Origin of the sequence: Nocardioides oleivorans (assembly GCF_004137255.1) — a bacterium.
Classification (GTDB): Bacteria; Actinomycetota; Actinomycetes; order Propionibacteriales; family Nocardioidaceae; genus Nocardioides; species Nocardioides oleivorans.
Genome location: NZ_SDWT01000002.1, coordinates 453,937 through 511,607 on the forward strand (window position 1 = coordinate 453,937; position 57,671 = coordinate 511,607).

Annotated in this window: 41 protein-coding genes (2 of these 41 only partly in view); 17 read left to right on the forward strand and 24 right to left on the reverse strand. The window is 71.4% G+C overall.

Annotated features, from left to right (window positions below):
* Window positions 1-169, forward strand: partial view of a YihY/virulence factor BrkB family protein gene (locus EUA93_RS17855; RefSeq protein ID WP_129401644.1) — the 3' portion only. Its footprint begins 803 nt before the window's first position; 169 of the gene's 972 nt are visible here — the last part of the coding sequence; its start codon lies beyond the left edge, outside the window; the stop codon is at window positions 167-169.
* A 9-nt stretch (window positions 170-178) separates the two neighbouring features.
* Here EUA93_RS17855 and EUA93_RS17860 read toward each other — a convergent pair whose 3' ends face one another.
* Both EUA93_RS17860 and EUA93_RS17865 read right to left on the reverse strand, forming a co-directional pair.
* Window positions 179-1,795 carry an AMP-binding protein gene (locus EUA93_RS17860; RefSeq protein WP_129401645.1) on the reverse strand — a complete coding sequence of 539 codons (1,617 nt, stop codon included), beginning with the start codon at window positions 1,793-1,795 and terminating at the stop codon, window positions 179-181.
* 51 nt (window positions 1,796-1,846) lie between these two features.
* Complete coding sequence (locus EUA93_RS17865; RefSeq protein WP_129401646.1) at window positions 1,847-2,413, reverse strand: TetR/AcrR family transcriptional regulator; 567 nt, start codon at window positions 2,411-2,413, stop codon at window positions 1,847-1,849.
* A gap of 62 nt (window positions 2,414-2,475) precedes the next feature.
* Between EUA93_RS17865 and EUA93_RS17870 the strand changes: the two genes are divergently transcribed.
* Complete coding sequence (locus EUA93_RS17870; RefSeq protein ID WP_129401647.1) at window positions 2,476-3,378, forward strand: SDR family NAD(P)-dependent oxidoreductase; 903 nt, start codon at window positions 2,476-2,478, stop codon at window positions 3,376-3,378.
* A gap of 7 nt (window positions 3,379-3,385) precedes the next feature.
* Here the strand turns inward: EUA93_RS17870 and EUA93_RS17875 are convergent, their stop codons facing one another.
* The 3 genes from EUA93_RS17875 to EUA93_RS17885 are packed head-to-tail and all read right to left on the reverse strand — an operon-like array spanning window position 3,386 to window position 5,926.
* Entirely contained in the window at window positions 3,386-4,192 is an 807-nt protein-coding gene (locus EUA93_RS17875; RefSeq protein WP_129401648.1) for an ABC transporter permease, read from the reverse strand.
* Between the two features lies 1 nt (window position 4,193).
* Complete coding sequence (locus tag EUA93_RS17880; protein ID WP_129401649.1) at window positions 4,194-5,000, reverse strand: ABC transporter permease; 807 nt, start codon at window positions 4,998-5,000, stop codon at window positions 4,194-4,196.
* Window positions 5,000-5,926 (reverse strand): ABC transporter ATP-binding protein, encoded by a 927-nt coding sequence (locus tag EUA93_RS17885; RefSeq protein ID WP_476703585.1) that lies wholly within the window; start codon window positions 5,924-5,926, stop codon window positions 5,000-5,002. The genes EUA93_RS17880 and EUA93_RS17885 overlap by 1 nt, the downstream gene beginning before the upstream one ends.
* Before the next feature lie 81 nt (window positions 5,927-6,007).
* Here EUA93_RS17885 and EUA93_RS17890 point away from each other — a divergent pair, with 81 nt between their 5' ends.
* Window positions 6,008-6,763, forward strand: coding sequence for a YqjF family protein (locus EUA93_RS17890; RefSeq protein WP_242497490.1), 756 nt, complete (start codon window positions 6,008-6,010; stop codon window positions 6,761-6,763).
* A gap of 24 nt (window positions 6,764-6,787) precedes the next feature.
* On the opposite strand, the gene EUA93_RS17895 is transcribed toward EUA93_RS17890, so the two are convergent.
* From EUA93_RS17895 to EUA93_RS17910, 4 genes are read right to left on the reverse strand one after another with little or no spacing between them, the layout of a single operon-like run.
* Window positions 6,788-7,678: a homocysteine S-methyltransferase family protein gene (locus EUA93_RS17895; RefSeq protein ID WP_207208823.1), complete on the reverse strand. Its 891-nt coding sequence runs from the start codon at window positions 7,676-7,678 to the stop codon at window positions 6,788-6,790.
* On the reverse strand, window positions 7,675-7,968 hold the full coding sequence (locus tag EUA93_RS17900; protein WP_129401650.1) for a virulence factor: 294 nt from the start codon (window positions 7,966-7,968) through the stop codon (window positions 7,675-7,677). The genes EUA93_RS17895 and EUA93_RS17900 overlap by 4 nt, the downstream gene beginning before the upstream one ends.
* A 14-nt stretch (window positions 7,969-7,982) precedes the next feature.
* Entirely contained in the window at window positions 7,983-9,134 is a 1,152-nt protein-coding gene (locus EUA93_RS17905) for a PQQ-dependent sugar dehydrogenase (protein WP_129401651.1), read from the reverse strand.
* Between the two features lie 35 nt (window positions 9,135-9,169).
* Window positions 9,170-10,387 (reverse strand): D-arabinono-1,4-lactone oxidase, encoded by a 1,218-nt coding sequence (locus EUA93_RS17910; RefSeq protein ID WP_129401652.1) that lies wholly within the window; start codon window positions 10,385-10,387, stop codon window positions 9,170-9,172.
* A gap of 147 nt (window positions 10,388-10,534) precedes the next feature.
* On the opposite strand from EUA93_RS17910, the gene EUA93_RS17915 reads away from it, so the two are divergent.
* Genes EUA93_RS17915 through EUA93_RS17925 form a run of 3 tightly spaced genes read left to right on the forward strand, consistent with a single transcriptional unit; the run spans window position 10,535 to window position 13,035 of the window.
* Complete coding sequence (locus EUA93_RS17915) at window positions 10,535-10,882, forward strand: YciI family protein (RefSeq protein ID WP_242497491.1); 348 nt, start codon at window positions 10,535-10,537, stop codon at window positions 10,880-10,882.
* A 19-nt stretch (window positions 10,883-10,901) separates the two neighbouring features.
* Window positions 10,902-12,179: an RNA polymerase sigma factor gene (locus tag EUA93_RS17920; protein WP_242497492.1), complete on the forward strand. Its 1,278-nt coding sequence runs from the start codon at window positions 10,902-10,904 to the stop codon at window positions 12,177-12,179.
* Between the two features lie 7 nt (window positions 12,180-12,186).
* Entirely contained in the window at window positions 12,187-13,035 is an 849-nt protein-coding gene (locus tag EUA93_RS17925; protein WP_207208824.1) for an SCO6745 family protein, read from the forward strand.
* Window positions 13,036-13,044: 9 nt separating this feature from the next.
* On the opposite strand, the gene EUA93_RS17930 is transcribed toward EUA93_RS17925, so the two are convergent.
* The gene (locus EUA93_RS17930) at window positions 13,045-13,887 is read right to left on the reverse strand and encodes a LysR family transcriptional regulator (RefSeq protein WP_129401653.1); all 843 of its coding nucleotides are present in this window, start codon (window positions 13,885-13,887) and stop codon (window positions 13,045-13,047) included.
* Between the two features lie 116 nt (window positions 13,888-14,003).
* Here EUA93_RS17930 and EUA93_RS17935 point away from each other — a divergent pair, with 116 nt between their 5' ends.
* Together EUA93_RS17935 and EUA93_RS22110 are read left to right on the forward strand one after the other, a co-directional pair.
* Window positions 14,004-14,744 (forward strand): SDR family oxidoreductase, encoded by a 741-nt coding sequence (locus tag EUA93_RS17935; protein WP_129401654.1) that lies wholly within the window; start codon window positions 14,004-14,006, stop codon window positions 14,742-14,744.
* A 71-nt stretch (window positions 14,745-14,815) separates the two neighbouring features.
* On the forward strand, window positions 14,816-15,688 hold the full coding sequence (locus EUA93_RS22110) for a DUF480 domain-containing protein (RefSeq protein WP_242497493.1): 873 nt from the start codon (window positions 14,816-14,818) through the stop codon (window positions 15,686-15,688).
* 16 nt (window positions 15,689-15,704) lie between these two features.
* Here the strand turns inward: EUA93_RS22110 and EUA93_RS17945 are convergent, their stop codons facing one another.
* Both EUA93_RS17945 and EUA93_RS21665 read right to left on the reverse strand, forming a co-directional pair.
* Window positions 15,705-16,001: a DUF4193 family protein gene (locus EUA93_RS17945; RefSeq protein ID WP_129401655.1), complete on the reverse strand. Its 297-nt coding sequence runs from the start codon at window positions 15,999-16,001 to the stop codon at window positions 15,705-15,707.
* A gap of 98 nt (window positions 16,002-16,099) precedes the next feature.
* Complete coding sequence (locus EUA93_RS21665) at window positions 16,100-18,751, reverse strand: hypothetical protein (RefSeq protein WP_165355216.1); 2,652 nt, start codon at window positions 18,749-18,751, stop codon at window positions 16,100-16,102.
* A 138-nt stretch (window positions 18,752-18,889) separates the two neighbouring features.
* On the opposite strand from EUA93_RS21665, the gene arr reads away from it, so the two are divergent.
* Window positions 18,890-19,288 carry an NAD(+)--rifampin ADP-ribosyltransferase gene (arr, locus tag EUA93_RS17955; protein ID WP_242497494.1) on the forward strand — a complete coding sequence of 133 codons (399 nt, stop codon included), beginning with the start codon at window positions 18,890-18,892 and terminating at the stop codon, window positions 19,286-19,288.
* 34 nt (window positions 19,289-19,322) lie between these two features.
* Complete coding sequence (locus tag EUA93_RS17960; RefSeq protein WP_129401657.1) at window positions 19,323-20,210, forward strand: NAD-dependent epimerase/dehydratase family protein; 888 nt, start codon at window positions 19,323-19,325, stop codon at window positions 20,208-20,210.
* On the opposite strand, the gene EUA93_RS17965 is transcribed toward EUA93_RS17960, so the two are convergent.
* Window positions 20,200-21,285, reverse strand: a complete 1,086-nt coding sequence (locus EUA93_RS17965) for an SDR family oxidoreductase (RefSeq protein WP_207208825.1) — start codon at window positions 21,283-21,285, stop codon at window positions 20,200-20,202. The genes EUA93_RS17960 and EUA93_RS17965 overlap by 11 nt on opposite strands.
* Window positions 21,286-21,421: 136 nt before the next feature.
* On the opposite strand from EUA93_RS17965, the gene EUA93_RS17970 reads away from it, so the two are divergent.
* Window positions 21,422-23,824 carry an FdhF/YdeP family oxidoreductase gene (locus EUA93_RS17970; RefSeq protein ID WP_242497495.1) on the forward strand — a complete coding sequence of 801 codons (2,403 nt, stop codon included), beginning with the start codon at window positions 21,422-21,424 and terminating at the stop codon, window positions 23,822-23,824.
* Between the two features lie 32 nt (window positions 23,825-23,856).
* Here the strand turns inward: EUA93_RS17970 and EUA93_RS17975 are convergent, their stop codons facing one another.
* Window positions 23,857-25,587, reverse strand: coding sequence for a DEAD/DEAH box helicase (locus EUA93_RS17975; protein WP_129401659.1), 1,731 nt, complete (start codon window positions 25,585-25,587; stop codon window positions 23,857-23,859).
* Between the two features lie 40 nt (window positions 25,588-25,627).
* A complete protein-coding gene (locus tag EUA93_RS17980; protein WP_165355217.1) occupies window positions 25,628-26,194 on the reverse strand; it encodes a TerD family protein in 567 nt (188 codons plus the stop codon).
* A 114-nt stretch (window positions 26,195-26,308) separates the two neighbouring features.
* On the opposite strand from EUA93_RS17980, the gene EUA93_RS17985 reads away from it, so the two are divergent.
* Both EUA93_RS17985 and EUA93_RS17990 read left to right on the forward strand, forming a co-directional pair.
* The gene (locus tag EUA93_RS17985; RefSeq protein ID WP_129401661.1) at window positions 26,309-30,865 is read left to right on the forward strand and encodes an ATP-dependent helicase; all 4,557 of its coding nucleotides are present in this window, start codon (window positions 26,309-26,311) and stop codon (window positions 30,863-30,865) included.
* A complete protein-coding gene (locus EUA93_RS17990; protein ID WP_129401662.1) occupies window positions 30,858-31,649 on the forward strand; it encodes a DNA-formamidopyrimidine glycosylase family protein in 792 nt (263 codons plus the stop codon). Before EUA93_RS17985 ends, EUA93_RS17990 begins: the two co-directional genes overlap by 8 nt.
* A gap of 22 nt (window positions 31,650-31,671) precedes the next feature.
* On the opposite strand, the gene EUA93_RS17995 is transcribed toward EUA93_RS17990, so the two are convergent.
* Together EUA93_RS17995 and EUA93_RS18000 are read right to left on the reverse strand one after the other, a co-directional pair.
* On the reverse strand, window positions 31,672-31,986 hold the full coding sequence (locus EUA93_RS17995; RefSeq protein ID WP_129401663.1) for a helix-turn-helix domain-containing protein: 315 nt from the start codon (window positions 31,984-31,986) through the stop codon (window positions 31,672-31,674).
* A gap of 83 nt (window positions 31,987-32,069) precedes the next feature.
* A complete protein-coding gene (locus EUA93_RS18000; RefSeq protein WP_242497496.1) occupies window positions 32,070-32,561 on the reverse strand; it encodes a CinA family protein in 492 nt (163 codons plus the stop codon).
* A gap of 18 nt (window positions 32,562-32,579) precedes the next feature.
* On the opposite strand from EUA93_RS18000, the gene EUA93_RS18005 reads away from it, so the two are divergent.
* Window positions 32,580-34,358, forward strand: a complete 1,779-nt coding sequence (locus tag EUA93_RS18005; protein ID WP_129401664.1) for a glycoside hydrolase family 15 protein — start codon at window positions 32,580-32,582, stop codon at window positions 34,356-34,358.
* Window positions 34,359-34,407: 49 nt separating this feature from the next.
* On the opposite strand, the gene EUA93_RS18010 is transcribed toward EUA93_RS18005, so the two are convergent.
* The 5 genes from EUA93_RS18010 to rimO form a co-directional block, all read right to left on the reverse strand.
* Window positions 34,408-39,249, reverse strand: a complete 4,842-nt coding sequence (locus tag EUA93_RS18010; protein WP_165355218.1) for an ExeM/NucH family extracellular endonuclease — start codon at window positions 39,247-39,249, stop codon at window positions 34,408-34,410.
* 302 nt (window positions 39,250-39,551) lie between these two features.
* Window positions 39,552-41,891: a bifunctional metallophosphatase/5'-nucleotidase gene (locus EUA93_RS18015; RefSeq protein ID WP_207208826.1), complete on the reverse strand. Its 2,340-nt coding sequence runs from the start codon at window positions 41,889-41,891 to the stop codon at window positions 39,552-39,554.
* Window positions 41,892-42,043: 152 nt separating this feature from the next.
* Window positions 42,044-45,469 (reverse strand): ExeM/NucH family extracellular endonuclease, encoded by a 3,426-nt coding sequence (locus tag EUA93_RS18020; protein WP_129401667.1) that lies wholly within the window; start codon window positions 45,467-45,469, stop codon window positions 42,044-42,046.
* 152 nt (window positions 45,470-45,621) lie between these two features.
* Window positions 45,622-46,266: a CDP-diacylglycerol--glycerol-3-phosphate 3-phosphatidyltransferase gene (gene pgsA, locus EUA93_RS18025; RefSeq protein WP_129401668.1), complete on the reverse strand. Its 645-nt coding sequence runs from the start codon at window positions 46,264-46,266 to the stop codon at window positions 45,622-45,624.
* Complete coding sequence (gene rimO / locus EUA93_RS18030; protein WP_207208856.1) at window positions 46,263-47,711, reverse strand: 30S ribosomal protein S12 methylthiotransferase RimO; 1,449 nt, start codon at window positions 47,709-47,711, stop codon at window positions 46,263-46,265. Before rimO ends, pgsA begins: the two co-directional genes overlap by 4 nt.
* 147 nt (window positions 47,712-47,858) lie before the next feature.
* Here rimO and EUA93_RS18035 point away from each other — a divergent pair, with 147 nt between their 5' ends.
* Both EUA93_RS18035 and EUA93_RS18040 read left to right on the forward strand, forming a co-directional pair.
* Complete coding sequence (locus EUA93_RS18035) at window positions 47,859-49,394, forward strand: APC family permease (protein ID WP_129401670.1); 1,536 nt, start codon at window positions 47,859-47,861, stop codon at window positions 49,392-49,394.
* Window positions 49,395-49,398: 4 nt separating this feature from the next.
* Window positions 49,399-49,815, forward strand: a complete 417-nt coding sequence (locus tag EUA93_RS18040) for a universal stress protein (protein WP_129401671.1) — start codon at window positions 49,399-49,401, stop codon at window positions 49,813-49,815.
* 138 nt (window positions 49,816-49,953) lie between these two features.
* Here EUA93_RS18040 and EUA93_RS18045 read toward each other — a convergent pair whose 3' ends face one another.
* Entirely contained in the window at window positions 49,954-51,630 is a 1,677-nt protein-coding gene (locus EUA93_RS18045; RefSeq protein ID WP_129401672.1) for a helix-turn-helix domain-containing protein, read from the reverse strand.
* Window positions 51,630-54,257, reverse strand: coding sequence for an FtsK/SpoIIIE family DNA translocase (locus EUA93_RS18050; RefSeq protein ID WP_207208827.1), 2,628 nt, complete (start codon window positions 54,255-54,257; stop codon window positions 51,630-51,632). Before EUA93_RS18050 ends, EUA93_RS18045 begins: the two co-directional genes overlap by 1 nt.
* Before the next feature lie 217 nt (window positions 54,258-54,474).
* On the opposite strand from EUA93_RS18050, the gene EUA93_RS22115 reads away from it, so the two are divergent.
* Window positions 54,475-57,671: the 5' portion of a M4 family metallopeptidase gene (locus EUA93_RS22115; RefSeq protein ID WP_129401673.1), read on the forward strand. The gene runs 235 nt beyond the window's last position; 3,197 of the gene's 3,432 nt are visible here — the first part of the coding sequence; the start codon lies at window positions 54,475-54,477; its stop codon lies beyond the right edge, outside the window.

Below are 57,671 nucleotides of genomic sequence, written 5' to 3' on the forward strand. Positions count from 1 at the left end.
CGGGCCGCTGGCCGGTGTGTTCGCGCTGCTGCTGTGGAGCCTGCTGTCCTCGATCTCGCTCTTCTACGGCCTGGCGGTGTGTGCGCAGCTGGAGTCCATCCGGGCCGGCGACGACGCGCCGGCCGACGACGACCCGGGGCGCCCGCACGCCCGGGTCGTGAGCGGCTGAGGCCTCAGCTCAGCCCAGGCCCAGCTCCTGCGTCGACACCTCACGCATCTCGACCTTGCGGACCTTGCCGGTCACCGTCATCGGGAACTCCTCGACGACCATCACGTAGCGCGGGATCTTGTAGTGCGCGAGCCTGCCGGTCGCGAACTCGCGGACGGCCGCGGCGTCGAGCGGCGTCGTACCGGGTCGCATCCGCAGCCAGGCGCAGAGCTCCTCGCCGTACTTCGCGTCCGGCACCCCGACGACCTGCACGTCCTCGATGTCGGGGTGGGTGTAGAGGAACTCCTCGATCTCGCGCGGGTAGATGTTCTCGCCGCCGCGGATCACCATGTCCTTGATCCGACCGGTGATCCGCACGTAGCCGTCGTCGTCCATCACCCCCAGGTCGCCGGTGTGCATCCAGCCCTCCGGGTCGACGGCCTCGGCGGTCTTCTCGGGGTCCTCCCAGTAGCCGACCATCACCGAGTAGCCGCGCGTGCAGAACTCCCCGGCCTCGCCGCGCGGGAGGGTGTCGCCGGTGACCGGGTCGACGACCTTGACCTCCAGGTGCGGCGTGACCCGGCCGACGGTCCCGACCTTGCGCTCGAGCGAGTCGTCGGTATGGGTCTGCGTCGACACCGGTGACGTCTCGGTCATGCCGTAGCAGATCGTCATCTCGTCGATCCCGGCGTCGATGAGCTTCTTCATCATCTCCTCGGGGCACGGGGAGCCGGCCATGATCCCGGTGCGCACGGAGGAGAGGTCGTACGACGCCAGGTCGGGCAGCGCCCACTCGGCGATGAACATCGTCGGGACGCCGTAGAGCGAGGTGCAGCGCTCATCCGCCGTCGCCTTGAGCGTCAGCGCGGGGTCGAACCCCGGAGCCGGGATCACCATCGTGGCGCCGTGCGAGGTGCACGCGAGGTTGCCCATGACCATCCCGAAGCAGTGGTAGAAGGGCACCGGGATGCAGACCCGGTCGTCGGCGGTGTAGCGGCAGACCTCGCCGACGAGGTAGCCGTTGTTGAGGATGTTGCGGTGGCTGAGGGTCGCACCCTTCGGGAAGCCGGTCGTGCCCGACGTGTACTGGATGTTGATGGGGTCGTCGGGCTCCAGCGAGGCCGCGCGCGTGCGGAGCTCGTCGTCGCCGACCCCGTCCCCGTCGGCGAGGAGGCCGCCCCAGCTGTCCTCGTCGTCGAGGTGGACGACCCGCTCCAGCGCCGCCGTCTGGTCGGCGGTCTGCTCGACCATGCCGCGGTAGTCGCTGGTCCTGAAGGACGTCGCACAGACCAGCAGCCGCATGCCGCTCTGGTTGGCGACGTAGGAGAACTCGTGGGTGCGGTAGGACGGGTTGACGTTGACCAGGATCGCGCCGACCTTCGCCGTCGCGAGCTGCACCAGCGTCCACTCGGCGCTGTTGGGTCCCCAGATGCCGACCCGGTCGCCCTTCGCGATCCCGGCGCCGATCAGCCCGCGCGCGAGCCGGTCGACGTCGCGGTCGAGCTCGGCCCAGGTCCAGCGGCGCCCGCTGCTGCACTCGACGAGCGCCTCGCGGTCGGCGTACGCCGCCACCGTGCGCTCGAGGTTGGCCCCGATCGTCTCCTCCAGCAGCGCCGGAGTGGTCTCGCCCTGTGCGTAGGAGTCCATCCCAGCAACCTAGGACGGGCGTCTCGGCGTTGGCCAGTGGTTGGTCAGGTGTCAGCTCGAGAGCCGCTCCTGGACGGCGGGGAGCAGCATCGCCACGGCCTCGTCCACGACCTCGTCGACGCGCTCGACCGGCAACCGTCCCGACGAGACGAGGGATCCGATCCCTTCCAGGGTCGCCGCGAGGAGGTACGGGAGGGGGCCCGGCGCCCGTTCTGCCCGCTCCCCCAGCAGGCGTCCACCGAGTGCGAAGAACTCCGCGGCAGACGTCGCGGCCGCCCCGTCGCCGGCCCTCGCCGAGAACATCAGGTCGAGGAGCGGCCCGTTCTCGAGGGCGAAGCGCGCGTGCGCACGTGCGTACTGCGAGAGCCTGGCCTGGAGGCTCGACAGCTGCGCCGCTGACTCGAGCTCGTCGATCAGCTCGGCGAAGCCGGCCGCCGCAATCGCGTCCAGGAGGGCGTGGCGATCGTCGAAGTGGCGCAGGGGAGCACTGTGGCTCACTCCGACCCGCTTGGCGAGGCCACGCAAGGTCACCGACGCAGCTCCCTCCTCGAGGACCTGACGGCGCCCTGCCTCGAGGAGCGAGTCGCGCAGGGACCCGTGGTGGTAGGACTTCGACACGCAGCGATCCTAGCGTGATGTAGACATTGACCACATAAGTAGACAGCGTCTACATTAGGCGCATGTCCTCCCCCGTCCGCGACCTCGCAGGTCGCACCGCCCTCGTCACCGGCGCAACGAGCGGCATCGGCCGTGCCACCGCCGTAGCGCTCGCCCGCCGTGGCGCGCGCATCATCGTCCCCGCGCGCACCCTGTCCAAGGGCCACGCCGTCGCCTCCACCCTGCCGGCGGTCCCCGACGGGGTGGATGACCACCTCGTCCGTGAGCTCGACCTCGCGGACCTGACGTCGGTCGCGGCCTTCGCAGAGGCGACACACGAGACGATCGACCTGCTCGTGAACAACGCAGGCGTGTCCAGCCCGACCCTGCGACGCACCGCTGACGGTCACGAGCTGCAGCTCGGCACGAACCACCTCGGACACTTCGCCCTCACCTCGGCGCTGCTGCCGCGTGTCACCGGGCGCATCGTCAGCGTCGCCTCGCAGGCCGAGCGCATGTCGCGCCTCGACGTCGCGGACCTCACGCCCGGTCACCTCGACTGGCACGACCGGCCCTACGACGCCTCCCGCGCCTATGCCGACTCCAAGCTGGCCAACCTGCTCTTCACGCTCGAGCTGGAGCGGAGGCTCCGCGCAGCCGGATCCCCGGTCAAGGCGCTCGCCGCGCACCCCGGGCTCGTGGTGACCGCGATCTACGACCGACGCGACGGACGACGCCCCGGCCTCTGGGACCGGCTCCTCCCCATCGTCGGGCAGAGCCCGGAGGCGGGCGCGCTGCCCGTGGTGATGGCAGCGACCGCCGACCTGCCGGGTGGCACGTTCACGGGGCCGAAGCACCTGCTGCACATGCGTGGAGGAGCCGAGGTCATCGGCCGCTCCGCCCGTGCGCGCGACGTCGCACTCGCGCAAGCCCTCTGGACGGCGTCGGAGCAGCTGACCGGCGTCCGGGCAGAGCTCGCCGGCTGAGGACCCGCTAGGTGAGCAGCAGCTTGTCGAGGCGACGGCGTACGACGACGAGCCCGAGGACACCCATCACGACCAGGTAGACGACGGAGACCGCCGACTCCCAGGTCACGACCCCGGTGGTGAGCTCGCGGCAGAGCACGACCCCGCGGTAGAGCGGGGTGGCCTCGACGACCCAGCGCAGGACGCTGTTGCCGAATGCCTCGACGGGGAAGAAGGTGGCGGAGAAGAGGAACAGCGGCATCTGCGCCAGCGTGATCTTGTCGAAGTCCTGCCAGGACTTCATCCAGGTCGTCAGCGCCATGCAGACCGCGGAGAACGCGAAGGCGATCAGCACCGCGGCGGGAAGGGCGAGGACGGCCCACCACGACTCGACGAGGCCCATCGCGACCATCACGAGGAGGAACGCGGCGGAGTAGACCGAGCCGCGGATCAGGCCCCACGTGATCTCGCCGCGCGCGATGTCGCCGGTCGTGAGCGGCGTGGCGAGCATCTGGTCGTAGAGCTTCTCGTACTTCAGCTTGAAGAAGACGTTGAAGGTCGAGTCGAGCAGCGCGCCGTTGAAGGCCGAGGTGGCGAGCATGGCCGGCGCGACGAAGGCGGCGTAGGGGACCTGCTCGCCGTGGAACTCGAAGGTGTCGATCAGCTGACCGACGCCGATGCCGATCGAGAAGAGGTAGAGCACGGGCTCGAGGAAGCCGGTGAGGAAGAGCTTCCACGCCGACTTGTAGACCACGAAGTTGCGCAGCACCAGCACGCGCGCGGCGTGCGTCGGCGTGAGCGGGGCGGGGATGACCCTCGGGACGAGCGTGGCCACCTCAGACCTCCAGCCGCTTGTCGAGGCCGCGGACGGACCAGAACCACCCGACCACGCAGAGGCCGAGGAGCACGGCCAGGTTGACCGCGGCGAGGGGCCAGTCGACCGTGTCGAGGCAGAACATCCGCGACAGCGAGACGCCGTGCCACAGCGGGGTCAGCCGGGCGACCCACTCCAGCACCGGGCCGAGGTTGGCGATGGGGAAGAACGCCCCGGAGAAGAGGGTGAGCGGCAGCACGCCGAGCCGGAACAGCACGCCGAAGCCCTCCTCCGACCTCAGCCGGGCCGAGTAGCCGAAGGTCAGCAGCGAGAAGGCCGTGCCCACCAGCACCTGCGCGACCCAGGCGAGGAACGGGCCCCACCAGGTCTCGAAGACGCCGAAGGGCGCGAGCACGAGCATGAACACCGCGCACGCCGACGCCACGCGGAAGATGACGAACGCGACGAAGGCGTTGACCAGGTCGCGCACCGCGAGCGGAGTCGCGAGCTGGGCGAAGAAGGTCTTGTGCCACTTGATGGCGCCCATGACGGGGTACGTCGACTCGCTGACCGCGATCGTCATCGCGTGCGCGGCGACCAGGCCGGGGACGATGAACGCGAGGTAGGACGTCGCGCCCTCGAGCCGGTCGGGGTCGGCGTCGATGAACCCGCCGAGCAGCACGCCCATCGCGAGGACGTAGAAGAGCGGGGTGGCGAAGGAGTTCACCACTCCCCCGCGCCAGGTGCGCTTGTAGACGGTCAGCCAGTAGTCGTACTGCCGGGCGAAGCCCTGCCACGGGGTGAGGGCGCCGGGAGCCTGGGTCGCCATCAGTCGGCCAGGCTCCGGCCGGTGAGGCGCAGGAAGACGTCCTCGAGGGTGGAGCGGCGCACGAGCGTCGCGATCGGCGTGAGGCCGCGGTCGTGCACGGCGGCGAGGACCTCCTCGCCGTGGTCGCTGTAGACGAGCAGCCGGTCGGGCAGCACCTCGACCCGCTCGCCGAGGTCCTCGACCTTGCTGGCCAGCGCCTCGTGCTCGCCGACCCCGAAGCGGAGCTCGGCGACCTCGCGGGACGAGTGGGCGTCGATGAGCTCGCGCGGCGACCCCTCGGCGGCGATCAGGCCCTTGTCCATCACGACCAGGCGGTCGCACAGCTGCTCGGCCTCGTCCATGTAGTGGGTGGTGATCACGAGCGTGACGCCGGCCTGCTTGAGCCGGAAGAGCTGGTCCCACAGGACGTGGCGCGCCTGCGGGTCGAGGCCGGTGGTCGGCTCGTCGAGCAGCAGCACCTCGGGGTTGTTGATCAGGCTGCGCGCGATCGTGAGCCGGCGCTTCATGCCGCCGGAGAGGTCCTCGACCTTGGCCTTCGCCTTGTCCGTGATCTGCGCGAACTCCAGCAGCTCGTGCGCGCGCTCGCGGCAGGTGGCGCGGTCGATCCCGAAGTAGCGACCGTAGATGTAGAGGTTGTCGAAGACGTTGAGCTCGTTGTCGAGCGTGTCCTCCTGGGGGCACACGCCGAGGCGACCACGGATGGCGGGACCGTCGGTGGCGGGATCCATGCCGAGGATCCGCAGCTCGCCGCCCGAGACCGGGCTGACCGAGGCGATCATCCGCATGGTCGAGGACTTGCCGGCGCCGTTGGGACCGAGGAAGCCGAACGCCTCGCCCTTGCGGACCTCGACGTCGATACCCTTGACCGCCTCGAAGTCGCCGAAGGACTTGCGCAGTCCCCGCGCCGAGATCATGGATTCCGTCACGACTGCCGACCCTAGATCAGTCGGAGGACATCGAGGAAACGGAGTGCCGAGGCCCTTGGCGCCGCTCCTAGGGTGGGAGGCGTGGAGGTCCCCGCCCTCGAGCCCGTGACGCCCGACGCCCCGGCCATGACGCGGACCGTGGTGATGAGCCAGCACTGGCGCGACCTCACCTTCCTGCACTGGGCCGTCGATCCGGCCGAGGTGGCGCACCGGATGCCGCCGGGAGTCAGGCCCGACACCCTCGACGGGCGCACCTACGTCGGGTTGATCCCCTTCCGGATGGTCGGGGCCGGGCTCGGTCGCGGCCCGGCGATCCCCTGGCTCGGCACCTTCCTCGAGACCAACGTGCGCCTCTACTCGGTCGACGAGACCGGCCGGCGCGGCATCGTGTTCCTCAGCCTGGACACCGATCGCGCCGCCGTCGTGGTCGGCGCACGGGCGGGCTTCGGCGTCCCCTACCGCTGGGCGCGCTTGCGCTACCAGCGCGACGGCGACGTGCACGCGTACGACGCGCGGCTGCGCCGGCCGGCCGCGTCCGCGTCGAGCCGCATCGTGGTCCGCGCCGGCAGGGCGCGCACGCCCACCGAGCTCGACCTCTTCCTCAGCGCCCGGTGGGGGCTGCACACCCGGTGGTGGGGGCGCACGCTCTACGTCCCCAACCGCCACGAGCCGTGGCCCGTGCACGACGCGGAGCTCCTGGAGCTGGACGACGGCCTGATGGCCTCGGTCGGCCTGCCCGACCTCGCGGCGCGGCCGCCGGACCACGTCGGCTTCAGCCCCGGCGTGCACACCGAGTTCGGGTGGCCCGGGGACGCGCGGCGCCCGCGAGTCGGCTGACCCGGAGGCCGTGACCGGCGGGGGTCAGGCCGAGGTGAGCTCCGAGCCGATCGCGGCGATGTGGGTCGGGGTCGAGCCGCAGCAGCCGCCGACGAGGTCGACGCCGATGCCGGCGAGCCGGGACGCGTGGGCGGCCATGTCGTCGGCCGTCGCGTCGTACTCGAAGTGGTCACCCACCACCTGCGGGAGCCCGGCGTTGGACTGCGCGACGAGCAGCAGTCCGTCGGGGCGGGCGGCCACCATCTCCGCGGCGATGACCTCCATCTCCTCGGGTCCACGGCCGCAGTTGGCACCGACGGCGTCGGCGCCGGCGGCGGCCAGGTGCGTCACCGCGTCACCCGGGCGCACGCCCATCATGGTGCGCAGGTTGGTGTCGAAGCTCATCGTCACCACGATCGGCAGGTCGGGCGCCACCTCGCGGGCGGCGGCGATCGCCGCGTCGGCCTCACCGAGGTCGCTGAGCGTCTCGACGAGCACGAGGTCGATGCCACCGGCGACGAGCCCGCGCAGCTGGTCGGCGTAGAACCCCTGCGCGTCCTCGGGCGTCATCGTGCCGAGCGGGGCCAGCAGCTCCCCGGTCGGGCCGAGGTCGCCGGCCACGAGCAGGCCGTGCTCGTCGGCCACCGAGCGGGCGATCTCCGCCGCGCGCTGGTTGACCTCGTGGAGCCGGTCGCCGAGCCCGTGCATGTCGAGGCGGGGGCGGGTGCCGCCGAACGTGTTGGTGGTGAGGATGCGCGCGCCTGCCTCGGCGTACGACGTGTGGGCGGCGCGGATGGCGTCGGGGTTCTCCAGGTTCCAGAGCTCACCGGGGTTGCCGTCCTCGAGGCCGCTGTCCTGGAGCAGCGTGCCCATCCCACCGTCGAGCAGCACCGGTCGGGCGTCGCCGACGAGGGCCGCGAGACGGTTGTCGCTCACGAGGAGAGCCCGTCGAGGTAGGCGTCGATCTTCTCGGCCGGCCAGGCGGCGTCGAGCTCGGCGGCGACCCGGTCGAGGACCTCGGCCGGAGCGCCGTCGGCCTCGGTCCACGGGGTGCGCTCCCAGCCCTCGAGGTAGTCGGTCGCACCGGTCTCGCCGAGGCGCATCGCGGCCTCGTCGATGGCCTCCTGGAACCTCGCCGCCAGCTGGACCTTCGCGGTCTCCTCGCCCTGCCGGGCGGCCACCATCGAGGGCAGCTCGCGCCACCGCGTCACCTGGAACTCCGTCATGCTCCGAGCCTAGGTCAGGCCGGGGTCAGTCGCAGGAGGCGTCCAGCGCCGGCGTCCTCCAGCAGCCAGATCGCACCGTCGGGTCCCTCCTCGACCGCCCGGATCCGCTGGCCCAGGTCGAACACCTCGGCCTTCGTCGCCGTCGAGCCGTCGAGGTCCACGCGGACCAGTGCCTCGCCCGAGAGCGCGCCGAGGAAGGCGTCCCCGGTCCAGTCCTCGAAGAGGTCGCCTCGGTAGACCATCAGGCTGCCCGGGGAGATGCTCGGCGTCCACGATGCGGCGGGGGCGGCGTACCCGTCGCCCTCGGCGTGGTCCGGGATCTCCCCGCCGCCGTAGTCGCTGCCGTTGGACGCCTCGGGCCAGCCGTAGTTGGCGCCGGCCTCGACCAGGTTGAGCTCGTCGCCGCCCTCCGGCCCCATCTCGGAGGACCAGAGCGTGCCGTCGGGGGCGTGCTCGAGCCCGAGCGGGTTGCGGTGCCCCCAGCTCCAGATCTCGGCGCTCACCCCGCCCTCGTCGGCCAGCGGGTTGCCGGGAGCGGGGTCGCCGTCGAGCGTCAGCCGGACGATCGACCCGAGGGTGTTGCCGGTGTCCTGCGCGGGCTGGCCCTGCTGCCGGTCGCCGGAGGAGACGAAGAGGTGGTCGCCGTCGGGCGAGAACGCCAGCCGGTGGCTGAAGTGTCCGTCTCCCCCGGTCTTCGGGGTCTGCCGCCAGATGACCTCGAGGTCCTCGAGCGCGGCCCCGTCGGCACCGGTCACCAGTCGCGCGCGGCCGACGGCGGCACCCGTCCCACCGTCGCCCTCCTCGACCCAGCTGAGGTAGACGAGCCCGTCGTCGGCGTACGACGGCCCCGGCAGCACGTCGCCGAGACCGCCCTGGCCGGCGACGACCACCTCGGGCGTGCCCGAGACCTCGACCCGCTCGCCGGTCTCGCCGTCGCGGAGGTGGAGCGTCCCGGTGCGCTCGGTGATGAGCAGGTCGTCGCTGTCGGGCAGGAACGCCATCGCCCACGGGTCGTCGAGCCGGTCGACCTCGACCACCTCGAACGGCCAGGCGTCGTCGTCCTCCGCGGTCGCAGGGCCGAGCGCGCCCGACCTCGCGGTGTCACCGGAGCAGGCCGTCGTGACGGCGGCGAGGAGTCCTGCGAGGGCCACGGCGACTGGCTTCATGCCGTCCATCGTGCGCGACCCGGCCAAGCCGGGTCTCACGCGAACAGCGGCCGCAGGTGGTCGTTGAGGAACATCCCCTGCGGATCGAGCTCGCGCCTGATGGCGATGAAGTCCTCGGCGCGCGGGTAGAGCTCGTGGAGCCGCTCGGGGGTGAGGAAGTGGAGCTTGCCCCAGTGGACGCGGGCGTCGTACCGGGCGAGCAGCGCGTCGACCGAGCGGAGGTAGGCCCAGTAGTCGGTGCCGGGCGTGCCCGAGACGGAGATGACGACCGTGTCGGTGCCGTGCTGCGACGACAGGAACGCCTCGTCGCTCCCGACCGTGCGCACCTCGAGCGGGTAGATCGAGTCGGGCAGGCTCGCCAGCATCAGCTCGCGCATCGCCTGCAGTGCCTCGGGGGCCCTCTCGATCGCGACGAAGTACTCCAGCTCGTGGAAGTTCGGGTCGTAGACCATCGGGAAGATCCGGTAGCAGCGATCGACCCGGCGCCCGACGGTGTCGTCGTCGGCGACCTCGGGGCCCACCTCGTCGTAGACCTTGACGTAGCACTGGTCCTGCAGCCGCTCGCCGTGCCCGTCGAGGTTGTAGAGCGCGCCCGACTCCTCGGTCGGCAGCCAGAACATCCCGAAGTGGCGGTGCTCGGCGACCAGCTCGTCCCAGTGCTCCATCACGTCGTCCCACGAGCGCAGGCTGACGTGCTCGCGGAGCCGATAGGCGTCGGTGACGGCCAGGTCGAGCCGGGTGACCACGCCGAGCATGCCGACCGAGACCTGGGCGGCGTGGAGCAGGTCGGGCTGGTCCTCGCCGATGTCGCGGACCTCGCCGGACGCGGTGACCAGGCGCATCCCCCGCACGGCACCGGACAGGCTGGTGTAGCGCGTGCCGGAGCCGTGGGTGCCGGTCGCGACGGCGCCGGCGATCTGCTGGGTGTCGATGTCGCCCTGGTTGCGCAGCGCGAGCCCGGCGCGCCACAGCGGCTCGTAGAAGTCGCGGATCCGGGTGCCGGCCAGTGCCGTGGCCCGGCGCGCCAGCGGGTCGGTCGACACGACTCCGGTGAGCGCGGACAGGTCGACGACGGTGCCGTCGGTCTGCACGACCGGGGTGAACGAGTGCCCCGCCCCCGCGACGCGCACGCCGGTGCCGCGCTCGGCGGCGTGCCGGACGATCGACACGACCTCCTCCTCGTCGCGCGGCGCTGCGACGGACGACGGTGTGAAGGACTGGTTGCCGACCCAGTTGGTCCAGGTGCTTCCCATCGGCACAGAGTGGCGGAAAATTCTTCCGGGGTCGATGTCGAAGCCGCGCCGGCCCGGTCGACGTACGTGCGAGACAACGACCACCCACCCCGCACCACACAACCTTCAGGAGTGAGCACGATGCCGCGTTTCATGGGATTCGTCCGGATGGAAGAGAACATCGGGATGCCGCCGAAGTCGCTGTTCGAGGCGATGGACGTCCACATCGGCGAGCGCGCCGCGGACGGCAGGTTCCTCGACGGCGGTGGCCTCTACGGCACCGAGGACGCGATCAACTTCGTCGTCCGCGAGGGCGAGGTCACCCGCGTCGACGGCCCCTACGCCGAGGGCAAGGAGGTGGTCGGGGGCTGGGCGATCATGGAGTACGCCGACCTCGACGCCGCCGTCGCCGACCAGCGTGAGTTCGCCGAGCTGCACGCCAGGCACTGGCCCGAGGTCACCGTCGTGGCCACGCTCCGCCAGATCTCCGACGGCCCGGACGCGCCGACCGAGTAGGACTTCCTACTCTGGGGGCGTGCCCGACGACCTCCAGCACGTGATCGCCGCCGCGTGGCGGGCCGAGTCGGCCCGCCTCGTCGGCGCCCTCACCCGCATGACGCGAGACGTCGAGCTCGCCGAGGACCTCGCGCAGGACGCGCTGGTGGCCGCGCTCGAGCAGTGGCCGGCCACCGGTGTGCCCGACAACCCGGGCGCGTGGCTGATGACCACCGCCAAGCGCCGCGGGATCGACCACTTCCGGCGCGCCGACACCTATCGCCGCAAGCTGGCCGAGATCGAGCACGCACGCGAGGGAGAGGAGGTCCAGGTGCCCGACCTCGACGCGCAGGTCGACCACATCGAGGACGACGTCCTGCGGCTGGTCTTCCTGTCCTGCCACCCCTCGCTCACACCCGACTCGCGGGCCGCGCTGACCCTGCGCCTCGTCGGCGGCCTCACCACGGCCGAGATCGCCCGCGGCTTCCTCACCACCGAGGCGACGATGGGCACCCGCATCTCGCGGGCCAAGCGCACGCTCGCCGAGGCGCACGCCGGGTTCGACCTGCCCACCGGCGAGGAGCGCACGAAGCGTCTCGGCGACGTGATGGCGGTGATCTACCTCGTCTTCAACGAGGGCTACACCGCCACCGCCGGAGACGACTGGATGCGTCCCGACCTCGCCGACGAGGCCACCCGGCTGGCGCGGATGCTCGCGGCGCTGACCCCGGACGAGCCCGAGGTGCTCGGGCTGCAGGCGTTGCTCGAGCTGCAGGGCTCGCGCACGGCAGCGCGCCTCGACGCGGACGGCGTACCCGTGCTGCTCGAGGCGCAGGACCGCACGCTCTGGGACCAGCTCCGGATCCGCCGCGGTCTCTCGGTGCTCGCCCGCGCCGAGGAGATCGCCGCCCGCGGGACGCCGGTCGGCACCTACTTCCTCCAGGCCTCGATCGCCGCCGTGCACGCCCGCGCGGCGCAGGCCGGGGACACGGACTGGCGGCGCATCGCCGTGCTCTACGACGTCCTCGCCAGGGCCGCGCCCGGCCCGGTCGTCGAGGTCAACCGGGCCGTCGCGCACGGGCGGGCGTACGGGGCGGACGTCGGCCTCGAGGTGCTGGGCGAGCAGGCGATCCTCCCCGGGCCGGTCTGGCACAGCGTCCGGGGCGACCTGCTCGAGCGTGCCGGTCGGCATGCCGAGGCGAGCCGGGCCTTCGACGAGGCCGCGACCCTCACCCGCAACGAGGGCGAGCGGACCGTGCTGCGTCGCCGGGCCGACGAGAACCGCACACGTGTCGGATCCGCCGACCCCCGTTCGTAGGACAGGCATGACGACCTCCACCACACCCACACCCACGCCCGTCGCCCGTCGGATGTTCGACCTCACCGAGCCGATCTGCCTGGTGAACTTCTTCTCCGAGGAGCCCAATGAGGAGATGGCCGCCCTGGGCTTCAGCAACTACTGGGACGGCTACTTCGCCGGCCGGTCCGCTCCCCTCGGTCGCGTGCCGGCCGAGGTGGTCGACGCCGCCTTCTACAACTTCGGGCCGGGCGAGGTCGCCCGGCACGTCCCGTCGGTGTGGGAGACGACGACACCGGACGACGCGCACGCCGCCCGCCAGCGCGGGTGCGTCGCCGCGCTGCGTCGCATCCTCGGCGAGCTCGTGGACACACCCGGCCTCGCGCGCGCGGCCGACCTGCTCACCGGGGCCGCGACCAGCGCGCCCGTCTCGGGCCGGGCGATGTACGCCGCCCTCCGCAGCCTGCCGCTCCCCGAGGAGCCGGTCGCGCGGCTGTGGCACGCGGCCAACCTGCTGCGGGAGCACCGCGGCGACGGGCACATCGCGGCGCTGGTGGTCGAGCAGGTCGACCGCACCGAGTGCCACGTCCTGCTCGCCATCGACGCCGGGATCCTGCCCGCCGAGTCGTTCGGGCGGATCCACCAGCTCCCGAAGCCCTACCTCGCCTCCGTGATGGCCCGTCTCCGTGACCGCGGGCTCGTCGACGACGCGGGGCTCTTCACCGACGCCGGCCGGGCGACCAAGGACCGGATCGAGTCTATGACCGACGCCCTCGCCGAGGCGCCGTACTCCTCCCTCGACGCCGCCGACCTCGCCGAGCTGATCGCCTGCCTCGAGCCGATCGCAGACCGCTTGAAGGAGACCGGCTCGCAGTAGTCCCGCGCGTCAGAGCCGGGAAGCGGTGCGCACGAGTCCCGCCACGCCTGTCGACGTGCTGTGAGGCTGCCACGCGATCACGGTGGTGACCTGCTGCGCGTCCGAGAGGGGTACGACGGCGAGGCCGTCGCGCAGGTTGGCGCGGGCCGAGTCGGGCAGCACGATCGCCGTGCGCCCCAGCCGGACGAGCTGCAGCACCTGGGTGAGGTCGCGCAGCTCCGGTCCGGGGCCGTCCGGGTAGGAGCCGTCGAGGTGCGGCCAGCGCGGCAGCGGGAGGTTCGGGAGCGAGGTGGCCTCGGCGACGGTCATCGAGGCGCGGGTGCTCGCCGGGTGGCCGGACGGCAGGATCAGCACTTGGTCCTCGACCGCCAGCACGTCGGCGTCGAAGCCGCTGAGGTCGTCGAAGGGCCGGTGCAGGATCGCGACGTCCGCGCGTCCGTCGCGCAGCATCGGAGCCTGGTGGCCCGGAGCGCTGAGCACGACCTCCACGTCGACCGCGTCCGGCTCGGCGGCGTACGCATCGAGCAGCTTGGCCATCAGCTCGCTCGAGGCGCCGGCCTTGGCGGTGAGCACGACCTTCGGGCCTTCGGCCTCGACCGTCCGCCGGGTGCGGCGCTCCGCGGCCTCGACCGCGGCGAGCGCGACGCGCCCCTCGCGCAGGAGGGTCTCGCCGGCGACGGTGAGCTCCATGCCACGCGGGGTGCGGACGAAGAGGTCGGCGCCCAGGCGTCGCTCGAGCTGGGCTATCGCGCGCGACAGCGGCGGTTGCGCCATGCCGAGCCGCTCGGCCGCACGACCGACGTGCGACTCCTCGGCGACGGCGACGAAGTAGCGCAGCTCGCGGGTCTCCACGTCGTCGAGCCTACGCCGGGGCAACCAGCCCCTGACCTGCAGGCATACCTGCCCGGTATCGGCGTCCACCCGATCGGTCTTGGAAAGCCGGCGCACCGCGAGCCCACGATCGAGGCATGACAGAGAACAGCTCAGAGAGCAAGTTGATCGCACTCGTGACCGGGGCCAACAAGGGCATCGGCTACGAGATCGCCGCAGGCCTGTCGCGCCTCGGCTTCCGGGTCGCCGTCGGTGCCCGCGACGAGGGACGCCGCACGGCCGCCGTCGAGAAGCTCCGGGCCGACGGCCACGACGTGTTCGGTGTCGCCCTCGACGTCACCTCCGACGAGAGCGTGGCGGCCGCCGCCGCGTCCATCGAGCAGGAGGCAGGCAGCCTCGACGTGCTCGTCAACAACGCCGCCATCACCGGCGGGATGCCGCAGGAGCCGACGCAGGTCAGCGCCGCACAGGTGCTCGAGGTCGTCGACACCAACGTCATCGGCGTCATCCGGGTCACCAACGCGATGCTGCCGCTGCTGCGCCGCTCGGCGTCGCCCCGCATCGTGAACGTCTCCAGCACGGTCGGCTCGCTGACCCTCCAGACCGCGCAGGCCGAGGCCGTCGGACCGGTCTCGGCGGCGTACTCCCCCACGAAGTCCTACCTCAACGCCATCACCATCCAGTACGCCAAGGAGCTCGCCGGCACGCCCGTGCTGGTCAACGCGGGGTGCCCCGGCTACGTGTCGACCGACCTCAACGACCACCAGGGATTCCGTACGCCGGAGCAGGGCGCCGCGGTCTTCCTCGAGCTCGCGACGCTGCCCGACGGAGGTCCGTCCGGGACGTTCCGGGACGAGACCGGCATCCAGCCCTGGTGAACCCGTCGCCCGCTGTCGCCCCAGCGACGGCGGGCGTGCGCAATCCTGCCCAGCAGACCTAGGGTCGTCACGTGAGCGATCTCCCCGTCCTCGACGCGACCGAACAGCGCATCCTCGGCAGCCTGCTGGAGAAGCAGACCACCGTGCCCGCCACCTATCCCCTGTCCGCGAACGCCCTGGTGTCGGCGTGCAACCAGTCGAGCAGCCGCGACCCCGTCACGGACCTCGACCAGCAGGTCGTCGAACGGACCGCGAAGTCGCTCAAGGATCGCGGGCTGCTGCGGATCGTGTGGTCCGACACCGGGCGCCGCACGCTGAAGTACCACCAGATCCTCGACGAGGCCCTCACCCTCGAGGCCGACGAGCGGGCACTGCTCACGGTGCTGCTGCTCCGCGGCGCGCAGGCGCCGGGTGAGCTGCGCACCCGCACCCAGCGGCTGCACGAGTTCACCGACCGGGGCCAGGTCGAGGAGTGCCTGCGCCGGATGGCGAGCCGTCCGCAACCGCTGGTGTCCGAGCTCGAGCGCCGGCCCGGACAGCAGGATGCACGGTGGATCCACCTCCTGGGCGCCGCGCCGGAGCCTCGCGTCCGCGTCACGCAGGTCGTCGCCGACCTGCACGTGCCCGACCTCCCCGCCGCCAGGAGCTTCTACAGCGACTACCTCGGGCTGGCCGAGGAGGAGTTCGACCTGGGCTGGGTGGCCCGCCACACGTCGCCGGAATCCCAGGCGACGCTCCAGGTGATGACCAGCGACGCGACCGCACCTGTGGATCCCGTGGTCTCGGTGATGGTCGACGACGTCGAGCTCGCGTACCGCCAGGCGCAGGACCGTGGGTACGAGATCGTGCACCCCCTCACGACCGAGGCCTGGGGCGTGACGCGCTTCTTCGTCCGCGCTCCCGACGGCAACGTGCTCAACATCGTTCAGCAGCACGCCGGCTGAGGGTCGCCGCCGACCCCTAGGCGCACTCGGCGCACAGGTCGACGTCGGGTGCGGACCGTCGGGACACGTGCTGCACCAGGAAGCAGGACGTGCAGGTGAACTCGTCCGACTGCTTCGGCACGACCTCGATGGAGAGGGTCTCGTGCGAGAGATCGGCTCCCGGCAGCTCGTAGGTCTCGGCCAGCTCGGTCTCGTCCTCGTCGACCTTCCCCGAGGTCTTGTCCTGCTCACCCGACGTGAGGCGGCGCGCCTCCAGGCTTTCTTCCTTCTGCTCCTCCTCGGTCTTGCGGGATGCGTCGTAGTCGGTAGCCATGTGCAGGTCCTCTCGGGGCGAAGCGCGAATACTAGTGTGCCGGGCTGCGGCCCGTGGGAGGGCGTCCCGGCCGGGCGGACGTAGCGCTCGCGGACGGCCTATTCCTCGGTGCCGGCGCTGCTGGCGTCCTCGTTGCACTCGATCTGCGGCGGCTCCTCGCCGGGGAACACGAGCAGCTGCAGCGGCGCCACCCGCGGGCCGCGCATCGCGAACGAAAGCGCGCCGGCGACCGAGACCCTGCCGCTCCAGTTCTGGTAGCGATATCCCCCGGACGAGCTGGCTCCGACGGTGTAGACGCACTCGTCGAACTGGGTGATCTCCGCGACCGGTTCGACGAGGTCCTCGACGTCGGCCCGCAAGGACGCGATGCTCTCGCGGAGGTTGCGCCCCGGCCCGCCGGTCGACCGGTCTGCCCGGGCCCGGTCGGCGGTCTCGGAGGGCTCGGCGTCGCAATCGGCGCCACCGAAGGGCCGGGTACGGCCCCGGAAGGCCAGCAGCTGGTAGTCGGGGTCGTCCCACTCGCTCATGTCGAGGTCGATCGCGGCGCGGTAGCGCGACCGACCGGTGAGGTAGCCGAGTCGCTGCCACGCGGCGCCTGCCTCGGTGGTGGGAACAGCAACCAGGCACGACTCCCACTGGTCGAACCGCTGCGCCTGGCGACCGATCTCGTCCGCGACCAGCTCGAGGCGCTCCAGCCAGCGCACGAGGTGGCGAGGCGAGGTGCGGGAGGACACCACCCGCGCGTCCTCGCCGCTGCCCCGGGGGTCCGAGGGTCGCGACAGGCACTCCGGCGTCGTACGCAGGTCGAGCAGGCGCCAGTCGGGTCGGTGCTGGTGGGCGAGGGCGAGCGCGGGTCGCAGGTCGCGCCCGCTGTGGTCCCGCTCGTCGTACTGGTAGCCCCACCGGTGCCGAGGGTCGCCCCGGCGCACGACGCCCACCTCGGTGACGCACGACTCGATCTCCTCGAAGCGTCGCGACCGCACCTGGAGATTGGCCAGGGCGCGGTCCAGACGTGCCAGCTGCGCGCGCGCCGAACCGTGGCGCCCCGGTCCCGCGGGACGCCTCGGACCGGCCTCGACCACGGCGGTCGGGACCCGCGGGGCATCGTCGTAGGTCCGCGAGGGGTCCAGCACCACCCTGATCGGAGGTACGTCGGGCCGCGGCCGCGAGGGTCGGCTGCGGCCGCTCTGGGCCGCGCCGATGTCGCACCGCGTGCGTCCGGTCCGCGCCCTGCCCTGCGCGTCGTGCGCGAGGACGTCCTCCCAGTCCACCCAGCCGTCCAGCAGCTGACCGGCAGGCAGGGGCCGCGGCATCCACGACACAGGACTGACGCACCGACGCCCGGGAAGTGCGCGTCGCACGGGACTGTCACGGGACGGCACGAGCACGAAGCCGCGTGGGTCGTCCTCCAGCGGCTCGAGCTGAGGATCCTCACCGAGGATGTCGGTGGAGAGGTTGAGGTGGCACGTGTCGTCGTTGATGAAGTTGAAGCCCCTCGACGAGGCCTCGTAGACCCGGCAGCTGCGCCGCGTGGCGATGGTGTCGCCGGTGACCCCCTCCACGACCGGCGGCCCGATGATGGTGGCGACGCTCGTCAGCCGACCACCCGCCCCGAGGTCACCTCCGACGGGCGCGATGTTGTGGACCACAGTCGAGTGCAGCAGGCTCATCGCCCCGGCGGACAGCATGCCGCCGCCCTCGCCCTCGGCATAGTTGTTGGCAACCGTCGCGTTGACGAGCACCATGTCGCCACGCGCCCAGAGCCCGCCCCCTGCGTGGGCGACGGCCAGGTTGCGGGCGACGGTGGAGTTGACGATGAGCACGTCGTCCTCCCCAGCGACGGCACCACCGCGATCGTCCGCACGATTGCCGATCAGGGTCGAGTCGTAGACCGCCACGTCGCCGTCGAGGGTGAAGATGGCCCCGCCCGGACCGTCCGCGGCGCTGCCGTCGATGTGCGAGCCGATGACCGTCACGTCGCCGTCCTCGTCGGCGTACAACGCACCGCCGTCGCCGTCGGTCGTGTTGCCGTCGATCTCGGAGCGCACCACGAGGATGTCCCCGGTGCTGCCGATCGCGCCTCCGGAGCCGTCGACCAGGTTGTTGCCGAGGATCGAGTCGTAGACCTGCACCCCGCCGCGTCGGGCGTAGAGCCCGCCCCCGTCGTCGTTCGCCAGGTTGCCGGTGATCCGCGAGCGGTGCACGGTGATCCGGCGCATCGAGAACACGCCTCCCCCCGGCTCCTCCGCGAGGTTCTGGAAGACCACCACCTGCCGCAGCATCACCTCTCCGCGCGACGTCAACGCCGCGCCGGGGCCGTCCGAGCCGCCGCGGGTGAGAGTGACGCGGCGGATGTCGAGGTAGCCGGTGCCGTCCTGGCGCAGCAACCGCTTCTCGAAGCAGGTCTGCTGCAGCACGTGCCCGTGACCATCGAGCACCAGAGGGTAGGGGGACTCGCGGATCGGGTCCCCGAGCGCGCAGTCCCGCAGGAGGATGTCGGCGCCGAGATCGATGCGGCGGCGCAGCGGGTCCGCCCACGCCGCCCGCAGCTCCTCCTCGGTGTCGATCACCTCGTCGCGCCGGGCAGGTCCCTCGGGCGCCCTGGTGCGGAACGACATGCTCCGCAGGCCGGCCTCGGGGCGGAGCCCGGGCCCGGACACGGGCTGGGCGGGCGCTCCGTGCACCAGTCCCGCGGCCAGGGAGGAGACGGTGAGGGCCGCCATGACCACGAGGGACCGGCAGTGCGCCATCTCGTCCTCCGATGATCCAGGCGACCGCTCACACTGTAGGAAGCGCCGCGGCGGTGCTCGGGAGGCGCGCCGCCGGGCCCGACGACGTCCCACCGCGCGGTTGACGCGCCTTGTCGGGGGGTGGGGAGAATGCCGCCCATGGACGACGACGGCCCCTTCTTCCACGGCACCAAGGCCGACCTGCAGCTCGGCGACCTGCTCGTGGCGGGGCGGCGGTCCAACTACCGGCCCGAGATCGTGATGAACCACATCTACTTCACCGCGCTCCCCGACGGCGCCGGGCTGGCGGCCGAGCTCGCGGCCGGCGACGAGGAACCGCGCGTGTACGTCGTCGAGCCCACCGGTCCGTTCGAGGACGACCCGAACGTGACCGACAAGAAGTTCCCGGGCAACCCCACGCGCTCGTTCCGCAGCACGTCACCGATCCGCGTCGTCGGCGAGAAGACCGACTGGACGCGGCTCACGCCGGAGGCCCTCCAGGGGTGGCGCGACCGACTGGCGGTCATCGAGCGCGAGCGCGGCGAGATCATCAACTGACGACGGACAAGGACCACCCGGGTAGGAAGGAGGCATGCGCATCTTCTTCACCGGCGGCAGCGGCAAGGCCGGCCGACACGTAGCCCCCTACCTCGCCGACCAGGGACACCAGGTGACCAACGCCGACCTCGTCCCCCTCGACCACGCGGACGTCGCGGACCTGCGGGTCGACCTCACCGATGCCGGCGAGGTCTACTCCGCGCTGGCCGGGCTGGCGACCTTCGACGAGCTGGACCTCCCGGAGAGGCCGACCTACGACGCGGTCGTGCACTTCGCCGCGATCCCGGCGATCCTCAAGCAGGCGGACGCCGCGACGTACGCCACGAATGTCCTCAGCACCTACCACGTGCTCGAGGCCGCGACCCGCCTCGGCATCCCCAAGGTGATCTTCGCGTCCTCCGAGACCACCTACGGCGTGTGCTTCGCGCAGGGCGAGCGCAAGCCCCTCTACGTCCCCGTCGACGAGGAGCACCCGACCGTCCCCGAGGACTCCTACGCCATGTCGAAGGTCGCCGGCGAGGTGACGGCGCGCTCCTTCCACGCCCGCACCGGCGCCGACATCTACGGCCTGCGGATCAACAACGTCATCGAGCCCCACGAGTACGCCGAGATGTTCCCGCCGTTCCTCGCCGACCCGGCCCTGCGGCGCCGCAACATCTTCGCCTACATCGACGTCCGCGACCTGGGACAGATGGTCCAGCGCTGCCTCGAGACCGACGGCCTGGGCTACGAGGTCTTCAACGTCGCCAACGCCGACATGTCGGTCTCGGCCTCGACGTCGGAGGTCATCGAGAGGTTCTACGACGGCGTCGAGGTGCGCCGCGAGATGGGACCGGACGAGACCTTCTACTCGATCGACAAGGCGCGCCGGCTCGTGGGCTTCGAGCCGCAGCACTCGTGGCGGGACGTGCTCACGGGATGATGCGCGCGTCGCGGTACCGCTGGGCGTAGTCGAAGAAGGCTGCCCGGGTGTCGCGGGTCGCGGAGAATCCCGCGGTGCGGCTCTTGTTCATGTCGGTGACGACCTCCATCTCGCGCCCGAGGTCGGCGTCGGAGTGCCACCACGACGCGACGCGCGACAGGTCCGCCTCGACGAGACCGTGGTCGGCGGCCAGGCGGCGCCACACCGGCTCGGCGTCAGCCATCGAATCGTCCAGCGTGCGCGGCGCGTCGGCGTACCCCTCCCACTCCAGGTCGAACCACGCCGCGACCTGGGGCCACAGCCAGCGCCACCGGAAGACGTCCCCGTTGGCGGTGTTGAACGCCTCGTCCTGGCCGGCGGGCGTGCTGGCCGCCCACGTCATCTGCTCGGCGAGCAGGTCGGCGTCGGTGACGTCGGTGAGGCCGTTCCACTGCTGCTCGGACCCGGGGAAGACGAACGGCCGGCCCGTCTCCCGGCACAGCGAGGCGTAGGCGCAGAGGGTGGCGACCATGTTCATCGCGTTGCCGGTGGCGAACCCGAAGACCGTGTGCGAGCGGTGCACGCTCCAGGTGAAGCCGTGGCGCTCGGCGGCGGCGAAGAGCTCGTCCTCCTGCGCGTAGTAGAAGTTCGGGTAGGGCAGCCGCGGCTCGTCCTCGTGGAAGGGCGTATCGGGCATCTCGCCCTTCCCGTAGGCCTCGAAGGGGCCGAGGTAGTGCTTGAGACCGGTCATCAGGGCGACGTGCCGCACCGAGCCGCCCGGCGACAGTGCCGCCAGGAGGTCACGCACGGCTCCTCCGTTGACCCGGATGTTCTCCGCCTCGGTCTCCATCCGGGTCCAGGCGGTGATGGCGACGAAGTCAGGGCGTACGTCGGCCAGTGCCTCGGCGAGCCCGTCGGCGTCTCCGAGGTCGGCCCTGACCGGGCGTACGTCGGGGTGCGGCGAGGTGCCGCTGCGGGACAGGCCGTAGGTCTCCCAGCCCTCCTCGACGAGGCGGCGCGCGACGGCCTGCCCGACGATCCCGGTGGCTCCCACGACCAGTGCTCGGCGCTGCGGGGTGGTGGGTGACTCGGACAACGGGACGTCCTCTCGGTGGCGGGCGGCCGCCGTCCGACGGCCGCTCCACGACCCTACGGAGCGCAGCCGCACGTGCGCCCGACGGGACACCCCTCCGAACCTGCCGCCCCGCCCACGGGAGGCGCACTCTGGAGGGGTGACCCTCCTCGACGCGCTCCGTGACGTGCCCACCCGCCTGCGCAACGCGGCCCGCCAGGTGCCGACCGACGACATCGACGAGCGCGACCTCGACGTCGACTCCTCGGCGCACGCCGCGGCGGGCGCGACGGCCGTGACCGTGGCCCTGCGCCGGGCCGTGGGCCAGATGGGCGTACGTCGCACCGGCAGCGCGCTGCTCCGGCTCAACCAGGTCGACGGGTTCGACTGCCAGGGGTGCGCCTGGCCCGACCCCGCGCCCGGTCACCGGCACACGGCCGAGTTCTGTGAGAACGGCGCGAAGGCGGTCGCCGAGGAGGCCACCAAGGAGCTGCTCGACCGCGAGTTCTTCGCGACCCACTCAGTCGCGGACCTGTCCGACAAGTCGGAGTTCTGGCTGGGCAAGCAGGGGCGGATCACCGAGCCGATGGTGCTGCGCCCCGGCGCGACCCACTACACGCCGATCTCGTGGGACGACGCGTTCGCCACGATGGCCGGCCACCTCACAGGACTGGCCAGCCCGGACGAGGCGGTCTTCTACACCTCCGGGAAGGCCTCCAACGAGGCCGCCTTCACCTTCCAGCTCTTCGCCCGCGAGCTCGGCACCAACAACCTGCCCGACTGCTCGAACATGTGCCACGAGTCGTCGGGATCGGCCCTGACCGAGACCATCGGCATCGGGAAGGGCTCGGTCAGCCTCGACGACGTCCACCGCGCCAAGCTCATCGTGGTGGTCGGGCAGAACCCCGGGACGAACCACCCGCGCATGCTCTCCGCGCTCGAGGAGGCCAAGGCCAACGGCGCGAGGATCATCTCGGTCAACCCGCTCGAGGAGGCCGGGCTCGTCCGCTTCAAGAACCCCCAGCACGCCAAGGGACTCACCGTCGGCACGGCCCTCGCCGACCTCCACCTGCCGGTCCGGCTCAACGGCGACCTCGCGCTCTTCCAGGCCATCGGGTCGCTGCTGGTCGAGTGGGACGCGCTCGACCACGACTTCCTCTCGCGCTACACCACCGGCTTCACCGAGTACGTCGCCCACGTCGCCGACCTCGACTGGGACAAGGTGCAGGCGTCGACCGGCCTCTCGCGCGAGCAGATCACCGAGGCGGCCCGGATGTTCGCCGACTCCCCCGCGACCGTGACGTGCTGGGCCATGGGCATCACCCAGCACCACAACGCCGTGGGCACGATCAAGGAGATCGTCAACGTGGCGTTGCTGCGCGGCGACATCGGCAAGCCCGGCGCGGGCCTGTGCCCGGTGCGCGGGCACTCCAACGTGCAGGGCGACCGCACCATGGGCATCTGGGAGCGCGTGCCGGACCACTTCCTCGACGCGATCCGTGACGAGTTCGGCTTCGAGCCGCCCCGCGAGCACGGCTACGACACCGTCAACGCGATCCGGGCGCTGCGCGACGGCAAGGTGAAGGTCTTCATGGCACTCGGCGGCAACTTCGTCGGCGCCACGCCCGACACCGACGCCACCGAGGCCGCGATGCGCAAGGCCGACCTGACCGTGCACGTGTCCACCAAGCTCAACCGCTCGCACGTCGTGCACGGCCGCGAGGCGCTGATCCTCCCGGCGCTGGGCCGCAGCGAGAAGGACCTCACGGGCGGGATCGTCCAGCGCGTCACCGTCGAGGACTCGATGTCGGCCGTCCACGCCTCGCACGGCCCCCTGGAGCCGGCGTCGCCGCACCTGAGGTCAGAGGTCGACATCATCTGCTCGCTGGCCCTCGCGACGCTCCCCGGCTCGGCGGTCCCGTGGGCGGCGATGCGGGCCGACTACCGCGAGATCCGCCGCCGGATCGCCCGCGTGGTGCCCGGCTGCGCGTCGTACGACGACAAGGTCGAGCAGCCGGGCGGCTTCGTCCTGCCCCACCCGCCCCGGGACAACCGGGTCTTCGAGACCGACAGCGGCAGGGCCGTCATCACCTCGACCCCGCTCGAGGTGCTCGACGTGCCGCAGGGGCGGCTGCTCCTGCAGACGCTCCGCTCGCACGACCAGTTCAACACCACGATCTACGGCCTCGACGACCGCTACCGCGGCGTCAAGGGCGGCCGCCGGGTCGTCTTCGTGCACCCGGCCGACATCGACGAGCTCGGGTTCCGGGACGGCGACCAGATCGACCTGGTCAGCGAGTGGAAGGACGGCGTCTCGCGGATCGCCCGGGACTTCCGGATCGTGTCCTACGACCAGCCCCGCGGCTGCGCGGCGGCGTACTACCCCGAGGCCAACCCGCTCGTGCCGCTCGACTCCACGGCCGACAAGAGCAACCAGCCGGTCTACAAGTCCCTCGTGGTCCGCCTGGAGCGTCCCGGGACCGCCACGGGAGGCGAAGGGGGCGGGTCCGCCGACCAGGGCTCCGGGTCGTCGCGCACCGACGAGCCCCACCACCTGGCCTAGGTCCCTCCGACCTGGTCAGGCGCCGTCCACGGTCAGGCGTCGTCCTCGGTCAGGGTCGTGGTCGGCAGCCAGTCCGCCCCGAGGAGCCGGGCGACGTCGGCGAGCCCGGTGGTGTCACCGCCGACGGTGTCGGACGCCGCTGCGATCCGCTCCACCATCACCTTGCCGACCTGCTCCTCGACGGTCTCCTCGGCATAGGCGATGTGCCACGGGGACACCTGGTGGTCGCGGTGCGTGCGGCCGGTGACCTGCCGGCCGGCGATGCCCGAGAAGCGGGCCTGGTGGAAGACCCCGACGCGAGGCTCCGTGCTCGCCCGACGGCCGTCGGCCAGGGTCTCGCCGGCGTGGAGGCTGATCGAGGCGACGGTGGTGAAGACGCAGACCTTCGCCTCGCCGGTCTGGAACCGGAGCCGCTCCGCCTCCGGGTCGAAGCGGTCGCGGCCGTAGATCGTGGCGACCTCGATGCCGGAGTCGCGCAGGCGGTCGGCGATGGGGTCGGCGGCGGTCGCGACGAACTCGACCGAGCAGGCGACCTGTCGTTCGGCCTCGACCTGCTGGGCGATCCAGGCGACGGTCGAGTCGACGCGGATCAACCCGGCCTTCTGGCGGAAGCGCAGAAGCGCCGCCCGCCCCTTCGCGGCGTTGCGCCCGCGTCGGGCGAGGTCCATCTCACGGCAGAACTCGCCCCACTCGGCCTGGTACGTCGTCCGCTCCGCCGGGGTGAGCTCCACGGGCATCCCCGAGATCGGCACCGGCCCCCAGGGCGCGGCCCGGTGCAGCATCGCCGGTGGTCGCTCCTCGTCGAGCCAGCCCCGCACGAGCTCGAGGTCGGCGGCCCGTCGCGCCGGGTCGGTGGTCCACGTCCCGCCGTGGCGTCCCTGCTCCACCCCGACGCCGTGCCGCTCCAGGGCGGCGGTGAACGTCTCCCCGGCCTTCGTCGCCGACGTCCACTCGCGCATCGGCTCGCCGAGCGCCTGCGCGTAGGCCGGGGCGAGGTACGGCAGCTCCAACGGCGTGTGCCCCGGGGTCGCGGTCGTCGCGATGACGAACGGCGCCTGGTCGTGCGCCCGCCCGTGCCCGGAGATCCTCGCCCAGAGCTTCCACCGCTTGGTCGTCGTACGACGCAGGGCGTGCGCCTCGTCCGCGATGATCACGTCCCAGGTGTGGTCCGTGACCTTGTCCAGCCGGTCCCAGGTGATCACGACCCACTCCAGGCCGCCGTGCCCCAGCGCCGTGATCGTGCGGCACCAGTGGCCGATCGTGATCGCTGCCGGCCGGTCCGCCACGACCAGCACCCGGCGTGCGCCTCGGAGGTCGCCGACCGCCGTCGCCCCCAGGACCGCGGAGATCGTCTTGCCGACGCCCGGCTCGTCGGCCAGCAGGAACTGCCGCCCACCGGCCGCGGCGCGCGCAGCGATCGCATCCGCCGCCTCGAACTGCAGCCTCCGTGGCTCGAGGTCGTCGGTCGGCTCGGGGTCGGGCACCCGGTCGTCGGGATTGAGGGTGTTCTCGACGAAGCGACCGAGCGTGAAGGGCCCCGGCGAGTACGGCGCCAGGTGCGCGGGCAGTGCGCGACCGACGTACAGGTGGGTCCTGACCGCCGGGTGCCAGGTGGCCCCGTCGACCTGCGTCCCGTAGGGCACGTCGAGCACCCACAGCCGCTCGCCCGGACCCGCGACCGGCAGCGGCCGCTCCTGCCGGGAGGTCCCCCGCCGGCCGGGTGCGCCGCCTCGACGAGCACCGGATCGTCGTCGGCTGGACACCCGCGAACGCTACGCGAGCCCGCGCTGCACCGCCGAACCCTCACACGAACGGCAGAAGCGCCTCGAGCGAGTCCGTGGGCGTCTTCAGGGCGATGCCGGTGCCGATCGCGCCGAGCTTCCAGCCCGACCCGTCGCGGAACAGCCTCGCCATGACGAGCCCCGTCTCCCGGACCCCGAGCGTCAGGGTGAACCGCGCCAGCTCGGTGCCGTCGTCGTCGAGGAGGCGGCAGTAGGCGTTGCGGATGTACTCCAGCGAGTGCCCCTGGTAGCTGCTGACCAGGAACAGGATCGACTCGACCTTGGCGTAGACCCGCCCCAGGTCCACGGTGATCACCTCGTCGTCGCCGTCGCCCTTCCCGGTGGTGTTGTCGCCCAGGTGCACGACCGATCCGTCCCGGGTCGCGAGGTGGTTGAAGAAGGCGAGGTCGAAGAACTGGCCACCGGCGAACTGCACCGCCGAGGCGTCGAGGTCGATGGGCGCTGCTCCGCTGCCGATGAACCCGGCCGTCGGGGCGTGGTCCCAGCCGACGGCCATCTGCACCTTGGTCAGGGCCTTGCCGTCCGGGGCGGCGAGGGTGACCTCCTGCCCCTCGGTCAGCTCGATCACGGTGGTCTCCTCCAGTTGGCTGTGCGTCCGAACGTAGCGCGGCCCTCCGCCGGAGCCCTCGACGCAGCTCTCGTCGGCCCGGCACTGTCGTACGCCAGTGACAGACTGCAGGGCATGACCGCACTCGACCGCTTCAGCGCACCGACGCGTGCGTGGTTCGAGGCGTCGTTCGCCGGTCCGACACCCGCGCAGGAAGGCGCCTGGACGAGCATCGCCGAGGGCCGACACGCGCTCGTCGTCGCGCCGACCGGCAGCGGCAAGACGTTGAGCGCCTTCCTCCACGCGATCGACCGGCTGATGACCAGCGAGCGTCCCGACGACAAGTCGAGACGGACCCGCGTCCTCTACATCTCCCCCCTCAAGGCGCTCGGCGTCGACGTCGAGCGCAACCTCCGGGCCCCGCTGACCGGCATCAAGAACACCGCGGAGCGGCTCGAGGCGACGGTCCCCGACGTGACCGTGGGCCTGCGCTCGGGCGACACGAGCCCGGCCGACCGCCGCAAGCTCGGCTCGACCCCGCCCGACATCCTCATCACCACGCCCGAGTCGCTGTTCCTCATGCTGACCAGCCAGGCGCGCGAGACGCTGCGCGGGGTGGACACGATCATCATCGACGAGGTCCACGCCGTCGCCGGCACCAAGCGCGGCGCCCACCTCGGCATCAGCCTCGAGCGGCTCGACGCCCTCCTCGACAAGCCCGCCCAGCGCATCGGGCTGAGCGCGACCGTGCGCCCGCTCGAGGAGGTCGCGCGCTTCCTGGGCGGCACCCAGCCGGTCGAGATCGTCGCCCCGCCCAGCACCAAGGAGTGGGACCTCAAGGTCGTCGTGCCCGTCGAGGACATGACCATGCCGGAGGAGTACGACGAGGAAGCGGGCGATCCCGGCCGCTCCCAGAGCATCTGGCCCCACGTCGAGGAGCACGTGGTCGACCTCGTCGAGCAGCACCGCTCGACGATCGTCTTCGCCAACTCCCGCCGCCTCGCCGAGCGGCTGACCGCCCGGCTCAACGAGATCGCCGCGGCCCGAGCCGGGGTCGAGGTCGAGGACGGGTCAGGACCGGGCGCCCAGCAACCGGCGCAGGTGATGGCCCAGTCCGGCCAGAGCAGCGGCGCGGAGGGCCTGCTCGCCAAGGCCCACCACGGCTCGGTCTCCAAGGAGCAGCGGGCGATCATCGAGGACGACCTCAAGCGCGGTCGCCTCCCCTGCGTCGTCGCCACCAGCAGCCTCGAGCTCGGCATCGACATGGGCTCGGTCGACCTGGTCATCCAGATCGAGTCGCCGCCGAGCGTGGCGAGCGCCCTCCAGCGGGTCGGCCGTGCCGGTCACCAGGTCGGCGAGACCAGCCGCGGCGTGCTGTTCCCCAAGCACCGGGGCGACCTCGCCCAGACCGCCGTCGCGGTCGAGCGGATGCGCACCGGCGCCATCGAGAAGATGTCGATTCCGGCCAACCCGCTCGACGTCCTCGCCCAGCAGGTCGTGGCCATGCTCGCGATGGACGAGTGGCAGGTCGACGAGATGTTCGCGCTGATGACCCGCGCCGCGTCCTACACCCAGCTCCCCCGCTCCGCCTTCGACGCGACGCTCGACCTGCTCAGCGGCCGCTACCCCAGCGACGAGTTCGCCGAGCTGCGCCCGCGCATCGTGTGGGACCGCGTCACCGGCGCACTGACCGGTCGGCCCGGCGCCCAGCGCTTGGCGGTGACCAGCGGCGGCACGATCCCCGACCGCGGTCTCTTCGGTGTCTTCCTCGTCGGGGAGAAGGCCTCCCGGGTCGGCGAGCTCGACGAGGAGATGGTCTACGAGTCGCGCGTCGGCGACGTGTTCGCGCTGGGCGCCACGAGCTGGCGGATCGAGGACATCACCCACGACCGCGTGCTCGTCACGCCGGCCCCCGGCATCCCGGGCCGCCTGCCGTTCTGGAAGGGCGACGCCCTCGGCCGTCCCGCCGAGCTCGGCGCGGCCGTCGGCGCCTTCACCCGCGAGCTGGCCGCGAAGCCCCACGACAAGGCGGTCGCCCTGGTGCGGGAGCGCGGGCTCGACGACTACGCCGCGACCAACCTCGTCACCTACGTCGGCGAGCAGCGTGAGGCCACCCAGGTCGTGCCCAGCGACACCCAGATCGTCGTCGAGCGCTTCCGTGACGAGCTCGGCGACTGGCGGCTCGTCGTCCACTCCCCCTACGGCACCCCCGTCCACGCACCCTGGGCACTGGCGATCAACGCCCGGCTCCGCGAGCGCTTCGACGTCGACGGCCAGGCCGTGGCCTCCGACGACGGCATCGTCATCCGGATCCCCGACACCGACGCCGAGCCGCCGACGGGCGAGGTCGTCGTCTTCGAGCCCGAGGAGATCGACCAGATCGTCACCCAGGAGGTCGGCGGCTCGGCGTTGTTCGCCAGTCGTTTCCGCGAGTGCGCCGCGCGCGCCCTCCTGCTCCCCCGCCGCGACCCCGGGCGCCGCAGCCCGCTGTGGCAGCAGCGCCAGCGCAGTGCCCAGCTCCTCGAGGTGGCCTCGCAGTACCCCGCCTTCCCGATCGTCCTCGAGGCCGTGCGCGAGTGCCTCCAGGACGTCTACGACCTGCCCGCGCTCGTGGCCCTCCTCGGTCGCGTCCAGCGGCGCGAGGTCACCGTCGTCGACGTCGCCACGACCCAGCCGAGTCCCTTCGCCCGCAGCCTGCTCTTCGGCTACGTCGCCCAGTTCGTCTACGAGGGCGACTCCCCCATCGCCGAGCGCCGGGCGGCTGCGCTCTCGCTCGACCAGGGCCTGCTCGCCGAGCTGCTCGGCCGTGCCGAGCTCCGCGAGCTGCTCGACCCCGAGGTGCTCACCGAGGTCGAGGCCGAGCTCCAGTGGCTGGCCGACGACCGCCGCGCCCGCGATGCCGAGGCGGTCGCCGACCTGCTGCGCCTCATCGGCCCGTCGTCGACCGAGGAGATCCGCGCGCGTGCCGTCGACGGGGCCGACGTCGAGGGATGGCTCGCCTCGCTGGCCGACGTACGCCGTGTGGTCGAGGTCCGTATGGCGGGCGAGGACCGCTGGACCGCGATCGAGGACATCGGCCGCCTGCGCGACGGCCTCGGCGTGCCCGTCCCGGTCGGCACGCCCGACGCCTTCCTCCAGCTCCCCGAGGACCCGCTCGGCGACCTCGTCTCCCGCTACGCCCGCAGCCACGGTCCGTTCACCACGGCCGAGGTCGCGACCCGGCTCGGCCTCGGCGAGGCCGTCGCGCGGCAGACCCTGCAACGGCTGGCGCACCGGGGCCGCGTCCTCGACGGCGAGTTCCGACCGTCCGGATCGGGCAGCGAGTGGTGCGACGCCGAGGTCCTGCGCAAGCTCCGACGTCGCTCGCTGGCCCGCCTGCGCCAGGAGATCGAGCCCGTCAGCCACGACGCGGTCGCCCGGTTCCTACCGGCCTGGCAGAAGGTCGGCGGCGGCCTTCGCGGCCTCGACGGCGTGATCGCCGCGATCGACCAGCTCGCGGGTTGCCCTGTCCCGGCCAGCGCCATCGAGCCGCTCGTGCTGGCTGCCCGCGTCCGTGACTACGAGCCCTCCATGCTCGACGAGCTCACCGCCTCGGGCGAGGTCATCTGGGCCGGCCACTCGCCGCTCCCCGGCAGCGACGGGTGGGTCAGCCTGCACCTCGCCGACCAGGCTCACCTCACGCTGCCCGAGGGCGAGGGCGACGAGGAGCCCGACGGCCTCCAGCGCGCTGTCCTCGACGCCCTCGACCCCGGCGGTGCGTGGTTCTTCCGCCAGCTCTCCGACCGCATCGGGGCGACGAGCGACGCCGAGCTCAGCACCGCCCTGTGGGAGCTGGTCTGGAAGGGCCTGGTCACCAACGACACCCTCGCCCCGCTGCGGGCGCTGGTCCGCAGCGGTACGCCGTCGCACCGCACCCGTCGTACGCCGCCGCGGCTGGGCCGCACGACCAGCGGGCGTGGCGGCGCCTCGCGAGGCCGGATGCCGGCCCGCACGGGGCCGCCGGAGACCGCCGGCAGGTGGGCACTATTGCCCGAGCGGGACGACGACCCGACCCGTCGGGCGCACGCCCGTGCCGAGCACCTCCTCGAGCGACACGGGGTGGTGACCCGCGGGGCCGTGATGAGCGAGCGCGTCGTCGGCGGCTTCGCAGGGGTCTACAAGGTGCTGAGCGCCTTCGAGGACACCGGTCGCTGCCGGCGCGGCTACTTCATCGAGGGGCTAGGTGCGGCCCAGTTCGGCAGCGCGGGGGCGATCGACCGGCTCCGCACCTTCTCCGAGCCCGACAGCCGCAGGTCCGGCGCCAAGGCCGTTGTGGTCGCGCTCGCGGCCACCGACCCGGCCAACGTGTTCGGCGCCGCGCTCCCGTGGCCGGAGCCGGTCGACCCCGACCGCGCGGGCCACCGCCCGGGTCGCAAGGCCGGTGCCCTCGTCGTCACCGTCGACGGGGAGCTCACCGTCTACGTCGAGCGCGGCGGCAAGACCCTGCTCACCTGGAGCGAGGAGATCGACGTGCTCACCCCGGCGATGACGGCCCTCGCCGACGCGGCGCGGCGCGGCGCCCTCGGCCGGCTGACGGTCGAGAAGGCCGACGGCCAGCAGCTCATCGGCGGCGGTGGGGAGACCCCCATCCGGCTCGCGCTCGCAGCAGCCGGGTTCGTCGCCACCCCGAAGGGACTGAGGCTCCGTGCCTGAGGGAGACACCGTCTACCGCGCCGCGGCCAAGCTCGACCGCGCGCTGACCGGTCACCGGCTCACCGTCACCGACTTCCGGGTCCCGGCGTTCGCCACCGTCGACCTGCGCGAGGGCGAGGTGATCCGCACGCTGTCGCGCGGCAAGCACCTGCTCACCCGCATCGACCACCAGCGCGCCTGGACCCTCCACACCCACCTCAAGATGGAGGGCTCCTGGCACGTCTACCCCGAGGGCGAGAAGTGGCGGCGCCCCGGCGACCAGGTCCGCATCGTGCTCGGCATCGAGGGGCGCAACGCCGTCGGCTTCCAGCTCGGCATCGTCGAGCTGGTGCCGCGCGAGGCGGAGGCCGACCTGGTCGCCCACCTCGGGCCAGACCTCCTCGGCCCCGACTGGGACGAGGAGCGGGCCGTGGCCAACCTCCGGAGCGAGCCCGACCGGCCCGTCGCCCAGGCGCTGCTCGACCAGCGCAACCTCGCCGGCATCGGCAACATGTACATGGCCGAGCTCTGCTTCACGATGGGCGTGAACCCGGCCAACGCCGTGCGCACCGTCGACCAGCTGCCCCGGCTGGTGCGCCGCGGGAGGCAGATGCTCGAGGTCAACAAGGAGCGCGCGATCCAGACCACGACCGGCGACCTGCGCGAGCGGGAGCGGATGTGGGTCTACCGCCGCGACACGTCACCGTGCCGCCGATGTCGTACGCCGATCGCGGTAGCGATGCTCGGCGACCCCGGCCGCGAGCGGGCGACGTACTGGTGCCCGAGCTGCCAGCCCGAGCGGTAGTCCGCACCTGGGCGGACGGACCTCAGGCCGCGGAGGCGACCACGTCGCCGGCGGAGGCGATCGGTGCGGCCGCGATGGTGGGCACCGACAGGCCGAGGGCGACCTCCTCGAGCGCCACGGCGTCGGCGACCTCGCGCAGCACGTCGGACAGCGGGAGGTCCATCGCCTGGCACAGCGAGGCGAGGAGCTCGGAGGACGCTTCCTTCTGGCCGCGCTCGATCTCGGAGATGTAGCCCAGGCTCACCCGGGCCTCGGCCGAGAGCTCCCTTAGGGTCATCCCGCGCTGCATCCGCGCACCGCGCAGCACCTCACCGAGCAGTCGTCGGAAGAGCACCATGCGCGAGTCCTTCTGTTCGATGTCGGATGAGTCGAGGGGAAGTCGTCTGGCCCAACGCTACCCGAGGGCCCATTCTTCCCGGGTCACAACCTGCGATCCGGGACGAGTATGGCCGCCAGCACCGACAGCACCTCCGCGCACGTCGCCTCGCGGATCGCTGCCCGGTCCCCCGACAGGGCGAGCAGCCGGGTCTCCACCGACGACGGGCCGGCGACCGCGACCCACACCGTCCCGACCGGCTGGCCGTCCTGCGGGTCCGGACCGGCGACCCCGGTCGTCGCGAGCCCCCACGTCGCGTCGAGGCGACGTCGTACGCCTGTCGCCATCGCGGCCGCGCACTCCTCGGAGACCACCCCGTGCTGCTCGACGACCGAGGCCGGCACGTCGAGCGCGGAGATCTTCACCCGGGTCGCGTAGGACACCACGCCGCCGACGAAGCTCCGCGAGGCACCGGGGACGTCGGTCAGCCTGGCCGCGAGCAGGCCGCCCGTCAGGGACTCGGCAGTCGCGACCGTCTCGCCGCGCCGGGCCAGGCTGTCCAGGATCTCGGGCAGCATCAGCTCGGGCAACCGCATGTCCGCGAGACTAACGACATGGCACTCCCCATCGAGGACTACGCGCTGATCGGCGACCGCGGCACGGCCGCGCTGGTGGGGAGGGACGGATCCATCGACTGGCTGTGCCTGCCGCGCTTCGACTCCCCCGCCTGCTTCGCCGCCCTCCTCGGCACCGAGGACCACGGCCGGTGGCTGCTCGCCCCCGCCGACGAGGTCGTGTCGACGAGTCGGAGGTACGTCGACGGCACGGCGATCCTGGAGACGACCTTCACCACCGCCGGGGGCGAGCTGGTGCTGCTCGACGTGATGCCGGTGGGCGACGACCGCGCGGACGTCGTGCGCCGCGTCACCTGCACGCGCGGGACGGTGCTGGTCCGCCACGACTGGGTGGTGCGCACCGACTACGGACGGGTGCGCCCGTGGGTCACCCGTGAGCACGCCCACGGCAACGAGGTCGTCGTCGCGATCGCCGGTCCCGACAAGCTGGTGCTGCGCGGACCACGACTGCCGGCCGGGCACAGCGGCCACCACCGCGACGAGTTCGAGATGAACGAGGGCGACGAGGCGACGTTCTCCACGACCTGGGTGCGGTCGTGGCGCGAGGTCCCGAAGCCGATGGGGTTCGACGAGCGGATCGCGGCGACCACCGACCAGCAGCGCGAGTGGTCGGCCCGGTCACCCAGCGACGTGCCGCACGCCGACATGGTGCGGCGCAGCCTCCTCACCCTGATGCTGATGACGCACGCCGACACGGGCGGGATCGTCGCGGCACCCACCACCTCGCTCCCCGAGGACTTCGGCGGCGAGCGCAACTGGGACTACCGGTTCTGCTGGCTGCGCGACGCCGCGCTGACGCTCGAGTCGCTGCTCGGCGCCGGGTACGCCGACGAGGCACTCGAGTGGCGCCACTGGCTGCTGCGGGCGGTGGCCGGCGACCCTGCCGACCTCCAGATCATGTACGCCGTCGACGGCGGCCGTGACCTGCCCGAGCGCGAGCTCGGCCACCTCCCCGGCTACGCCGACAGCCGGCCGGTGCGGATCGGCAACGGCGCCGTGACGCAGCGCCAGAACGACGTCCTCGGCGAGGTGATGATCGCCCTCGAGCTGTCGCGGCAGGCGGGGCTCGACGAGACCCGCAACTCGTGGGCCCTCCAGCGCGCCCTCGTCGAGGAGCTCGCCGAGCACTGGGACGAGCCCGACAACGGGCTGTGGGAGATCCGAGGGCCGCAGCGGCACTTCACCCACTCGCGGGTGATGGTGTGGGTCGCCTTCGACCGCGCTGTGCGCGCCGTGGAGGACCACGGGCTCGAGGGGCCGGTCGAGCGGTGGCGCGAGCTGCGTGACCGGGTGCGTGAGGAGGTCCTCGACAAGGGCTACGACGCCGAGCGCGGCACCTTCACGCAGCACTACGACACCCGCGAGGTCGACGCCTCGCTCCTCACCATCCCGCTCGTCGGGTTCCTCCCCGGCGACGACCCGCGCGTGCTCGGCACCATCGACGCGGTCACGGACGACCTGATGCGCAACGGGCTGCTCGTGCGCTACCGGACCCAGAGCGGGGTCGACGGCCTGGAGGGCGACGAGCACCCGTTCCTGGCCTGCTCGTTCTGGCTGGTCGCCGCGCTCGCTGCCGCGGGCCGGCGCGACGAGGCCGAGGAGCTCATGGAGCGCCTGTGCGGGCTCGCGAACGACGTGGGGCTGCTCTCCGAGGAGTACGACACGACGTACGACGGTGGCCGCGGCCGCATGGCCGGCAACTTCCCGCAGGCGTTCAGCCACCTCGCGCTCGTGCAGGCGGCCCTCGCCCTGCGGTAGCAGGACGAGGGCCGCGAGCCGTGCCGGTGTGCGGACCGGCGGCCGTGGGTCAGCGCTTGATGCGGAGCTTCACCACGGTCTTCTCAGCGGCCACGTCGCCGTTGCCCGTGAAGCGGACGACGACCTTCTTGGTGCCGGGGTTCTTGAAAGCCGGCAGCTTGATGATGGCGACGCCCTTCTTGCTCACCTTCACCTCGACGACCTTCTTGGTGCCCTTCACCTGGGCGGTGACGGTGCCCCTCGGGTTCGCGCCGTCGGCCGTGACCTTGACCTTGACCTTGAACCGGACCTTCTGGCCGACCTTGCCCTGGGCGTTGAAGGACTTGATCGTGGCCTCGGCCTTCTCCTCCGGGGTCGGGACCGGCTCCGGGTTCGGGCTCGGCGTCGGGGTCGGCGTCGGGTTGGGCGTCGGGTTCGGCGTCGGGTCCGTGGTGGGCGGGGTCGTCGTGCCGGCCTTCACCGGCAGGGTGACCCGCGTCCTGGACGGAGCGGCGACGAGCTCGACCGTGGCACCCGTGGGCGTCCCGGCGGGGACCGTCAGGTTGATCGACGCGACACCGGCGGTGACCGGGAATTCGCCGATCGTCGTACGGGTCGAGCCGTTGACCAGAGTCGCGGTGACCTTGGTGGTGGCCGGGCTTCCCTGGGAGGTCAGGTCCAGCGTGGTGCCGGTGATCGGCGCCACGGTGCCACCCGTCGCCGTACCGAGCTGGAACGACGCGGCCTGACCGGCGGTCAGCTCGGACGGCAGGCCGGTGGCGAAGACCTGCTGACGGGCGAAGTCGGGCGACAGCGGCTTGTTCGTCGCGAGGTAGTCCCGCCAGAGCTGGCCGTCGAGCACACCGGTGTCGACGGACTTGCCCTGCGTGAAGGCACGGAAGTTGTCACCACCAGCAGCCAGGAAGGAGAGCGTCGAGACCGTGTAGGTCTTCGCCGGGTCGAGCAGCACACCGTTGATGCGCACGGAGGTGATCCGCTCGCCCGCAGGCTTGGACTTGTCCGCCGTCACCTCGACGTTGTCGGACAGGGCGAGCTGCAGGTACGGCCGGCTGGGGGCCGGACCGCTGAGCACGGACTGCCACTGCTGCTCCAGGACGGACTTGAGCGTCGAGCCCGACATCTCCACGATCGCGACCGTGTTGTTGAACGGCAGGACCGCGTTGGCCTCGGCGTAGGTGACCACACCGTCGACGTTGGCCGCGTTGGAGCTGGTGTCGCCCTTGAAGGTGAGCTCGGCGCGCAGTCCACCCGAGTTGGTGATGCCCAGGTCGGGCTTGGCGAACTTCGCCGCACCGTCGCGGAGGGCGTTGGCCACCAGGCCACCGAGCGTCGACTCGGAGGCGCGGTCGTCACGCGATCCACCGGTGTATCCGCCGGCGCCCTGCGTGCCGCCCGTGTGGGCCGTCGTGATGTCTCCGGTGATCCGACCGATCTCCTGGTTGCCCACGACTGCCGCCTTTGCGAGGGCAGCGTCGACGATCGTCTTGACCGTGGACACGGCACCCAGGCTCAGGTTCTCGTTGGTGGCGCGAGCGACGTTCTTCTGCGTGTGCGAGGTGACCGTGCCGGTGGCGGGGTCGAACGTCAGGACGATCTGGCCGATGAACTCGCCGTAGCTGCCGGTCTGCAGGACCGGACGGGTGGTTCCGGCGGGCGCTCCGGGCACCTGGGCGTCCCAGGCGTACTGCTTGTGCGTGTGGCCGGTGAAGATGGCGTCGACCTGGGCAGACGTCTTGGTCACGATGTCGGTGAAGGCGCTCGGCTGGGCGAGCTCCTGCTCGAGCGTGGCGCCCTCGGGCGTGCCGGCACCGGCACCCTCGTGGTACTCGGCCACGATGACGTCGGCCTCGCCGTTGGCCTCGTCGCCGTCGCTGAGCTGCGTGGCCACGCGGTTGACGGCAGCGACCGGATCACCGAACGTCACGTCCGCCACACCGGCCGGAGAGACGAGCGAGGGGGTCTCGGACGTCACGACGCCGATGACACCGACTGTCACACCGCCGACCTCGTAGGTCTGGTACTCGCGGAGCGCCGGGGTCGTGGTGCCCTTGCCGTACACGTTGGCACCGAGGTAGTCCCAGCTCGCCGCGGAGTCGACACGACCGGTCAGGTCGGCGAAGCCCTGGTCGAACTCGTGGTTGCCCACCGCCGAGGCCTCGAGGCCGAGCGCGTTGAGGACATCGATGGTCGGCTGGTCCTTGTCGAGCGCGGAGGCGAACAGCGACGCACCGATGTTGTCACCGGCGGAGAGGAACAGCGTGTTCTCGTTCTGGGCACGCAGCTGCTCGACGGTGGTGGCGAACCTGGTGGTGTTGGCGTCGATGCGACCGTGGAAGTCGTTGATGTTCAGCAGCTGGACGTCGACCGGGCCCGTGGGCGCCGACGCGGTGGACAGGCCGACCTTGATCGGGTCGTGGTCCGAGGCGCGGAACTGGTTGGGCTCGTAGAAGTCGGTGACGTTGTAGTTGTGGCGGCTGTACTCGAACGCGATGGCCTCGCCCGAGTTGATGTTCCAGATGTCCGAGCCGGTCACCATCTCCACTCCCGCCGGGTTGGCGAGGATGTGGTCGAGCGAGCCGGACTGGCCGCTGAACGAGTAGGTGTACTCACCCTCGGGCGCGAGGTTCTCGTAGTCGTCGCCGTGGAGGACCTGCATCGGGTCCTCCATGGAGTACGAGTTGAAGTCACCCGTCAGGAAGATCGCACCGTTGCCGCCGAGGGCGTCGGAGAATTCCGTGGCAAAGTCCGACAGCGCGCCCGCCTGGGCGACGCGGTCCGCGTTCGAGAGACCCTGGCCCGTGCCGTCGTCGGCGCCCGAGCCCTTGGACTTGAAGTGGTTGACGATCACGGTGAACGCGTCCGAGCTCGGAGCTCCCACCTCCTTGAAGCCCTGGGCGAGGGGCTGACGCGCGTTGTTGAACGCGGCGTTGCCGACCAGCACCTTCGAGGTGCCGACCATGGCGACCTCGGCGGGCTGGTAGATGAACGCGTTGCGGATGACGTCCTGCGTGCCGACGGCCGGGAGCCCGGAGGCGTCGGGAGACGGGACGAGGGCCCACTTGGTGGAGCCGGCCGCCTGGTTGAGCGCGGCGACGAGCGTCGAGAGCGCCTGGTCGCGGTTCTTGTTGAACTTGACCGAGTTCTCGATCTCCTCGAGCGAGACGACCGAGGCGTCGAGCTTGTTGATCGCCGCGACGATCTTGGTCTGCTGGCGCTGGAGGTTCACGTCGTTAGCAGCGCCACGGGGGCCGGCGTCACCGCAGGAGTTCGCGGTGATCGGGTTGCCGGCGCGGTCCTTGTACGTCGACGTGCACCCCGCGATCTCGGCGGTCTGGGTGAAGTAGTTGAGCACGTTGAACGACGACAGCGAGATGTCGCCGCCGACCTCGGCCGGGGCGGCCTCGGCCAGGCGCGTGTTCTGGAAGGTCGCCGTGGAGGCACCCGCGCCGGTCACCTGCTGACGCGGCTGGAGCTTCCAGGTGCTGTTGCGGTACTCGAGGACGACCCCTCCGGTGCCGAGCGTCGCCCGGGCGCCGACGCGGACCGGGTTCTCCTTCGAGAGCCACGGCAACGCGACGCCCTGGTTGGCCGACGTGAGGAAGTTGGTCGACGCACCGTCGTCCAGGACGACCCCACGGGCGGCGTTGTCGGCGACGACCGCCGCGATGGCGGACGCGTCCTGCGCGTCAGCGACCTCGGTCGGCGTGAGGAGCGGCTCGGTGCCGGTCGCCAGGCCGATCTCGGCGTACTGGTTGGTCGAGTAGGTGTTGCTGACCGTGAAGGTGTCCGTCGGCGCCAGGAGCATGCCCTCCTGCGCCTCGCGGCCGGCCTCGGTCGTGGGGTAGGCGATCGCCAAGGGGGTGACGGGCGCCAGGGCGGTCGAGAGCTCGACGACCCCACCGGACGCGGGCGTGATCTGGGTCGTGCCGTTGAACTCCGACACGGGACCGGTCACCTTGACGGAGTCGCCGATCTCGAGGCCCTGCGGGTTGGTGAAGCCGGTCCCGCCGTAGACGAAGATCGCGTCGGACGCACCAGGGGTGGCGTCGGTCGTTCCTCCGGTGCCGGCAGTCTGGACGTACATGCCGTTGTAGCCGCCCGTGGCGTACATCGCGGTGACGATGCCCTCGACCTTGACGGTCGTGTTGTTGTACGGCGAGGTGGCCGCGTCGGCGCCCTGGACCTGAGCGATCGTCAACGTCTGGCCGGGCTCGGGCTCGGGCTCGGGGTCGGTGCCCCCGCCGCCTGACGGCGTCGGCGACGGCGCGGCGGTCGTGAAGTCCGCGGAGTTGCTGTCCGAGTCGGCGCCGGTGGCGTTCCGGTTGAGCGACACGGTGGTCGAGGCCGAGCCTGCGGCAGCCGTCTCGAAGGTGGTCGAGCCCGAGGCGCCGACCATGTCGACGATGCCGGCAGCCCCTGCGACGTTGCCGGAGACGGTCAGGACCGTCGAGCTGGTCTGCAGGAGGGTCTGGCCCCCGGCAGCGGCCATGTTGAAGGCCGGGCTGGCGACCTGGTCGGGCGTCGGGAGCGCGGCGCCGCTGGCGCCGGTGGCCGACATCTGGACGAGCCAGGTGCCGTGGGCAGGGACGGTCCCGGCGAGGGCGAACGGCGGGCCGCCGGAGCCACCGCCTGCGGACTTGTAGGAGAGGTAGAGACCCGAGAGGGACATCGGCGCCCCGGTCGGGTTCTTGATCTCGACGTAGTCGGCGTTGTAGAGCGCGCCGTTGTTGCCGCCCGCGCCGTAGACCTCGTTGATCACGAGGGCCGTACCCGCGGGGTTGGCCGAGGCGGGCGCGAACGCGCCCGCTGCCAACGCCAGCGAGCTGGCGAGGAGGGTGATGCCCGTGGCGGCCGCGAGGGGCCGGCGCAGGGGCGAAGGACGTGAAGGCATGGAGGAATGACTCCCAGTGTGGAGTTGTCGGGACCCGAGAGGTCCCCCGGTCGGGGACCGGGGACAGTCAGTCCCGCCGACGTGTCCCGTCGGTGAACGTCTCCTTGACCCGAGCCGACCTCGACAAGGCACGACGTGCACAGACCACCTCGACTGCGCCGAAAGCCCCATTCCACGGGGCTTGTGGCGACTTTCGGATGATGACAGGGCTCACACGAGGGCGACATGGCAGAGGCCCGGTCGTCGGTGTCGACGACCGGGCCTCCGGTTGGTGCAGGTGCTCCTGGATCAGGAGCGGCTCATCACTTCTTGCGGATCTTGATCTTCACCACGGCCTGCTTCGTGCGGACCTTCTGGCTGCCGGCGTACTTCACGACGACGCGCTTGGTGCCGGTCTTGCTGAACCGGTCGAGGCGGACGATCGCCTTGCCCTTCTTCAGCTTGGCGGTGTACTTCTTGCCGCCGACCTTGACCACGACCTTGCCGGTCACGGCCTTGATGCCGAGCGCCGAGGCCTTGATCTTGATCCGGGCGCGGGTCTTGTTCTTGACGATGCGGGCGGGCTTCACGCGCGCCTTGACCTCCGCCTTGGCCTTGCGGATGTCGACCGGGATCGAGAACGTCGTGCCGGTCGTCGGGCCGGTGAAGGTCAGCATCTGCTTGCCCTTCTTCACCTTCCCCTTGAGCTCGACCGTGACGGCACTCTTGCCCTGCTCGTCGTCCTGCGCGGTGCCGACGGTGTTGTCCACCTTGGCGGAGGTGACGCCCACCTCGCCGACCTTGACGGCCAGCGTGGCGTCCTTGGCGTCGACTGCGGTGCTCATGGCGAGCGACGAGAGGCTGAGCTTGAGCTCCTGGCCGAGGCGGTAGAAGCGCGGCGCACCGGCCGGCCACGACACGCCGACCTGGCGCTGGTCGGCCTTGACCGGCAGCGGCGTCGTCGCGGCCTTGGCGGCCATGTAGTCCACCATCGCCTGCAGGTCCGCCTTGCCGGTGTCACGCGCGCCCGTGGCGGCGCTGAACCCGCGGAAGTTGTCGCCACCAGCAGCGAGGAACGAGTTGGCCGTCACGGAGTACTGCGTGGCGGGCTCGATCGCCTTGCCGTTGAGGTACATGCCGGTGACCCGGTTGCCCTCGGCCCTGGTCGGGTCGTAGGTCGCGAAGAAGCCCTCGGACACGCCGAGACGGAGGAAGGCACGCGTCGGGACGTTGCCCGCTGCGTCACGCTGCCACTGCTGCTCGAGGACGGTCTTGATCTGTGCCCCGGTCATCTTCATGTTCACCAGGGTGTTGGCGAACGGCTGGACGACGGCGGCCTGCTTGTAGGTCACGTCAGCAGGGCCATTGATGTCCTGGCGGAGCCCGCCGGGGTTCATGAAGGCGATCTGTGCGGCGCCGGCCTCCGGCGTGGACGTGGCCCAGCGGTGGACCTCGGCGACGAGGTTGCCCAGCGTCGACTCGCCACCACGGTTCTCGGTCGTGCCGTCGGCGAGCTTGGCACGGTTGAACGCACCGCCGACCTTGCCCAGGACCTTGGCGCCGAGGACGTCAGCCTGTGCGACGGCGGAGTTGACGCTCTGCTGCACCGCGTTCTTCGTGGCGACCGCGGCCGAGTCGGTCACGGTGACGGTGTTGGCACGGACGATCTCGCCACCGTCGAACGTCACCTGGTTGGTGTCGGGGTCGACGGTGAAGAGCAGCTTGTTGAGGTTGGTCCCGTACTGGCCTGCCGAGACGACCGGGCGTCCCCCGATGACGTGGTTGTACGCCAGGTGGGTGTGGCCGGAGATGATCGCGTTCACGTCGGAGTCGACGCCGTTGACGATGCGTCCGAACGCGTTGTTGTTGCTCGAGGCCGACGCCAGGCTGGTGTCGGGTGCTCCCTCGTGCACGAGCAGCACGACGAGGTCGGCGCCATCGGGGCCGGCCTTCAACGCGTCAGCGGCGGCGTTGGTCTCGGCGATGATGCTGGAGATCTTCAGGTCGGCGATGCCGGACGGCGAGACGAGCGAGGGCAGGTCCTCGGTGACGCCACCGATGAAGCCGATCTTGACGCCGGCCACGGTCGTCGTCCACGTACCGCCGTTGGAGACGTCGTTGGTGTCAGGGGTGCGGGCGGTGACGTCGGGGAGCGCGTAGGAGTTGTCGGACTTCTTGCGCACGTTGGCGGCGATGTACTGCCAGTTCGCGCCGCCCTCGGGGTTGGTGGTGGCGTCGTAGGCGCCCATCACCCGGCTGACCAGGTCGCTGTAACCAGCGTCGAACTCGTGGTTGCCCGCTGCCGAGACGTCCAGTCCGGCCGCGTTGAGAGCGTCGATGGTCGGCTTGTCCCGCTGGATGAACGACTCGAAGGTCGAGGCTCCGATCAGGTCGCCGCCGGCCGCGAAGATGGTCGGGCCACTGGCGTGGGTGGCCTCCAGCTGCTTGACCGCGCCGGCGAACTGGGCTGCGCCAGCCTCCTGAGCGCCGTTGCTCGTGTTGGGCAGGAGGCGGCCGTGGAAGTCGTTGGTCCCGAGGATCTGGACCTGGACGGGGGCGGCGTGCGCCGGCACCGCCGTCGTCACGACGGCGAGCGGGGCTGCGAGCAGCCCCGTCAGGGTGGCGGCAAGCGCGAGCTTGCCGCCGGATCGAGTTGCTGACACGAGGTGGCCTTCCGGTTGAGTGCGTGCGAGTCGCGTCACCATAACCCGGCGCGTCGCCGGGGTGACTGGGTGCGCGACCCCATGTCGGCCGCACCGCCCGGCCACCCCGAGGAGTGGCCGGGCCGTGCGGTTGGAGCTGCGTCAGGAACGCGTCATCGACGCGGCTTGACCTTGATGGTGATGCGCTTGCTGGCGGACGTGGTGGTGGCGTCGCCGGAGTAGGCGACCTTCGCCGTGTACTTCCCGGGCTTCTTGAAGCGGTCGAGCCGCACCACCGCCTTGCCCTTCCTCACCGTGGCCCGGTAGGTCTCGCCCGCGACCTTGACCGTGACCTTGCCGGTGGGCGTGAAGCCCCGCGCGTCGATGGTCACGGCGATCGTGGCCCGGACCTTCGTGGCCTTGATCTTCTTGGGCCTGACCTTGGTGCTGATCGAGGCCTTCGCCTTCTTCACCCTGAGGGTGACCGTGCTGGTCGCCGGCTTGTGCGTCGCGTCGCCCGAGTAGGCGAGGGTCAGCGTGTGCCTCCCCACGGGCAGCGACTTCGCGGCGAGTGCGATGGTGCCCTGCCCCGAGACCAGGCTCGTCGAGCCCACGCGGTCGCGACCCAGCGAGGCCACCACGGTGCCGGTCGCGTCCGCCGGGGCGACCTTGACCGAGATCGAACCGGCCTTTCCGTAGACGACGTCGCGAGCGGTGCCGGTGACCGTCACGTTGTCGCGGGCGGTGTTGATCCCGACGATCTCCGGGCTGTGGTCGGAGGACCGGAACGGGTTCGGCGCGTAGAGGTTGGTGACGTTGGAGTTGAACCGGGCGTACTCGTAGTAGACCGACTCGTATCCGTTGATGTCCCAGATGTCGACCGCGTTGACGTCCTTGAGGGCCGGTCCGTTCGCCAGGACGTGGTCGAGGGACCCGACCATCCCGTCGAAGTTGTAGGTCTCCTCGTCGGGCTTGCTGGTCGACTCCAGGTTCGTGTAGCCGGCTGCCTTCAGGATCTGGATCGGGTCCTCCTCCGAGTAGGCGTTGAAGTCGCCTGCGAGGAAGACCCGCGAGATGCCACGAGCCGCCTTGAACGAGTCCGCGAACGTCACGAGGCCCTGCGCCTGGAGGATGCGCCGGTCGTTGGCGTTGCCCTGGCCGAAGGGGTCCGCGGTTCCCGATCCCTTGGACTTGAAGTGGTTGACGATCACGGCGAATGCACGCGCGTCGGAGGTCCCGACCTGCTTGAACGCCTGGGCGAGCGGCTCACGAGCGTCCTCGAAGGGCCCACCTGCGGACGACTGGTCGCTGAGCACCACCGACTCGCCGACGAGCGCCACGCGTGCGGGCTTGTAGATGAAGCCGTTGCGAATGACGTCCTGCTCGGCCAGCGGCGGCAGGGTGGCCGGCGACGGCACGGCTGCCCACGTCCCTGCGCCGGCATCGGCGTTGAGGGCGGTCACCAGTGCGTTGATGGCGAAGTCACGGTCCTTGCCGAACTTCACCGAGTTCTCCAGCTCCTCCAGGGAGACGATGTCGGCGGCGGCCGTGTTGATGGCCGCGACGATCTTGTCGCGCTGGCGGACCAGGTTGGCGTCGTTGGCGGCGCCGCGTGGACCGTTGGGGTTGCACTGGTTGTTGGAGATCGGGTTGGCAGCGCGATCGGTGTAGAAGGAGCAGGTGCCGAGGCCCGAGGCCACGAACTCCTCACCCGTGGTGGGGAAGAAGTTCAGCACGTTGAACGTCGCCAGCTTCACGTCGCCGCCCACGTTCTCGGGAGCAGCGGGCCGGGTCTGGCTGAAGTCGACGGTGCCGGTGGAGTCTCCGACGACCTGGGCCTGCGGCAGGATGCGCCACGCGTTGAAGCCGAAGGTGAAGACCACCGGCTTGGGGAACGTGATGGCGGAGCCGACGCGCACGCTGTGCGCCGCGGTGAACCACGGGAACGGCTTGTCGGCGTTCTGGGTCGTCGAGTACGTCCAGCTCGAGGCGTCGTCGAGGATGATCCGGTGCGCGTCGTTGTACGCCTTGCGCTCGGCGACCTGCGCGGTCGCCTGGGCGTCGATGACCTCGGTCGGAGCGACCAGGGGCTTGGAGCTGTTGGCCACGACACCGATCTCGCCGCGGAACGCGCCGGAGTTGGTCCCGTCGCTGTAGTACGGACCGCCGTCGTAGACGTCGGTGGCGGTCCACGGTGCGGTCGGCTGGAACAGCTCTCCCTCGGCGACCTCGCGGGCCTCGTCGAGGGCCGTGCCGGTGAGGCAGGTCGTTCCGGGCAGGGCGCACTCGGTGCCGGGGATCGACGTCTTCGGGGTGACGGTGCCGAGCGAGCCGATCGGCACGACGCCCGACTGGCTGGCCGAGATCTGGGTCGCACCGGAGAACTCGCTCGCCTGCCCCGTGACCTCGACGGAGTCGCCGACGGCCGGGTAGGTCGCGAAACCGCTGGTGCCGCCGTAGACGAAGATCGCGTCCGAGGCGTTGACCGTGTCGCCACCCGGGGTCTGGATGTAGAAGCCGTTGAGCCCACCGGTCGGATAGCTGGCGGTGACGACGCCCTGCGTCTTCACCTGCTGTCCGGCGAACGGCGTGGTCGCGCCGGTGCCCTGGACCTGGGCGATGGCGATGAGTGAGGCTGCCGCGGTGATCGTGAAGGTGAACGTGACGTCATCGGTCGCGGCGGTCGGCGTGGCCGAGTCCGTCGCCGTCGCCGTCACGGTCGTCGTTCCGGTGGCGGTCGGGGTGCCGCTCACCTGGCCCGCAGGGCTGATGCTCACGCCGGCCGGCAGTCCGGTCGCCGTCCAGGTGTAGGGCGACGTGCCCCCGGTCGCACCGAGCGTGAACGGAGTGATCGCCGCACCGACCTGACCGGACTTGTTGCCCGGGAAGGTGGCCTCGAGGACCGTCGGCTGCGGCTCCCCGTCGACGTCCGAGGTGTTCTCGGGGTCCGGGGCGGCGACGGTGAAGTCGGCCAGGTTGCTGTCGGTGTCCGCACCCGCGGACGTACGCGTGGCCGCGGACGTGCCGGACAGGACCGTGCCCTGGTTCGCGGTCTCGAAGGTGTTCGCCGTGCCGTAGCCGACCGCGTCGACGACGCCGGTGGCGCCCTTGATGTCACCGGTGGTCGGCGTGAGGCTGGTCTGCTGGTTGCTCAGGATCACCAGGCCGGACGCACTGGCGAGCGAGAGGCTGCCCGTCACGTCGGGGGTGGGGAGGGGCGCACCGTTGGCCGCGTTGCCGCTGCCCTGGATCAGGTAGTGCCCGTGCGCCGGGATGGTGCCCGTCAGGTTGGTCTTGTTGCTGACGCTGGCACCTGTTGCCCGCGTCGCGCTGCCGTAGAAGACCGCCCACGTGCTCAGGTCGACCGGCGAGCTGGTCGGGTTGTAGAGCTCGATGTAGTCGTGGGTGAAGGCCGAGGTGGGCAGGTCGCCACTTGCAGCGAAGCCGCCGGCGCCGTAGACCTCGCTGATGACCAGGCCGGTGCCTGCGGGATTGGCGTGGGCCGGGGCGGCGACGAGGGGCGTCAGGCCGGCCGCCAGGAGGGCCAGGCCGACGCCTGCCGCGAGGTGACGCGGCGAGAGGGGCGCGGGTGTGCGCATGTGTGCTCCGAGGGTGCGGGTGGATGTGTCCCGCGCATCCTGACCCACGCCACCGACAGTTGGCGACAGCCGCGGGGCTACTTGTTCCGCGATCGTTGCCAAAAGATCGGCACCAGGCCTGTCACGACCTGACGGCGACCTGGCAGCGATCCTCAGGCGGCCTGCGTCGGCCGCTGGCGCTTCTGCTTCCAGACGTCGCGGAAGAACTCGTAGCCCGACCACAGTGTCATCGCCACGGCCGCGGCGAGCATCACCTGGGCGAGGTAGAACAGCACCTCACCCGTCGGACCGGGCCAGAAGTCGAACGCACCGCCGTGGGCGTCGCCGTGCGGCAGCGGCCAGATCAGCCCGGCCAGCGCGAAGGCCTGGAGGACCGTCTTGATCTTGCCGCTCTGGGCGGCGGCGATGACGACGTCCTTGAGCACCGACAGGCGCAGCAGCGTCACGCTCCACTCGCGCAGCAGCACGACGATCGTCACCCACCACCAGATGTCGCCGACGATCGAGAGGCCGATGAAGGCCATGCCGGTGATCGCCTTGTCGGCGATCGGGTCGGCGATCTTGCCGAAGTCGGTGATCAGGTCGTGCTTGCGGGCCAGGTCGCCGTCGACCTTGTCGGTGATCATCGCGACCGCGAAGATGCCGAACGCCACCCACCGCCACGTGGTCGACGTGCCGTCGTCGACGAGCAGCGCCCACCCGAAGAAGGGCACCAGGACGATCCGCAGCGTCGTGAGGACGTTGGCGATGTTGAAGTTCGAGGCCTGCTGCTGCCCGGTCGTGGGGTCGGTGCTCATCGGACACCCTCCGTCGTGGCGACCAGGTCGACCCCGTCGGTGCCGGTGACGGTCGCGGTCAGCAGGTCACCGACCTGCGCGTCGTCCGCGCCCAGCAGCAGCGTCGTACCGTCCACCTCCGGGCCCTGGTGGGCCGCGCGGCCCTCGACGCCGTCCGTGACGGACTCCACGAGCACCACGACCTCCTCACCGATGCGCTCCTCGGCCCGCTGGGCGTTGAGCTCCTCGACGAGCGCGGTGACGTGCTCGGTGCGGGCGCGGATCTCGTCCTCGTCGAGCTTGAGGTCGTCGGCGAAGCCGGCCGCCTCGGTGCCGTCCTCGTCGGAGTAGCCGAAGACGCCGGTGACGTCCATCCGCGCGGCCTCGAGGAAGTCGCAGAGCTCCTGGAGCTCCTCATCGGTCTCGCCGGGGAAGCCGACGATGACGTTGGAACGGACGCCGGCGAGCGGGGCGAGGCCCCGGACCTGCTCGAGCAGGCCGAGGAAGCTCTCGGGGTCGCCGAAGCGGCGCATGCGGCGCAGCACGGTGGCACTGGCGTGCTGGAAGGAGAGGTCGAAGTACGGCACCACCCCGGGCGTCGAGGCGATGGCCTCGATCAGGCCCGGGCGGGTCTCGGCGGGCTGGAGGTAGGAGACGCGGACGCGCTCGATCCCCTCGATCGCCGACAGCTCCGGGAGCATCGTCTCGAGCAGCCGCAGGTCGCCGAGGTCCTTGCCGTAGGACGTGGAGTTCTCGCTGACGAGGAAGATCTCCTTGACGCCCTGGGTGGCGAGCCACCGGGCCTCGTGGACGACGTCGCTCGGGCGCCGGCTGACGAAGGACCCGCGGAAGGCCGGGATCGCGCAGAAGGTGCAGCGGCGGTCGCAGCCGCTCGCCAGCTTGAGCGGCGCCATCGGACCGGAGTCGAGGCGACGGCGTACGGCGCGGGGTCCCGTCGCGGGCGCACCGGCACCGATCTCGCTGGTGTCGGCGGCGACCGGCTCGTGGCCGGGGACCGAGATGGCGGACGCGTCGCGGTCGACCGGAGAGATCGGGAGCAGCAGGCGACGGTCGGACGGCGTGTGCGGGTGGTGGGTCTCGCCGCCGACGATCGCGCGCAGCTTGGCGGCGATGTCGGGGTAGTCGTCGAAGCCGAGCACGGCGTCGGCCTCGGGCAGCGACTCGGCCAGGTCCTTGCCGTAGCGCTCGGCCAGGCAGCCCACCGCGACGACGGCCTGCGCCTTGCCGCCGTGGCCGGCCGACTCCTTGAGGTCGGCGGCCTCGAGCAGCGTGTCGACCGAGTCCTTCTTGGCCGCCTCGACGAAGCCGCAGGTGTTGACGACGACCGTGTCGGCGTCCTCCGGGTCGGCGACGAGCACGAAGCCCCCCGCCTCGAGCCGACCGGCGAGCTCCTCGGAGTCGACCTCGTTGCGCGCACAGCCCAGCGTCACCACAGCAACGTTCAGGGGGGTGTCCAGAGGGGCCGGGGCACGTTCGGTGTCAGTCGTCATCGCACTCCGAGTATGCCGGTTCCGGAGTCCACTTCCCCCATTCAGGCCTTCCGCGCCGACCTCCGCTCCGGTAGACATCGGACACCGGGGAGCGGAGATCCGATGACGGACACACAGGCACAGCAGGGCGAGCTGAAGGCCGGGGCCATCGGCTTCACCGACGCGCTGGTGATCGGTCTCGCCTCGACCTCGCCGGCCTACAGCCTCGCGGCGATCATCGGCGCGGTGACCGCGCTCGCCGGCGTCCACGCGCCCGGCATCCTGCTGGCCTCGTTCGTGCCGATGGCCCTCATCGCCGCCGCGTTCCTCTACCTCAACCGCGTCGACCCCGACTGCGGCACGACGTTCAGCTGGGTGACCCGGGCGATGGGTCCGTGGTTCGGCTGGCTCGGAGGCTGGGCGATCATGATGACCGGCGTCCTGATCGTCGGCTCGCTGGCCGACGTGGGCGTGCGGTTCGGCCTCTACGGCGTCGGTGAGCTCGTGCGGAGCGACGCCCTGGTCGATGCCGGCGACAATGCCTGGATCCGGATGCCTGCGGCCATCGCGCTCGTGATCGTGATGACGTGGATCTGCGTGCTCGGCACCGACGTCTCGGCCCGCCTGCAGAACCTCCTGATCCTCGTGCAGGTCGTCTCGCTGCTGGTCTTCGCCGTCGTCGCGCTCGTCCGGGCCACGAGCGGCGACAGCCCGCTCGACGAGCTGACCCCGTCCCTCGGCTGGCTCAACCCGTTCGGCGCGGGAGGTGCGGCGCTGAGCTCCGGGCTGCTGCTCGGCGTCTTCGCCTACTGGGGCTGGGAGTCCGCGGTCAACCTCAGCGAGGAGACCACGGACGGCGACAAGACCCCTGGCCGCGCGGCGATGCTGTCGACGGTCGTGCTGCTGGCGACGTACGTCTCCGTGGCGGTCGCCGTCGTCGCCTTCGCCGGCACGCAGTGGCTGACCGACAACGCCGGCGAGGAGGAGTACGTCTTCTACGTCCTGGCGACCGAGGTGCTCGGCGGCTGGGGGTGGATCCTGCTGCTGTCGGTGTCGACGGCGGCGATCGCCTCGACGCAGACCACGATCATCCCGGCCTCGCGGACCGGCCTGTCGATGGCGCGGCGCGCCGCGATCCCGTCCCGGATCGGCCACATCCACCCGCAGCACCGCACGCCCGACGTCAGCACGTGGGTCGTCGCTGCGATCGCGATCGCCTGGTACGTCGGGATGTACCTCATCAGCGAGAACGCGCTCTTCGACTCCCTCACCGCGCTCGCGCTCCTGATCGCCTTCTACTACGCGCTGACCGGTGTCGCGTGCGCGATCTACTACCGCAGGCACCTCACCGAGAGCGTGCGCAGCTTCGTCCTCATCGGGGTGGGCCCGGTCGTCGGGGCGCTCATGCTCGTCTGGCTGCTCGTGCTCTCGGTGCGCGACCAGTCCGACCCGTCGAACTCCTACAGCGGGCAGGCGTGGCTGGGAGTCGGGCCGCCGCTGGTCATCGGGATCGCGGTGTTCCTGGTCGGCGTGGCGTTCATGCTCTTCTGGCGCACCCGCGACGCGAGCTACTGGGACGAGCGCCCGTCGCTGCCCGACCCCGACGTGGTGCACGGCCTCAAGCCGCCGCGACCCGACCCCGACGGACTGGAGGGATGAACCCATGACCGTGCTCCTGGGCTACGACGAGTCACCCGGGTCGGAGGCAGCGCTGGCCGCCGCCATCGAGGTGGCGACCAAGTTCGGCGAGGACCTCGTCCTGGTCTACGGCGCCGCCCCGCCCGGCGGCATGGGCGACGAGGCGCGGGTGCACCGCGAGGCGCTGATGGAGATGGGGCGTACGGCGACCGCGCACGCCCTGTCCCGCGCCCAGGACGCCGGGATCGAGGTCAGCGTCCGGCTGGTCGACGCCAAGCCGGCGGACGCGCTCGTCCAGGTCGGCGACGAGCTCGACGCGACGGTCATCGTCGTCGGCACGGCAGGCGACAGCCCGTTCCGCGGCGCCCTCCTGGGCTCGACGCCCCACAAGCTGCTGCACCTGTCCGACCGCCCGGTGCTCTGCGTGCCCGTCGGGCGCTAGCGCGGCGCCCCGGACGTCACGCGTGTCCGAGACACGGCCCTCGGCCAGCAGGCTGAGGGGCGACGTCTCGGACACGTGTGCGGATCGGTCCGGGTGCGGATCGGTCCGGGTGCGGATCGGTCCGGGTGCGCCGGTCGGTCAGTCGACGACGTAGGTCCCCTGCCCGGCGACACCGGGCTCACCGACCGCGCGGGCATCGCCGCCGGCGAGGGAGACGGTGACGGAGCCGTCGGTGGACATCACGCGCACGGGCGGGGACGCCTTGAGCTCGCGCGTCTCCCCCACGGCCAGGTTGCCCTTGAAGACCTCCTCGCCGGAGCCGTCGCGGACGACGACCTGGGCGCCCCCGGAGGGCGCGGTCACGACGACGGCCACCGGGTCGGCGGCGGGGGCGTTGCCCGCGCCCTGCGGACCGCCGGACCCGTTGAGGACCGGGGTGTCGCCCCGCACGTCGGGCGGGGTGTCCATCACCAGTCGGGCGATCGACCACGCGAGCACGAGGGCCATCACGACGGCGACGAGGACCGACCAGTTCGGACCGCCGCGGGTGCCGCGGATCGACCCGTTGGCACCGGTCGCCAGCTCGGCCTCGAAGACGCGGCGCGGGTTGATGGGCGCGTGCGCGTAGCGCTCGTCGTACGACGCCAGCAGCGGCGCCACGTCGATGCCGAGCACGCGGGCCAGGGTGCGCAGGTGCCCCCGGGCGTAGAAGTCACCACCGCACGGCTCGAAGTCGTCGACCTCGACGGCCTCGATCACGTGGGGACGGATGCGGGTGCGCTCGGCGAGCTGGTCGACCGACAGCCCGAGGCGGGTGCGAGCGGCGGCGAGCTCCGGACCGATGACCGGGTCCTCGGCGGGCTCGACCTCGAAGTCGTCGAGCACGAGCGGCTCCACGGGCTCCCCCGCACGGGCGATCGCGCGGACGCGGTCGCCCCACGACTGGGTCTCCTCGACCAGGCTCACCCGGCCGGGGCTGCGCAGCTCGCGACCGGCGGGCCGGTCGTCGAGGTCGTCGAGGTCGTCGTGCAGGTCGTCGGCCGGCACGAAGTCACGCCGGACCTCTGAGCGGCGGGCCACGCCCGTCTCCCGCAGGGCAGCCGGCGTCGGGCTGGCGACGACGGTGTCCTCGACGGGCTCGTCGGGGACGAGGTCGTCCACCGGCTCCTCCACCGGCTCCTCCACCGGCTCCTCCACCGAGTCGTCCACGGCGGGCTCGGCCACGACGGGCTCGACCACGACGACCTGGCCCGGGTCGCGCGCGACCCGGCCGAGCGCCTCGGTGAGGTCGCCACCGGCGCCGACGACGCGGGTCGAGAGCCCGAGCGGCACCGCGAACGGTGCGCCGTGCAGCAGGCGCGAGATGCTGGTGTGGCGCTTGCCGGCGCCGGTCAGCTCGGCCTCGATCAGCTCCAGGTTGTGGGGCACGACCACGAGCCGGCCGTCGCGCAGGAGGCCGCGCCGGGGGGTGTGCTCGACGTGGTGGACGGCGGTCCAGGGCAGGCCGCGCCACGTGCGACCGAGCCGGATCCGGATGCCCTGGGCGTCGGCCACGAGCAGCGGCGTGCGGGCGTCGACCAGGCCCACGAGCCAGTAGGCGCCGAGCAGCCCCATCGCGACCACGAACGCCCAGTCCAGGGCCGAGCCGGACTGGGTGGCCCGGCCGAAGTAGGCGATGGCGACGGCGGAGGCGGTCAGCCCCACGCCGGCGGCGACGCCGGCGTGGCGGCGTACCTCCACGTGGTCGGGGACGGCGGCTGGCACGGGACCCGCGGCCTCCTCGTGGACCTCGTGGTCGTCGATCATCGTGCTCATCAGGCTCCCCCTTCCAACGTGGCGATCACGGAATCGAGCTCGTCCGGCTTGACCAGGACGTCACGCGCCTTCGAGCCCTCGCTCGGGCCGACGACACCACGGCTCTCCATGATGTCCATCAGGCGACCGGCCTTCGCGAAGCCCACGCGCAGCTTGCGCTGGAGCATCGAGGTCGAGCCGAACTGCGTCGACACGACGAGCTCGATCGCCTGGACGACCAGGTCCATGTCGTCGCCGATGTCGTCGTCGAGGTCGCGCTTGGCCTCCTTCGGCGCCGTGACGTCCTCGACGTAGGTCGGCTCCAGCTGGTCCTTGCAGTGCTTGACCACCTGGTGGATCTCGGCCTCGGTGACCCACGCACCCTGCACGCGCACCGGCTTGGACGCACCCATCGGCAGGAACAGGCCGTCACCCTGGCCGACCAGCTTCTCGGCGCCGGGCTGGTCGAGGATGACGCGGCTGTCGCCGAGCGAGGAGGTCGCGAACGCCAGGCGCGACGGCACGTTGGCCTTGATCAGGCCGGTGACGACGTCGACCGAGGGCCGCTGCGTGGCGAGCACCAGGTGGATGCCGGCCGCGCGGGCGAGCTGGGTGATGCGGACGACCGAGTCCTCCACGTCGCGGGGCGAGACCATCATCAGGTCGGCCAGCTCGTCGACGATGACGAGGAGGTAGGGGTACGGCGTCAGCGTGCGCTCGCTGCCCGCCGGCACCTCGACCTTGCCGGCCCGGACGGCCTTGTTGAAGTCGTCGATGTGGCGGAAGCCGAAGTTGGCCAGGTCGTCGTAGCGCATGTCCATCTCGCGCACGACCCATGCCAGCGCCTCGGCGGCCTTCTTGGGGTTCGTGATGATCGGCGTGATCAGGTGCGGCACGCCCTCGTAGGCGTTGAGCTCGACCCGCTTGGGGTCGACCATGATCATCCGCACCTCGTCGGGCGTGGAGCGCATCAGGATCGAGGTGATCAGCGAGTTGATGAACGACGACTTTCCCGAGCCGGTGGCGCCCGCCACCAGCAGGTGCGGCATCTTGGCCATGTTGGCGACCACGAAGCCGCCCTCCACGTCCTTGCCGAGGCCGGCCACCATCGGGTGGTGGTCCGAGCGGGCGGTGGTGGACCGGAGCACGTCGCCGAGGGAGACGATCTCCTTGTCGGTGTTGGGGATCTCGATGCCGATCGCGGACTTGCCGGGGATCGGGCTGAGGATCCGCACGTCGGCGGACGCGACGGCGTAGGCAATGTTCTTCGACAGCGCCGTGACCTTCTCGACCTTGACCGCGGGGCCGAGCTCGACCTCGTAGCGGGTCACGGTCGGACCGCGGGTGTAGCCGGTGACGGTGGCGTCGATGCCGAACTCGTCCATCACCTGCATCAGCCGCTCGACGACCGCGTCGCTGGCCTTCGACCGCGCCTTGTGCACCGAGCCGGGCTTGAGCGCGGAGTTGTCGGGCAGCGAGTAGGTGATGTCGCCGGACAGCGCGAGCTGCTCGACGCGGGCCGGCAGCGGGGTGTGCGGCGGCGGCTCGACCTTGCCGGTGTCGTCCTTGCCCACGGCAGGGGTGAGCGCGGTGGGCGCGTCGGCGTCGATCGGGTCGGCGAAGAGGTCGATGCCGTAGTCCTCGTCGGGCTCGGCCTCCGCGTCCTTCTTCCGGCGGCGCTTCTTCAGCTCACGGTCCGACAGGACCGGGCTGTCGTAGGCCGGGTCGCCCATCTCCGGGTCGACGTCGTCGTCGAGCATCGAGCGACGGCGCGCGCGCACCGGCTTGGTGGGCTCGTCGACCTCCGGCTCGACGTGGGTGCGGCCGAGGGCCTGGTCGCGCAGCGCGGCGAGCTTGACCGGGATCTGGTAGATCGGCGTCGCGGTGATGATGAGGATGCCGAAGATCGCCAGCAGGGCGAGCAGGGGCACGACGACGTACGACGTCTGCATCAGGTCGAGGAGCAGGCTCGAGGTGACGTAGCCGACCGCTCCCCCGGCCTCCTGGAGGTTGGAGGCGTCGCCGAGGACCGGCTGCGGGTTGCCGTTGGCGATGTGCACGATGCCGAGCAGGCCGAGCCCGAAGGCCACCCAGCCGATCACCTGGCGGCCCACGGGGCCGTTGCGCTCGGGGTCGCGCAGCGTGCGCCAGCCGGCGTACACGAGGAACAGCGGGACGAACCAGCCGACCTTGCCGAGCGCGCCGGCGGTCACCGAGCGGGCGAGCTCCATGACGCCGCCGGGCAGCTGCCACCACACGGCGGCGGCGACGACCATCGCGACGCCGATCAGGAACAGCCCGGCACCGTCGCGGCGGTGCTCGGGGTCGAGGTCACGCGCGGACTGCCCGATCGAGCGGGCGACCGAGCCGAGGCCGTGGGCGATGCCCAGCCACACGGCGGAGACGCCGCGGAAGAGCACGCCGAACGTCCGCGAGACCGGACCCTGCCCGCTGCGCACGGCGCGCGGGGCTGGGCGCGAGGACGCGCTCGATCGGCTCCGGCCCTTCGCAGTGCTGCTGCGAGGGGCGGGGCGCTTGCTGGTACTCCGTGATCGGGTGCTCGAACCCTTCTTCGACCTGCTGGACGCGCTGGTCTTGGACGTGCTCGAGCTCCGCGACCCCGGCGGGGAAGACGTACGGGTCGCCATGGTCCGAACCCTACGGGTCAGTCACACCAGTCACATGGATCACAGGCGTGCGTGTCGCCGCCCGGACCTGCTCGTGACGGTCGTCTCGTCCCCCGCCCCACCTCTTCGGACGTTGTCCGGCATTCGCTCTTCCCAACAGGAGGACGTCCTACTTATGGTGAGCCGGATCACTCGGGTCACTCCGGCTCCGAGTGCATCTCGGAATCGGAGGAAACACGTGAAGCTCCTCAGCAGAGGACTTGCACTGGCCGTCGTGGGAGCGGGACTCGCCGCCATCCCCACGCTCGGAGTGCAGGCAGCACCGGCCGCCACGGCCGACAACGGCATCGCCGGCATGACGGCAGCGGCCGACGGCTCGGTCGCAGTGACGCGCGAGGAGTCCACCAACAAGGTGGGCTTCATCCGCGTGAAGGGCGACGGGGACCTGCTCCCCGGCGTGCAGGGCGACTCGCTCGCCGCCGCCCGCGACAAGGTCGACGCCTACCTGGCCGACTACGCCACGAACTTCGGCGCCCGCCCCGACGAGCTGGTCCGCCGCGACGTCCAGACCTCCGCCGCCGGCTGGACGGTCACGTTCACCCAGAAGTACAAGGGCGTGGACGTGTTCGGCTCGATGCTGCGCGCGAACGTCGACGACCAGGGCGACCTGACGTCGGTCAACGGCTACGCCGCACCGAACCTGGACCTCTCCGTCGACCCGCGCGTCACCGCGGCCGACGCCGGCAAGCGCGCCGTCGGCGTCGTCAAGGAGGACGTCCCCACCACGGAGGAGGGCACGCCCGCGGACGTCACGGGCATCGCCCCCAAGTCCGCCGACCTCGTCGTCTACCGCATGGGTGCGACCCGCGGTGACGCCGGCAAGGCCGTCCTGGCCTACGAGGTCGAGGTGACCAACGAGAAGAACATCCGCGACGTCGTGTTCATCGACGCGCAGACCGGCAAGGCGCTCAACCGCTGGTCGATGGCCAACGACGCGCTCGACCGCGAGCTCTCCGAGGCCACCGGCACCGCGCAGAACCCGGTCATCACGCCTGTCTGGAAGGAGGGAGACGCCTTCCCCGGCACGCTCAACACCGACCAGCAGAACCTGGTGAACTCCGCGGGCGAGTCCTACTGGCTCTACCGCAACACCTTCGGCCGCGACTCCTACGACGGCGCGGGCGCGCGGATGCGGACGGTCAACAACGACCCGCGCATCAGCTGCCCGAACGCCAACTGGAACGGCATCACCACCAACTACTGCAACGGCGTCACGTCCGACGACGTCGTCTCGCACGAGTGGGGTCACGCCTACACCGAGTACACCTCCGGCCTGATCTACCAGTACCAGTCCGGTGCGCTCAACGAGTCCTACTCCGACGTCTGGGGCGAGACCCTCGACCTCATCAACGGCCGCGAGGACGAGAACGAGAACTTCCAGACCAAGCGCGTGGTCGGCGACTGTGACGTCACCGCGCCGCCCGGCCTGACCATGACGATCACCGCGCCCGCCAACCTGGCCGGCCCGTGCGTCGCCGTCGCGGCGACGGGTGCCAAGGCCATCCCCACGACGGCGATCACCGCCGACGTGGTCTCGGCCAGGGACGCCGCCAACACCGCCGGCCCGACCACGACCGACGGCTGCAGCACCTTCACCAACGCCGCCGCCGTCGTCGGCAAGTGGGCCTACGTCGACCGCGGCACCTGCGCCTTCGCCGACAAGGTGGCCAACGCCAAGGCGGCCAACGCGGCCGGCATCGTGATCGGCAACAACAACGTCGACCCGCCGGCCGGCTTCACCGGTGACCCCGCGCTCTACGGCGTGATGGTCTCCCAGGCCGACGGCACGAAGTTCAAGAGCACCACGGGCGCGGTCACGGTGTCGGTCAAGGCCGACGACGTGTCGACCCGACCGGTCACCACCCGCTGGCTGATGGGTGAGAAGTCCACCGCCTTCGGCGGCGCCATCCGCGACATGTGGAACCCCACCTGCTACGGCGACCCGGGCAAGGTCAGCGACGCCGAGTACAAGTGTGACCCGACCGGCGCCGACGCCGGTGGCGTGCACTCGAACTCCGGTGTCCCGAACCACGCGTACGCCCTCGTCGTCGACGGTGGCACCTACAACGGCCAGACCGTGACCGGTCTCGGCCTCGACAAGGCCGCCGCCATCTGGTGGCGCGCCCAGAGCGCCTACCTCACCCCGCAGTCGAACTTCACCGACGCCGCGACCGCCTTCGAGCAGTCCTGTGTCGACCTGGTGGGCCAGCCGCTCAACAAGCTGACGACCGCGCCCAACGCCACCCCGGTGGCTGCGACCCCGATCGCCGCCGGCGACTGCGCCTCGGTGCAGGCCGCCACCGCTGCGACCGAGATGCGCACGGCGCCCGTGAAGTGCGCCTTCAAGGCGCTCCTCGCCAAGAACGCCCCCGCCACCTGTGGTGCGGGCTTCACCGAGAACGTGCTCTGGAGCGAGGACTTCGAGGACGGCCTGGCCGGCTGGACCCCCAGCAGCGAGGTCGTGTTCACCGGTGGTCTCAACGAGGCGTGGCGCAGCGTGGCCAACGCCCCGGCGGGCACCGGTGCTCCGCACGCGAGCAAGGTCGCCTTCGGTCCGGCGCCCGACGACGGCCAGTGCACCAACGGTGAGGGTGACTTCTCGGGTCGCGACTCGATCACCAGCCCCATCGTCGAGCTGCCCGGAACCCTGCGGGCCCCGAAGATCTCCTTCGAGCACTACGTCGCGACGGAGATCGGCTACGACGGCGGCAACGTGAAGATGAGCCTCAACGGCGGTGCCTTCACGGCCGTCCCGGCTGCGGCCTTCATCTACAACGCGCCGACGACCCTCACCGGCCCGGCCACCAACACCAACCCGCTCGCGGGCCAGCCCGGTTTCACGGGCACCGACGGTGGCGAGACCAAGGGCAGCTGGGGCCAGTCGCAGATCAACCTGACTGCGGCCGGCGCCAAGCCCGGTGACACCCTGCAGCTCCGCTTCGACATCGGTCGCGACGGCTGCGGTGGCAACGAGGGCTGGTACGTCGACAACGTCAAGGTGATCGACTGCAAGCTGGCCGCCAAGGTCAGCGCCGTCCACGTCCCGGAGCCCTCGACGTTCGGCGAGGCCTCCACGGCCAAGGTGACCGTCGCGCGCGACGGCTCCACGGGCACCGCGCCCACCGGCACCGTCGTGGTCACCAAGGCCAACGGCACCGAGGTGGGCCGGGCGACGCTCGTCGACGGCTCGGCCATCGTCACGCTGGCGGCCGACCTGCCCATCGGGGCGAACACCCTGACGGCGTCCTACGGCGGCGACTCCTCCATCAGCGAGGCGAAGACCACCTTCGTCGCGACGGTGAAGGCAGGCGACGTCCCGGTCCCGACCAAGGTCGACTCCTCGACGACCGTCAAGGTGACCCCGAAGTCGCCGAA

Bases quoted from the DNA above. Each gene is read 5' to 3' on its own strand.
- EUA93_RS17915 (WP_242497491.1), top strand. From the start codon at position 10,535: ATGGAAGAGAACATCGGGATGCCGCCGAAGTCGCTGTTCGAGGCGATG.
- EUA93_RS18050 (WP_207208827.1), bottom strand. From the start codon at position 54,257: ATGGCGACCCGTACGTCTTCCCCGCCGGGGTCGCGGAGCTCGAGCACG.
- EUA93_RS17935 (WP_129401654.1), top strand. From the start codon at position 14,004: ATGACAGAGAACAGCTCAGAGAGCAAGTTGATCGCACTCGTGACCGGG.
- pgsA (WP_129401668.1), bottom strand. From the start codon at position 46,266: ATGAGCACCGACCCCACGACCGGGCAGCAGCAGGCCTCGAACTTCAAC.
- EUA93_RS17870 (WP_129401647.1), top strand. From the start codon at position 2,476: ATGTCCTCCCCCGTCCGCGACCTCGCAGGTCGCACCGCCCTCGTCACC.
- EUA93_RS17985 (WP_129401661.1), top strand. From the start codon at position 26,309: ATGACCGCACTCGACCGCTTCAGCGCACCGACGCGTGCGTGGTTCGAG.
- EUA93_RS17995 (WP_129401663.1), bottom strand. From the start codon at position 31,986: ATGGTGCTCTTCCGACGACTGCTCGGTGAGGTGCTGCGCGGTGCGCGG.
- EUA93_RS18000 (WP_242497496.1), bottom strand. From the start codon at position 32,561: ATGCGGTTGCCCGAGCTGATGCTGCCCGAGATCCTGGACAGCCTGGCC.
- EUA93_RS18005 (WP_129401664.1), top strand. From the start codon at position 32,580: ATGGCACTCCCCATCGAGGACTACGCGCTGATCGGCGACCGCGGCACG.
- EUA93_RS18045 (WP_129401672.1), bottom strand. From the start codon at position 51,630: ATGAGCACGATGATCGACGACCACGAGGTCCACGAGGAGGCCGCGGGT.
- EUA93_RS18020 (WP_129401667.1), bottom strand. From the start codon at position 45,469: ATGCGCACACCCGCGCCCCTCTCGCCGCGTCACCTCGCGGCAGGCGTC.
- EUA93_RS18035 (WP_129401670.1), top strand. From the start codon at position 47,859: ATGACGGACACACAGGCACAGCAGGGCGAGCTGAAGGCCGGGGCCATC.
- EUA93_RS17925 (WP_207208824.1), top strand. From the start codon at position 12,187: ATGACGACCTCCACCACACCCACACCCACGCCCGTCGCCCGTCGGATG.
- EUA93_RS17945 (WP_129401655.1), bottom strand. From the start codon at position 16,001: ATGGCTACCGACTACGACGCATCCCGCAAGACCGAGGAGGAGCAGAAG.
- EUA93_RS21665 (WP_165355216.1), bottom strand. From the start codon at position 18,751: ATGGCGCACTGCCGGTCCCTCGTGGTCATGGCGGCCCTCACCGTCTCC.
- EUA93_RS17880 (WP_129401649.1), bottom strand. From the start codon at position 5,000: ATGGCGACCCAGGCTCCCGGCGCCCTCACCCCGTGGCAGGGCTTCGCC.
- EUA93_RS17910 (WP_129401652.1), bottom strand. From the start codon at position 10,387: ATGGGAAGCACCTGGACCAACTGGGTCGGCAACCAGTCCTTCACACCG.
- EUA93_RS17860 (WP_129401645.1), bottom strand. From the start codon at position 1,795: ATGGACTCCTACGCACAGGGCGAGACCACTCCGGCGCTGCTGGAGGAG.
- EUA93_RS17905 (WP_129401651.1), bottom strand. From the start codon at position 9,134: ATGAAGCCAGTCGCCGTGGCCCTCGCAGGACTCCTCGCCGCCGTCACG.
- arr (WP_242497494.1), top strand. From the start codon at position 18,890: ATGGACGACGACGGCCCCTTCTTCCACGGCACCAAGGCCGACCTGCAG.
- EUA93_RS18040 (WP_129401671.1), top strand. From the start codon at position 49,399: ATGACCGTGCTCCTGGGCTACGACGAGTCACCCGGGTCGGAGGCAGCG.
- EUA93_RS18010 (WP_165355218.1), bottom strand. From the start codon at position 39,249: ATGCCTTCACGTCCTTCGCCCCTGCGCCGGCCCCTCGCGGCCGCCACG.
- EUA93_RS17960 (WP_129401657.1), top strand. From the start codon at position 19,323: ATGCGCATCTTCTTCACCGGCGGCAGCGGCAAGGCCGGCCGACACGTA.
- EUA93_RS17900 (WP_129401650.1), bottom strand. From the start codon at position 7,968: ATGACGGAGTTCCAGGTGACGCGGTGGCGCGAGCTGCCCTCGATGGTG.